The 54,211-nt window shown below is 64.5% G+C and carries 59 protein-coding genes (1 of these 59 cut by a window edge); 34 read left to right on the plus strand and 25 right to left on the minus strand.

The genetic code is table 11. The features are described 5' to 3' along the window. Positions 1-567, plus strand: the end of a protein-coding gene (locus tag ASD44_RS00515; RefSeq protein WP_056107307.1) for a cytochrome P450. 801 nt of this gene lie to the left of the window's left edge; only the last 567 of its 1,368 coding nucleotides appear in the window; its start codon lies beyond the left edge, outside the window; it ends in the stop codon at positions 565-567. Between the two features lie 33 nt (positions 568-600). Here ASD44_RS00515 and ASD44_RS00520 read toward each other — a convergent pair whose 3' ends face one another. Then, on the minus strand, positions 601-978 hold the full coding sequence (locus tag ASD44_RS00520) for a YraN family protein (protein ID WP_056107309.1): 378 nt from the start codon (positions 976-978) through the stop codon (positions 601-603). Beyond that, positions 971-1,846, minus strand: a complete 876-nt coding sequence (rsmI, locus tag ASD44_RS00525) for a 16S rRNA (cytidine(1402)-2'-O)-methyltransferase (protein WP_162246439.1) — start codon at positions 1,844-1,846, stop codon at positions 971-973. The genes ASD44_RS00520 and rsmI overlap by 8 nt, the downstream gene beginning before the upstream one ends. A 342-nt stretch (positions 1,847-2,188) precedes the next feature. Between rsmI and ASD44_RS00530 the strand changes: the two genes are divergently transcribed. After that, positions 2,189-2,377: a hypothetical protein gene (locus ASD44_RS00530; protein WP_056107314.1), complete on the plus strand. Its 189-nt coding sequence runs from the start codon at positions 2,189-2,191 to the stop codon at positions 2,375-2,377. A gap of 30 nt (positions 2,378-2,407) precedes the next feature. On the opposite strand, the gene hemW is transcribed toward ASD44_RS00530, so the two are convergent. From hemW to rph, 4 genes are read right to left on the minus strand one after another with little or no spacing between them, the layout of a single operon-like run. Beyond that, positions 2,408-3,565, minus strand: a complete 1,158-nt coding sequence (hemW, locus tag ASD44_RS00535) for a radical SAM family heme chaperone HemW (protein ID WP_056107318.1) — start codon at positions 3,563-3,565, stop codon at positions 2,408-2,410. Continuing rightward, entirely contained in the window at positions 3,565-4,212 is a 648-nt protein-coding gene (rdgB, locus tag ASD44_RS00540; RefSeq protein ID WP_056107321.1) for an RdgB/HAM1 family non-canonical purine NTP pyrophosphatase, read from the minus strand. The genes hemW and rdgB overlap by 1 nt, the downstream gene beginning before the upstream one ends. After that, positions 4,212-4,640, minus strand: a complete 429-nt coding sequence (locus ASD44_RS00545; RefSeq protein WP_056107324.1) for a VOC family protein — start codon at positions 4,638-4,640, stop codon at positions 4,212-4,214. Before ASD44_RS00545 ends, rdgB begins: the two co-directional genes overlap by 1 nt. 9 nt (positions 4,641-4,649) lie before the next feature. Further along, entirely contained in the window at positions 4,650-5,366 is a 717-nt protein-coding gene (gene rph / locus ASD44_RS00550) for a ribonuclease PH (protein WP_056107327.1), read from the minus strand. Between the two features lie 127 nt (positions 5,367-5,493). On the opposite strand from rph, the gene hrcA reads away from it, so the two are divergent. The 6 genes from hrcA (at position 5,494) to cysK (ending at position 10,858) form a co-directional block, all read left to right on the plus strand. Continuing rightward, complete coding sequence (gene hrcA / locus ASD44_RS00555) at positions 5,494-6,579, plus strand: heat-inducible transcriptional repressor HrcA (RefSeq protein WP_056107330.1); 1,086 nt, start codon at positions 5,494-5,496, stop codon at positions 6,577-6,579. Between the two features lie 44 nt (positions 6,580-6,623). Further along, positions 6,624-6,809, plus strand: a complete 186-nt coding sequence (locus tag ASD44_RS00560) for a hypothetical protein (protein ID WP_056107332.1) — start codon at positions 6,624-6,626, stop codon at positions 6,807-6,809. Positions 6,810-6,899: 90 nt separating this feature from the next. Then, on the plus strand, positions 6,900-8,237 hold the full coding sequence (locus tag ASD44_RS00565; protein WP_056107335.1) for a sorbosone dehydrogenase family protein: 1,338 nt from the start codon (positions 6,900-6,902) through the stop codon (positions 8,235-8,237). A 496-nt stretch (positions 8,238-8,733) separates the two neighbouring features. Further along, a complete protein-coding gene (locus ASD44_RS00570; RefSeq protein ID WP_056107338.1) occupies positions 8,734-9,045 on the plus strand; it encodes a hypothetical protein in 312 nt (103 codons plus the stop codon). Between the two features lie 53 nt (positions 9,046-9,098). Further along, complete coding sequence (locus ASD44_RS00575) at positions 9,099-9,716, plus strand: LysE family translocator (protein WP_056107341.1); 618 nt, start codon at positions 9,099-9,101, stop codon at positions 9,714-9,716. A gap of 161 nt (positions 9,717-9,877) precedes the next feature. Next, positions 9,878-10,858, plus strand: a complete 981-nt coding sequence (cysK, locus tag ASD44_RS00580) for a cysteine synthase A (protein ID WP_056107346.1) — start codon at positions 9,878-9,880, stop codon at positions 10,856-10,858. 34 nt (positions 10,859-10,892) lie between these two features. Here the strand turns inward: cysK and ASD44_RS00585 are convergent, their stop codons facing one another. Next, entirely contained in the window at positions 10,893-12,140 is a 1,248-nt protein-coding gene (locus ASD44_RS00585) for an RNA polymerase sigma factor (RefSeq protein WP_056107348.1), read from the minus strand. A gap of 10 nt (positions 12,141-12,150) precedes the next feature. Then, entirely contained in the window at positions 12,151-12,513 is a 363-nt protein-coding gene (locus ASD44_RS00590) for a YciI family protein (RefSeq protein ID WP_056107352.1), read from the minus strand. Positions 12,514-12,756: 243 nt separating this feature from the next. On the opposite strand from ASD44_RS00590, the gene ASD44_RS00595 reads away from it, so the two are divergent. The 3 genes from ASD44_RS00595 to ASD44_RS00605 all read left to right on the plus strand — a co-directional run bounded on the left by ASD44_RS00595 (position 12,757) and on the right by ASD44_RS00605 (position 16,308). Further along, positions 12,757-13,716, plus strand: a complete 960-nt coding sequence (locus tag ASD44_RS00595) for a TAXI family TRAP transporter solute-binding subunit (RefSeq protein WP_056107355.1) — start codon at positions 12,757-12,759, stop codon at positions 13,714-13,716. Between the two features lie 90 nt (positions 13,717-13,806). Continuing rightward, positions 13,807-15,924, plus strand: a complete 2,118-nt coding sequence (locus ASD44_RS00600) for a TRAP transporter permease (RefSeq protein WP_056115157.1) — start codon at positions 13,807-13,809, stop codon at positions 15,922-15,924. Between the two features lie 45 nt (positions 15,925-15,969). Continuing rightward, on the plus strand, positions 15,970-16,308 hold the full coding sequence (locus tag ASD44_RS00605; RefSeq protein ID WP_056115159.1) for a DUF1850 domain-containing protein: 339 nt from the start codon (positions 15,970-15,972) through the stop codon (positions 16,306-16,308). On the opposite strand, the gene ASD44_RS18530 is transcribed toward ASD44_RS00605, so the two are convergent. Beyond that, positions 16,302-16,448, minus strand: a complete 147-nt coding sequence (locus ASD44_RS18530) for a hypothetical protein (RefSeq protein ID WP_156459729.1) — start codon at positions 16,446-16,448, stop codon at positions 16,302-16,304. The two genes, ASD44_RS00605 and ASD44_RS18530, sit on opposite strands and share 7 nt — an antisense overlap. A 340-nt stretch (positions 16,449-16,788) precedes the next feature. On the opposite strand from ASD44_RS18530, the gene ASD44_RS00610 reads away from it, so the two are divergent. The 3 genes from ASD44_RS00610 (at position 16,789) to ligD (ending at position 20,811) form a co-directional block, all read left to right on the plus strand. Further along, a complete protein-coding gene (locus ASD44_RS00610) occupies positions 16,789-17,295 on the plus strand; it encodes a ferritin-like domain-containing protein (RefSeq protein WP_056107358.1) in 507 nt (168 codons plus the stop codon). 95 nt (positions 17,296-17,390) lie between these two features. Continuing rightward, positions 17,391-18,266, plus strand: coding sequence for a Ku protein (locus ASD44_RS00615; protein WP_056107362.1), 876 nt, complete (start codon positions 17,391-17,393; stop codon positions 18,264-18,266). Positions 18,267-18,276: 10 nt separating this feature from the next. Next, positions 18,277-20,811 (plus strand): DNA ligase D, encoded by a 2,535-nt coding sequence (gene ligD, locus ASD44_RS00620; protein WP_056107365.1) that lies wholly within the window; start codon positions 18,277-18,279, stop codon positions 20,809-20,811. Positions 20,812-20,832: 21 nt separating this feature from the next. On the opposite strand, the gene ASD44_RS00625 is transcribed toward ligD, so the two are convergent. Beyond that, positions 20,833-21,513: a winged helix-turn-helix domain-containing protein gene (locus ASD44_RS00625; RefSeq protein ID WP_056107370.1), complete on the minus strand. Its 681-nt coding sequence runs from the start codon at positions 21,511-21,513 to the stop codon at positions 20,833-20,835. Positions 21,514-21,581: 68 nt separating this feature from the next. Between ASD44_RS00625 and ASD44_RS00630 the strand changes: the two genes are divergently transcribed. Then, on the plus strand, positions 21,582-21,797 hold the full coding sequence (locus ASD44_RS00630; RefSeq protein ID WP_056107372.1) for a DUF1127 domain-containing protein: 216 nt from the start codon (positions 21,582-21,584) through the stop codon (positions 21,795-21,797). A gap of 4 nt (positions 21,798-21,801) precedes the next feature. Here the strand turns inward: ASD44_RS00630 and mbfA are convergent, their stop codons facing one another. Next, entirely contained in the window at positions 21,802-22,785 is a 984-nt protein-coding gene (gene mbfA / locus ASD44_RS00635) for an iron exporter MbfA (protein WP_056107375.1), read from the minus strand. 167 nt (positions 22,786-22,952) lie between these two features. On the opposite strand from mbfA, the gene ASD44_RS00640 reads away from it, so the two are divergent. Continuing rightward, on the plus strand, positions 22,953-23,321 hold the full coding sequence (locus tag ASD44_RS00640; RefSeq protein ID WP_244478698.1) for a hypothetical protein: 369 nt from the start codon (positions 22,953-22,955) through the stop codon (positions 23,319-23,321). 57 nt (positions 23,322-23,378) lie between these two features. On the opposite strand, the gene ASD44_RS00645 is transcribed toward ASD44_RS00640, so the two are convergent. From ASD44_RS00645 to ASD44_RS00670, 6 genes are all read right to left on the minus strand, one after another. Further along, positions 23,379-23,753: a hypothetical protein gene (locus tag ASD44_RS00645; RefSeq protein WP_082542361.1), complete on the minus strand. Its 375-nt coding sequence runs from the start codon at positions 23,751-23,753 to the stop codon at positions 23,379-23,381. Positions 23,754-23,914: 161 nt separating this feature from the next. Further along, positions 23,915-24,244: a DUF1236 domain-containing protein gene (locus ASD44_RS00650; RefSeq protein WP_056107380.1), complete on the minus strand. Its 330-nt coding sequence runs from the start codon at positions 24,242-24,244 to the stop codon at positions 23,915-23,917. A 218-nt stretch (positions 24,245-24,462) separates the two neighbouring features. After that, entirely contained in the window at positions 24,463-25,599 is a 1,137-nt protein-coding gene (locus ASD44_RS00655; protein WP_056107382.1) for an ABC transporter permease, read from the minus strand. Between the two features lie 61 nt (positions 25,600-25,660). Beyond that, positions 25,661-26,581, minus strand: a complete 921-nt coding sequence (locus ASD44_RS00660; protein WP_056107386.1) for an ABC transporter ATP-binding protein — start codon at positions 26,579-26,581, stop codon at positions 25,661-25,663. Between the two features lie 155 nt (positions 26,582-26,736). Beyond that, positions 26,737-27,687 carry an HlyD family efflux transporter periplasmic adaptor subunit gene (locus tag ASD44_RS00665; protein WP_056107389.1) on the minus strand — a complete coding sequence of 317 codons (951 nt, stop codon included), beginning with the start codon at positions 27,685-27,687 and terminating at the stop codon, positions 26,737-26,739. Then, positions 27,684-28,385, minus strand: coding sequence for a CerR family C-terminal domain-containing protein (locus tag ASD44_RS00670; RefSeq protein ID WP_056107392.1), 702 nt, complete (start codon positions 28,383-28,385; stop codon positions 27,684-27,686). The genes ASD44_RS00665 and ASD44_RS00670 overlap by 4 nt, the downstream gene beginning before the upstream one ends. Before the next feature lie 76 nt (positions 28,386-28,461). Between ASD44_RS00670 and ASD44_RS00675 the strand changes: the two genes are divergently transcribed. Both ASD44_RS00675 and ASD44_RS00680 read left to right on the plus strand, forming a co-directional pair. Further along, a complete protein-coding gene (locus tag ASD44_RS00675) occupies positions 28,462-28,938 on the plus strand; it encodes a CYTH domain-containing protein (RefSeq protein ID WP_056107394.1) in 477 nt (158 codons plus the stop codon). Positions 28,939-28,978: 40 nt separating this feature from the next. Further along, positions 28,979-29,791: a YiiX/YebB-like N1pC/P60 family cysteine hydrolase gene (locus tag ASD44_RS00680; RefSeq protein ID WP_056107397.1), complete on the plus strand. Its 813-nt coding sequence runs from the start codon at positions 28,979-28,981 to the stop codon at positions 29,789-29,791. Positions 29,792-29,794: 3 nt separating this feature from the next. On the opposite strand, the gene ASD44_RS00685 is transcribed toward ASD44_RS00680, so the two are convergent. Continuing rightward, positions 29,795-30,490 (minus strand): phosphatase PAP2 family protein, encoded by a 696-nt coding sequence (locus ASD44_RS00685; RefSeq protein ID WP_056107399.1) that lies wholly within the window; start codon positions 30,488-30,490, stop codon positions 29,795-29,797. Positions 30,491-30,496: 6 nt separating this feature from the next. After that, positions 30,497-30,835 (minus strand): hypothetical protein, encoded by a 339-nt coding sequence (locus ASD44_RS00690; protein ID WP_056107402.1) that lies wholly within the window; start codon positions 30,833-30,835, stop codon positions 30,497-30,499. 157 nt (positions 30,836-30,992) lie between these two features. Between ASD44_RS00690 and ASD44_RS00695 the strand changes: the two genes are divergently transcribed. After that, positions 30,993-31,217, plus strand: coding sequence for a hypothetical protein (locus ASD44_RS00695; RefSeq protein ID WP_056107405.1), 225 nt, complete (start codon positions 30,993-30,995; stop codon positions 31,215-31,217). Between the two features lie 13 nt (positions 31,218-31,230). Here the strand turns inward: ASD44_RS00695 and ASD44_RS00700 are convergent, their stop codons facing one another. Next, on the minus strand, positions 31,231-32,370 hold the full coding sequence (locus tag ASD44_RS00700) for an NAD(P)/FAD-dependent oxidoreductase (RefSeq protein ID WP_056107408.1): 1,140 nt from the start codon (positions 32,368-32,370) through the stop codon (positions 31,231-31,233). Positions 32,371-32,529: 159 nt separating this feature from the next. On the opposite strand from ASD44_RS00700, the gene ASD44_RS00705 reads away from it, so the two are divergent. Beyond that, positions 32,530-33,570 carry a phosphatidylglycerol lysyltransferase domain-containing protein gene (locus tag ASD44_RS00705; RefSeq protein WP_056107411.1) on the plus strand — a complete coding sequence of 347 codons (1,041 nt, stop codon included), beginning with the start codon at positions 32,530-32,532 and terminating at the stop codon, positions 33,568-33,570. Here the strand turns inward: ASD44_RS00705 and ASD44_RS00710 are convergent. Continuing rightward, positions 33,567-34,328 carry an ABC transporter permease gene (locus tag ASD44_RS00710; protein WP_056107414.1) on the minus strand — a complete coding sequence of 254 codons (762 nt, stop codon included), beginning with the start codon at positions 34,326-34,328 and terminating at the stop codon, positions 33,567-33,569. The genes ASD44_RS00705 and ASD44_RS00710 overlap by 4 nt on opposite strands. Continuing rightward, entirely contained in the window at positions 34,325-35,266 is a 942-nt protein-coding gene (locus ASD44_RS00715) for an ABC transporter ATP-binding protein (RefSeq protein ID WP_056107416.1), read from the minus strand. The genes ASD44_RS00710 and ASD44_RS00715 overlap by 4 nt, the downstream gene beginning before the upstream one ends. A 216-nt stretch (positions 35,267-35,482) precedes the next feature. Between ASD44_RS00715 and ASD44_RS00720 the strand changes: the two genes are divergently transcribed. From ASD44_RS00720 to ASD44_RS00740, 5 genes are all read left to right on the plus strand, one after another. Next, entirely contained in the window at positions 35,483-35,746 is a 264-nt protein-coding gene (locus ASD44_RS00720; protein WP_056107420.1) for a hypothetical protein, read from the plus strand. An 8-nt stretch (positions 35,747-35,754) separates the two neighbouring features. Continuing rightward, a complete protein-coding gene (locus tag ASD44_RS00725; protein WP_056107422.1) occupies positions 35,755-36,030 on the plus strand; it encodes a PepSY domain-containing protein in 276 nt (91 codons plus the stop codon). Positions 36,031-36,151: 121 nt separating this feature from the next. Continuing rightward, complete coding sequence (locus ASD44_RS00730) at positions 36,152-37,516, plus strand: cytochrome ubiquinol oxidase subunit I (protein WP_056107425.1); 1,365 nt, start codon at positions 36,152-36,154, stop codon at positions 37,514-37,516. Between the two features lie 10 nt (positions 37,517-37,526). Further along, complete coding sequence (locus ASD44_RS00735; RefSeq protein WP_056107429.1) at positions 37,527-38,531, plus strand: cytochrome d ubiquinol oxidase subunit II; 1,005 nt, start codon at positions 37,527-37,529, stop codon at positions 38,529-38,531. Positions 38,532-38,577: 46 nt separating this feature from the next. Further along, positions 38,578-39,873, plus strand: coding sequence for a glucoamylase family protein (locus ASD44_RS00740; protein WP_056107432.1), 1,296 nt, complete (start codon positions 38,578-38,580; stop codon positions 39,871-39,873). A gap of 12 nt (positions 39,874-39,885) precedes the next feature. Here the strand turns inward: ASD44_RS00740 and msrA are convergent, their stop codons facing one another. From msrA to ASD44_RS00755, 3 genes are all read right to left on the minus strand, one after another. After that, positions 39,886-40,626: a peptide-methionine (S)-S-oxide reductase MsrA gene (gene msrA / locus ASD44_RS00745; RefSeq protein ID WP_056107435.1), complete on the minus strand. Its 741-nt coding sequence runs from the start codon at positions 40,624-40,626 to the stop codon at positions 39,886-39,888. Positions 40,627-40,765: 139 nt separating this feature from the next. After that, positions 40,766-41,053, minus strand: a complete 288-nt coding sequence (locus ASD44_RS00750) for a hypothetical protein (protein ID WP_082542532.1) — start codon at positions 41,051-41,053, stop codon at positions 40,766-40,768. Positions 41,054-41,282: 229 nt separating this feature from the next. After that, a complete protein-coding gene (locus tag ASD44_RS00755) occupies positions 41,283-42,437 on the minus strand; it encodes a TadE/TadG family type IV pilus assembly protein (protein ID WP_244478699.1) in 1,155 nt (384 codons plus the stop codon). Positions 42,438-42,624: 187 nt separating this feature from the next. Here ASD44_RS00755 and lepA point away from each other — a divergent pair, with 187 nt between their 5' ends. From lepA to ASD44_RS00800, 9 genes are all read left to right on the plus strand, one after another. Beyond that, a complete protein-coding gene (gene lepA, locus ASD44_RS00760; protein WP_056107445.1) occupies positions 42,625-44,439 on the plus strand; it encodes a translation elongation factor 4 in 1,815 nt (604 codons plus the stop codon). Between the two features lie 315 nt (positions 44,440-44,754). Continuing rightward, complete coding sequence (locus ASD44_RS00765) at positions 44,755-45,063, plus strand: hypothetical protein (RefSeq protein WP_056107452.1); 309 nt, start codon at positions 44,755-44,757, stop codon at positions 45,061-45,063. Between the two features lie 111 nt (positions 45,064-45,174). Then, positions 45,175-47,232, plus strand: a complete 2,058-nt coding sequence (locus ASD44_RS00770) for a hydantoinase/oxoprolinase family protein (RefSeq protein WP_056115166.1) — start codon at positions 45,175-45,177, stop codon at positions 47,230-47,232. Positions 47,233-47,332: 100 nt separating this feature from the next. Beyond that, a complete protein-coding gene (locus ASD44_RS00775; protein ID WP_056115169.1) occupies positions 47,333-49,525 on the plus strand; it encodes a malate synthase G in 2,193 nt (730 codons plus the stop codon). A gap of 7 nt (positions 49,526-49,532) precedes the next feature. Then, positions 49,533-50,210, plus strand: a complete 678-nt coding sequence (tsaB, locus tag ASD44_RS00780) for a tRNA (adenosine(37)-N6)-threonylcarbamoyltransferase complex dimerization subunit type 1 TsaB (RefSeq protein ID WP_056107455.1) — start codon at positions 49,533-49,535, stop codon at positions 50,208-50,210. Continuing rightward, a complete protein-coding gene (gene rimI, locus ASD44_RS00785; protein ID WP_056107458.1) occupies positions 50,210-50,698 on the plus strand; it encodes a ribosomal protein S18-alanine N-acetyltransferase in 489 nt (162 codons plus the stop codon). Before tsaB ends, rimI begins: the two co-directional genes overlap by 1 nt. A 13-nt stretch (positions 50,699-50,711) precedes the next feature. Continuing rightward, positions 50,712-51,512: a 1-acyl-sn-glycerol-3-phosphate acyltransferase gene (locus ASD44_RS00790; RefSeq protein ID WP_056107462.1), complete on the plus strand. Its 801-nt coding sequence runs from the start codon at positions 50,712-50,714 to the stop codon at positions 51,510-51,512. A 105-nt stretch (positions 51,513-51,617) separates the two neighbouring features. Beyond that, positions 51,618-52,982 carry a tRNA (N6-isopentenyl adenosine(37)-C2)-methylthiotransferase MiaB gene (gene miaB / locus ASD44_RS00795; RefSeq protein ID WP_320409846.1) on the plus strand — a complete coding sequence of 455 codons (1,365 nt, stop codon included), beginning with the start codon at positions 51,618-51,620 and terminating at the stop codon, positions 52,980-52,982. Positions 52,983-53,021: 39 nt separating this feature from the next. Next, positions 53,022-54,068, plus strand: coding sequence for a PhoH family protein (locus ASD44_RS00800; RefSeq protein ID WP_056107469.1), 1,047 nt, complete (start codon positions 53,022-53,024; stop codon positions 54,066-54,068). The last annotated feature ends 143 nt before the right edge of the window (positions 54,069-54,211 follow it).

The raw sequence follows: 54,211 nt of genomic DNA on the forward strand, positions 1-54,211 counted from the left end.
GGCCACGAAACCACAGCCCGAGCCCTCGGCTGGACCCTCTATTGCCTTGCCGAAGCGCCGTGGGAGCGCGAGCGGATCGAACAGGAGATCGATGCGGTGCTGGCGCGCGAGCCGGATTCGACCAAATGGCTGGACGCCATGCCGTTCACGCGCGCGGCCTTCGAGGAGGCGATGCGGCTCTATCCGCCGGCGCCGTCGATCAATCGCGAGCCGATCGAGCCGGAAACCTACAAGGACCTTTACATCGCCCGGGGCGCGGCCGTCCTCATCATGCCGTGGACGGTCCACCGCCATCGCAAACTCTGGGACCAGCCCGATGCGTTCATGCCGGAGCGCTTCCACCCCGGCAACCGCGACAAGATTGACCGCTACCAGTACCTGCCCTTCGGCGCCGGGCCGCGTGTCTGCATCGGCGCGTCCTTCGCCATGCAGGAAGCGGTCATCGCGTTGGCGACCATGCTGTCGCGCTTCCGCTTCGATACGACCGCCGAAACAAAACCCTGGCCGGTGCAGAAGCTGACAACGCAGCCCCAGGGCGGAATACCGATGCAGGTGACGAAGAGATAATCCGCTACAGATGAGACCGGGCGAGAGGCGGCTTCAGGTCCTGCCCTGAAAGACGTTTTCTACATGCACCGGCCAGCGCCACGGCAGCACCGCCACCATGTCGAAGCGCACCGAAAGCCGTCCATAGTCCGGCTGGCGCGCCAGCCACAGATCGGCCGCGCCTTCGATCCGCTTTTCGGACGAGCGCGCCAGTGCTTCCATCGCTTCAAGCAATGTGCGTCGCGCCTTGACCTCGACGATCAGCACGAGGTCGCCGCGCCGGGCGATGAGGTCGATTTCGCCAAGTTTCGTCCGATGGCGCCGCGCGAGGATGCGATAGCCCTTCAGCATCAACGCCGCCGCCGCCAGCCATTCGCTGCGATGCCCGCGCCGGTAGGATTTTCGCCGCTGGCGGGTAAAGGCATCAGCCATCGCCGGCCGCGTCCCGCAATTCCAGCAGTCGCCTGTAAAGAGCCTGCTTTTGCCCGCCGGTCATTTTCGCCGCCTCCGCCGCGGCCTTGGACGCAGGCATCTCGGCCGCCAGCGAAAGCAGCAGACGGTCGATGTCGGCCGGTTCGTCGGCCTTTGCGGCAGCGGGCCCGACACAGATGACGATCTCGCCCTTCGGCGTCTCCGCGTCCGCGTAGTGCGCGGCAAGTCCTGCCAGCGTGCCGCGGCGCACCTCCTCGAAAGCCTTGGTCAGTTCGCGGCCGACAGCGGCGTCGCGGTCGCCGCCCAGCGTTTCGGCCATGGCGTCCAGCGTCTCGGCCAGCCGGCGCGGCGATTCGAAGAAGATCAGCGTCGCCGGCACCGCCTTGAGCGCCTGGAGCCGGGTTTCCCGCTGTCCGGTTCTGGTCGGCAGGAAGCCGGCGAACAGGAACGTATCGGAAGGCAGGCCGGAAGCGGTCAGCGCCGCCAGCACCGCCGACGCACCGGGTATCGGCACCACCTTGATGCCGCGCTCCGCCGCTTCGCCGACGAGTCGGTAGCCCGGGTCGGAGACCAGCGGCGTGCCGGCGTCCGAGATGAGCGCCACGCTCTGCCCGCTTTCCAGCGCGGCGATCAGCTTGGGTCCAGCCTCCGCCGCATTGTGCTCATGATAGGCCAAGGTGCGACGGCGAACGCCGTAGCGCTCCAGCAGCACGCGCGAGACCCGCGTGTCCTCGCACGCCAATATGTCGGCGGCGGCCAGCGTTTCCAGCGCCCGCAGGGTGATGTCGCCCAGATTGCCGATCGGGGTTGCGACGAGGTACAGCGCGGCTTCCAGCGGCCGCGCCGTCATCTCGTTCTGGCCGATCATATAGCTTCGCCTGTCGCTGCCCACCCGCGCCTCCATGACGGTTCTGTCGCATGGAATGCCCCGCGTTGCAAAACCGCCAAGATGTGATCGCAACCTCAGGAACAAAAGCACCGGTCGCCGGTTTAGCTCGGCCATCCGGGAGGAAGACCATGGGCAGCCTTGTCATACAGGACGTTTTCGAACCGTATTATGCCGGCTGCCGTTCCGCCGGGCCAGAGAAGTCGCAAGCAGAGGCAAAGCCTCTCCCGGCAATGCGCATACAGAAATCCGCGCTTGACCGGATGTGGGCCAGGAAGCGGCATCGCACCGACGCAGAGGCCCATCGGAAGGGCTGAGCAGCGGATGCCCAACCGTTTCGACGTCTGTATATCCCGTCTGGCGGTGCCCGCGGCGAAACGCCCGCCGGGCGGACGAGATGACGAAAGCGGCTCCGGCGGCCGCAAGGTCGGCAGGCAGCCGGTGCAGCCGGGAAAGAAGGACGCCGCGACGGACAGCGCCATTCACGGCGGCGCGCAGCAAACGCGGTCCTAAACATCAAAGCCGAAACCGACGCCAGTTTTTCTATCGCGCCAGATCGGCCACCACCGCATCCAGCACGATCATGCCGGCCGGTGTCGCCCGCAGGCGCGAATTGCCGATTGGCGCGACCAGCCCTTCTTCCTGCAGGATCGACATGTGCCGGGAGGAAAGCCCGCGCCCGGCATAGTGCTCGTATCGTGTCAGGTCTATGCCCTCGGCCAGCCGAAGCCCCATCAGCAGGAACTCGTCCGCCTCGTCGGCGCGCGTCAGCACCTCGCCGTCCGTTACGCCATGCCCGCGCGTCTCGACCAGGGTCAGCCAGCTCTCCGGCACTTTCTCGGCGATTGTCACGATGCGCCGGCCGTTCTCGACGAAGCGGCCATGCGCTCCGGGACCGACGCCGACATATTCGCCGTAGCGCCAGTACGTCAGGTTGTGGCGGCTCTCGGCGCCGGGCCGGGCATGGTTCGATATCTCGTAGGCGGGCAGACCGCGCGCGGCGGTGACCTCCTGCGTCAGCGCATAGAGATCGGCGGCGTGGTCATTGTCCGGTATCTGGAATTTCTTCGCCGCGTGCAGCGCATGGAAGGGCGTGCCTTCCTCGATGGTCAGCTGATAGAGCGACAGATGGTCGGCGGCGTGGCCGATGGCCTCTTCCAGTTCGGCCTCCCACGCCTCCGGCGTCTGGCCGGGGCGCGCGTAGATCAGGTCGAAGGACAGGCGCGGGAAGATTTCGCGGGCGAGTCCGATGGCATGCATCGCCTCGGAAACATTGTGCAGCCGGCCAAGGAATTTCAGGTCGCGGTCGTTGAGCGCCTGCACGCCGAGCGAGACGCGGTTGACGCCCGCGGCGCGGTAGCCGCGAAAGCGCTCCGCTTCAACCGAGGAAGGATTGGCTTCAAGCGTCACCTCGATGCCGTCCGGCACCGTCCAGTTCGCCGCAATCGCATCGAGCACCGCGCCCACCGTTTCCGGCTTCATCAGCGAGGGCGTGCCGCCGCCGAGGAAGATCGATGTCACGTCGCGCGGGCCGGTGCGCTGGCGCATCGTCGCCAGTTCGGCGGCGAAGGCATGGGCGAAGCGCTCCTGGTCCACCGGCTGGTGCCGCACATGGCTGTTGAAGTCGCAATACGGGCATTTTGCCGCGCAGAACGGCCAGTGAACATAGATGCCGAAGCCGGGGGTCCGGTCGAGAAGCATTATTTCGAACCCAGCCGCGCCTCGGCGAATTTCTGGAACGCACGCGCCCGGTGCGACAGCGCCGTCGCCTGGCCCGGCTTCCAGCCGTGCTTTTCCTCGGCGCTCATCTCGCCGAAGGTCTTGTCATGGCCGGTCGGCAGGAACACCGGGTCGTAGCCGAAGCCGAGATCGCCACGCGGCGGCCACACCAGCGTGCCTTCGGCCTCGCCGCGATAATATTCCGCCTGGCCGTCCGGGAAGGCGAGGCAGATGACGGCGACGAAGCGCCCGGTACGCTGCGCCGGTTCCATGGCGCCGACCTCCTGCAAGGCCACTTCCGTGCGTTGCATGGCCATGCCGAAATCGCGGCCGCCCTCCGGTTTCTCGGCCCAGTTGGCGGTGTAGACGCCCGGCGCGCCGTGCAGCGCGTCGACGCAGAGGCCGGAATCGTCCGACATTGCCGGTAGGCCGGTCGCCTGTGCCGCCGCGAAAGCCTTGATGTAGGCGTTCTCCTCGAAGGTCGTGCCGGTCTCGTCAGGCTCCGGCAGGCCGTATTCCTTGGCCGATTTGGCTTCGAAGCCGAAAGGACCCATGAGATCGGCAAACTCACGCAGCTTGCCTGCATTGTGGCTGGCGACGACGATCTTCTTGTCAGCGAGCAAATCCATCACAGGCCCCAGATTTTCGGTTCGGCGAATTCCAGCGAGTTGCCGGACGGGTCGCGGAAATAGATCGAGCGTCCACCCTTTGCCTGACCCGGCTTGGCCGGCCAATGGAAGTCAGCTTCGACGGCCACGCCCCCCTCCGTCAGATGCGCCTTCCAGCGCTCGATTTCATCCGCCGTCGCCGAAAAGCACAGATGGCCTTGTCCAGCCGTCCCGTGCGGCGGCACCGGAAGCTTGGCGCCGGGCTCGGGCTGCTGGCGCGTCGCCTCGGCGTTGAACAGCAGAAGCACGCCCCGTCCGCACTGGAAGAAGACATGCCGGTCTTCCGCCCTGGCGATCTGCTCCAGTCCCAGAACCTCGCCGTAAAACCTTTCGGCCGCCGCCAGATCGGTAACGTAGAGGGCGGATTCGAGAATCGCGGAGGGCCGCATCGCTTCCCGCTACCCCACCGCGACCTGCTGCAGGCTGACCAGCCGCGCGATGCCCTTCTTGGCCAACCCCATCAGCGCCGCGAACTGCTCTTCCGAGAAAGGCTCGCCCTCCGCCGTACCCTGGATTTCGACGATGCCGCCCTTGCCGGTCATGACGAAATTGGCGTCGGTGCCGGCGGACGAATCCTCCAGATAGTCGAGGTCGATGACCGGTTCGCCATTGTGGATGCCGCAGGAGATTGCCGCCACATGGTCCTTCAGCACCTTGGATACGCTGGCCATCTGCCGCGCCTCCATCCAGCGCAGGCAGTCGTAGAGCGCTACCCAGCCGCCGGTGATGGATGCGGTGCGGGTGCCGCCATCGGCCTGGATGACATCGCAGTCGACGGTGATCTGCTGTTCGCCGAGCGCCTGAAGATCGACCACGGCGCGCAGCGAGCGGCCGATCAGCCGCTGGATTTCCAGCGTGCGCCCGCCCTGCTTGCCGGCGGAAGCCTCGCGGCGCATGCGGTCGCCGGTCGAGCGCGGCAGCATGCCGTATTCGGCCGTCACCCAGCCCTTGCCGGAATTGCGCATCCAGCCCGGTACCTTTTCCTCGAGGCTCGCAGTGCACAGCACATGCGTATCGCCGAACTTGACAAGGCAGGAGCCCTCCGCGTGCTTGGAAACGCCGCGCTCGAAGGAGATGGCGCGCATTTCGTCGTTCTGGCGTTTGGAGGGGCGCATGAGCTTCTTTCTTTTTCGGATTCGTCGCGGGGTTTTAGACGCATGGCAGGCCCGGCGCAAAGGAAAACGCCCGGCTTGCGCAGGCTGCTCCCAAGTCTATATCCTTTAGCCCGGAGTTCCGAGACCGATGACGAAACCGATCGCCGATCCAACCCTGCAGTCGCCCGCACTTCATTCGCTCGACATGCGCTCGCGCGATATTTTCCGGCGCATCGTCGATTCCTATCTGCGCGACGGCGAGCCGGTCGGCTCGCGCTCGCTGTCGCGCATCCTGCCGTCGTCGCTGTCGCCGGCCACCATCCGCAATGTGATGAGCGACCTCGAGCATCTTGGTCTGGTCTATGCTCCGCATGTCTCCGCCGGTCGCCTGCCAACCCAGGCCGGACTGCGCTTCTTCGTCGATGCCTTCATGGAACTCGGCGACCTGACCGACAGCGAACGCCGTTCCATCGAGGCGCAGATGAAGGCGTCGGGCGAGGGCGCCACCCTGGAGCATATGCTGACCGAGGCGAGCCAGATGCTGTCGGGCATGTCGCGCGGCGCCGGTCTGGTGCTGACGACGAAGAACGAAGTGTCGCTCAAGCACATCGAATTCATCCAGCTCGAGCCGCACAAGGCGCTGGCCGTGCTGGTTTCGCAGGCGGGCGATGTCGAAAACCGGGTTGTCGATCTTCCGGCCGGGACCACCGTCTCCCAGCTTCACGAGGCGTCGAATTTCCTCAACGCCCATATACGCGGCCGCACGCTGTCCGAGGCGCGGGCCGAGATCGCCCGCCTCAACGACGAGACCCGCGCCGCGCTCGACACGCTGTCGCAGGAACTGGTCGAAAAGGGTCTCGCTGTCTGGGCCGGCGCCGACAGCGGTCTGCCGGCGCGCCTCATCGTGCGCGGCCGCGCCAATCTGCTTGAAAACGTCACCGCCCAGGCTGACATCGAACTGCTGCGGCACCTGTTCGAGGACATGGAGACGCAGGACGGCCTGATCCAGTTGCTCGACCTTGCCGAGCAGGGTTCCGGCGTGCGCATCTTCATCGGTTCGGAAAACAAGCTGTTTTCGCTTTCGGGGTCTTCGCTTGTCGTCGCGCCTTATCGCGACAAGGATGCCCGTGTCATCGGCGCGCTCGGCGTCATCGGTCCGACGCGGCTGAATTATGCCCGCATCGTGCCGATGGTGGACTACACCGCGCAACTGATCTCGCGCATGCTGCGTTGACCATGCGCGCCGTGGCGCTTCGACACGGCAGATCGGAGAAACCCATGGCGTTCGAATCCCTCAAGGCAGAAATCGACATCTTGCTTGCGGAGATGGTGAACCAGCCGCAGGACGCGCAGGAAATCCGCGAGCAGGTGCGCGAGAAGCTCAATGAACTGCGCGCCATGGGCATGCCGCTGCCGGCCGATCTGGTCGAGCTGGAACAACGCCTCGACGCCGAACTGGGCTGATTTCACCAGGCCATCACATCCTTGTGTGTCGCGGAACGCGTCCATATCGATACCGTTCTGCCTTGGTATCGACCACAGGAAGGTGACTTCATGAAGCTTGCCGGGCTCACGGCCATATCCTTCATCGCAATGCTCGCGGGCGCATCGGCGCAGGAACCGCCTGTCCTGAAGGGCGAAGCGGCGTTCGGCGACTGGAAGGCTGACAAACCGGGCGTCCGCAGGCTGATCGCCGCGGACGATCTCCAAAGGGCCTCACCGTCGGAAGCATCGTCGAACAGCGCCGACCGCGCCCGCATGCCGGCCGATGCCAGGCCGGATCTGCCGCGAGGTTTCACCGCCGAGATGATCGCGTCCGGCCTGCGCAGCCCGCGCGTCGTGCGCACCGCGCCGAATGGCGATCTCTTCGTTGCCGATTCCCGCGCCGGGCGGGTGCTGGTCTATCGCCTCGGCGAAGACGGAAAACCAACCGGGGACGGCGTTTTTGCCGAGGGTCTCCCGCAGCCCTACGGCATCGCCTTCCATCCGGCCGACAAGCCGCAATGGGTCTATGTCGCCAGCCCGGATCGCGTCGTGCGCTACCCGTACAAGGAAGGCGACATGCAGGCGAAGGGCGAAGCCGAGACCGTCGTCTCGGACATTCCCTCCGGCGGCCACTGGACGCGCGACATCGCCTTCTCCGCCGATGGCAAGACCCTCTACGTTTCGGTCGGTTCGCAGTCCAATGTCGGCCAGGACATGGGCAAAGCGCCGGAAGGCGGCGTCGAGGCCTGGGCGGGGTCGCAACCGCTCGGCTATGCCTGGGGCGAGGAGGAAGGCCGCGCCAATGTGCTCGCCTTCGACGCGGACGGCAAGAACCGGCGTGTCGTCGCCACCGGTCTGCGCAATTGCTCAGGCATGGCCGTGCAGCCTGCCACCCAGGCGCTCTGGTGCGTCGTCAACGAGCGTGACCAGTTGGGAGACAATGTGCCGTTTGAATACGCCACGACGGTCAAGGAGGGCGCCTTCTACGGCTGGCCCTGGTACTATATCGGCGCCAATGAAGACCCGCGCCACGCCGGCGCGCGTCCAGACCTCGCCGGCAAGGTCACGGCGCCCGATGTGCTGATGCAGGCGCATTCCGCGCCGCTGAACATTGCCTTCTATCAGGGCGACCAGTTCCCCGCCGCCTACAAGGGCGATGCCTTCGTGACGCTGCACGGTTCGTGGAACCGCGGCGCCCGCACCGGCTACAAGGTCGTGCGGCTGAGGTTCGAGGACGGCAAGCCGACCGGCGAGTACGAGGATTTCATGACCGGCTTCGTGCTTTCGGACGCCGAGGTCTGGGGCCGGCCGGTCGGCGTCGCCGTCGCCAGGGATGGATCGCTGATCTTGACCGAGGATGGATCGGGCACGATCTGGCGGGTGAGTTACGACCAGAAGCGGTCGTAGACGAACGCCGTCAATCGGGTTGGCCCCGGCGGCGGCGGCGAATCTGGTTCGCCCGGCGTTCAGCGCGTCCTTCGGATCGCGCCCTGATGGATTGCCTGAACCGGGCTGGCGACAAAACATCCCCGCCGATCGTCACCACGCGCCATGCCACGAAACCCAGCCACGCAACGCAAAGCTTCAACACGCGGCGCGTGATCTCGCGCCACGTCCATTTCCTGTCTGGCTCGACCTGAGACACTTTCCGCCCTTTTCCGCTGTTCAGGCTGGAACGAGCAACTTCCGGGCCAGTGGCGCGAATTGATGGGCATCAAAAAGAAAAACAAATTCCGGTGCTTAACAGAGTATTAACGCGCCCGTCCGGACTTTGGAGGGCGCTCGTTCGCTTGTCGCCAGACAATTCAGGATAGAAATTTTCGCGTGAAATTTGTCTAATGAGACGCTGGCTTGAACAAGGACTGGCGACGCTCCGTCATTGCTGCATAGGACAAACCTGCCCATGGCAAAACGGTCTGTGATCTGGATCGGCGCAGGTGCCGTCATTGGCATGGTTGCAGCGCTTGTCGGGATCGGCGCTATGGCGGGCGGTCATGGCATTTACCTGCCCGCGCATATTTTGATTCCTTGGCTCATGCTTATATTGCCAACCGCCGCTGTACCGGGTTCCGCATTGGTGGTGGCCACCCTGCCACCATACCCGATCTACGGTGCCTTGATTGCTTACAAAAGGATTTGGGCTATTCCAGTGGTCGTGCTGCATATACTCGCGATTGCGGCTTCGCTCCTTGTGCGAAGCGAGTATCTCCCATGAGCGCCGGCCGCCAGGCGGTTGGTCATTGAACAGGCCAAATTGGATATCGAGCCATGACTCTTGCCGGTTTTCTCGCCTATTGCGCCGCGCTGGGCATCGCAGCCGCCATTCCGGGGCCCGGCGTCACCGCCCTCGTTGCCCGCGCGCTCGGCTCCGGCTTCCGCTCGTCACTGGCCATGGCGTTCGGCCTGGTCGTCGGCGATCTCACCTATCTCACCGCCGTCGTGCTTGGGCTGGCCTTCCTCGCGCAGACGTTCGGCATCGTCTTCCTCGTCGTCAAATGGCTGGGCGTCGCCTATCTCGCCTGGCTCGGCTGGCGCTTCTGGACCGTCGGCATCACGCCGGAGACGGTCGAGGCCCGCAAGGGCAAGGGCGGGCTGGTTTCGTCCTTCATCGCCGGACTGGCCGTCACACTCGGCAATCCCAAGACGATGATCTTCTATCTCGCCATCACGCCCACCATTGTCGATATCGGCACGATCACGCCCGCCACCTATGGTATTCTGGTGGCGCTCACCATCGTCGTGCTGTTGGTCGTTCTGGTGCCGTACCTCGCGCTCGCCGCGAAGGCGCGCTGGTTCCTGCGCTCACCGCGGGCGCTCAAATTATTGAACCGCACCGCCGGCACATTCATGATGGGCGCGGCGGCGGCGATAGCGGCTCGCCACTAGCTTTTACCGCGACAAAGATTCTAAAAACGGCGGCAAAAAGGAAATCCTATTCCGATGAGTTGGGGTTTTAAGCACGCCATCCACTCTGATATCGTCCGGGCAGAGCCTATCTTCGTCAGCTGGAAACGCCTTTCCGCCGCTGTCCTCTGGGAGCAAGAACAATGAACAAGCCCACCACCTCCACGCGCGTACCCGGCCGCGGCCGCATCTACGATTCGATCACCGAAACCATCGGCGACACGCCGCTGGTCCGGCTCGACAAGTTCGCCACGGAGAAGGGCGTCGTCGCCAATCTGATCGCCAAGCTGGAATTCTTCAATCCGATCGCCTCGGTGAAGGATCGCATCGGCGTGGCGATGATCGAGTCGCTTGAAGCCCAGGGCAAGATCACCCCCGGCAAGACCACACTGGTCGAGCCGACCTCCGGCAATACCGGCATCGCGCTCGCCTTCGCCGCAGCCGCCAAGGGCTACAAGTTGATCCTCACCATGCCCGAGACCATGTCGGTCGAGCGCCGCAAGATGCTGGTCCTGCTCGGCGCCGAACTGGTCCTCACCGAAGGGCCGAAAGGCATGAAGGGCGCCATCGCAAAGGCCGAGGAACTCGCCCAGACCCTGCCGGACGCAATCATCCCGCAGCAGTTCGAGAACCCGGCCAACCCGGAAATCCACCGCACGACCACGGCGGAGGAAATCTGGAACGACACGCAGGGCGGCATCGACATCTTCGTCGCCGGCATTGGCACCGGCGGCACCATCACCGGCGTCGGCCAGGTTCTCAAGAAACGCAAGCCTTCGGTGCAGATCGTGGCGGTCGAACCTGAAGCATCGGCCGTGCTGTCGGGTGGCCAGCCGGGGCCGCACAAGATCCAGGGCCTCGGCGCCGGCTTCGCGCCGAAAATCCTCGATACCTCGATTTACGATGAGGTCGTCCGGGTTTCGAACGAAGATTCGGTGGCCAACGCACGGCTGGTGGCGCGCTTGGAAGGCGTCCCGGTCGGGATTTCCTCCGGCGCCGCATTGCAGGCGGCGATCGTTGTCGGTTCGCGGCCGGAGAACGCAGGCAAGAATCTCGTCGTCGTCATCCCGTCCTTTGCCGAGCGCTATCTGTCGACTATTCTGTTCGACGGGCTGGGTGCCTGATCGCCCACGCAGGGTCCGAAGTCGGTATAGACCATCAGGCGGCGCCCAGCGCCGCCTTTTGCTTTTGCAGGAACTGCCGCACCGCCGGATCGCGCTCGAGGCCGATGGCCTGGTCGTAGGCCAGCGCCGCCTCACGCGCCTGGCCGAGCCGCGCCTGCAGGCCTGCCAGCGCCGCCCAGTAAGGCTGGTAGCCGGCGAGACGTCCATCTTCCGCCAGAGCTTCCAGCGCTTGCAATCCGGCTCGCGGTCCATCGGCCTCCGCCATCGCCACCGCTTGGTTGATCGCCGCCACTGGCGATCCGGTCAATGCCGCCAGCGCCGCATAGAGATCGCGGATCGCCGGCCAGTCCGTCATGCCGGTCAACCGCCGCGCCGTGTGAACGGATTGCACGGCGGCCTCCAGCTGATAGCGGCCGACGCCCTCCATGCCGCTGGCGCGCCGCAGCAGCGCCTCGGCCTCGTCGATCAGCGCCGCGTTCCAGAGCCTCGTGTCCTGCTCGCTCAGCGGCACGTAGTCTCCTTCGCCGTCGCGGCGCGCGCCACGGCGGGCATCGGCGAACAGCATCAGCGCCAGCATGCCGAGCGCTTCCGGTTCTCCCGGCATCAGCCCGGCGACAAGCCGCCCGAGCCATATGCCTTCGGCGGCCAGGTTGCGCCGGCGCGGATCGGTGCCGGCCGGATCGGACCAGCCCTCGGCGAAAGTCGCGTAGATCGCCTCCAGCACGGCGCCGAGCCGCTCGCCGAATTCTGTCCGTTCCGGGACGCGAAAGGGAATTCCGGCATCGCGGATCCGGCTTTTCGCGCGCACCAGCCGCTGCCCCATCGTCGCCGGCGAGACCAGGAAGGCGGAAGCGATCGTCGCCGCGTCGAAACCCAAAATCGTCTGCAGGATCAGCGGCGCGCGGATGCCGGGGTCGATGGCCGGGTGGGCACAGGCGAACATCAGCCGCAGCCGTTCGTCGGGAATGTCGCCGGCATCCTTCGCCGCGTCCATCTCCTCCGCCAGCAGCATCAGGTGCGATTGCGCCTCGATGCCGGTCTTGCGCCGTCTGGCCGCGTCGATGCCGCGCCGCCGGGCGACTGCCAACAGCCACGCTTCCGGCCTGTCCGGCACGCCGTCGCGCGGCCAGTGCTCGATCGCCGCGGCGAAGGCTTCCGCCAGCGCGTCCTCGGCACCGGCGACGTCGCGTGACTGGGCGGCGAGGAAGGCCACCAGCTTGCCGTAACTGTGCCGGGCAGCATTCTCCGCCGCCGCCCGGGCGATGTCGACATCGGAGGTCACCGCGTCATGCCTATTGCGCCTTCCAGATCGGCCGCACCTCGATCGGTCCGCGCTGCGCGGCGGGGCAGCGCGCCGCCCACTGGATCGCCGCGTCGAGGTCAGCGACTTCGATGATGTAGTAGCCGCCGAGCTGTTCCTTGGTATCGGCGAAGGGGCCGTCGAGCACTTCGGTCTTGTCGTCGCGGAGGCGGACCCGCGTTGTGGAGGACGATGGCGCCAGCCGGTCGCCGGCGACCCAGGCCCCGGCCTTCTTCAGCGCCTCGTTGTAGGCCATGAAGGGCTGGGCCATGTCGTAGGCCTTGTCAGGTGTGGCGGTTGGCGCCATGGCGGCCATTGCGGCTTCGTCGACATTGATGAGAAGCATGTACTGCATGGTGGTATCCTCACGATTTTGAAGGCCGCTTCATTGCGTACCGAACCAATGTCGCGCCAACCTGCTCCGTTTCGACACGGCTTAAAAAGATTTCTGCTTTTTGTTCCCGCCAGGCAAGTAGAGCCGCGCGGTTCGATAGTTCGTCTAACGCGCGCAATTTGGGTTGGCATTTCGCGTCCGGTGTCTAAACTCACGCCGGATCGTGCCGGGAGGGCGCGTATAAAAAAAGGGAGGAAACAGTAGATGCTGCATTTCGGCAGGAAATTCATTGTCGCTGGCACGGCGGCGCTGTCGCTCGCGCTCGGCGCCGGTTCGCTCAAGGCACAGGAATTCATAAACGTTCTGACTGGCGGCACATCCGGCGTCTATTATCCGCTCGGCGTCGCCCTGTCGGAGATTTATAGCCAGGGCATCAAGGGCGCGCGCACCCAGGTGCAGGCGACCAAGGCATCCGTCGAAAACCTCAACCTTCTCGAGCAGGGCAAGGGCGAGATCGCTTTCGCACTGGGCGATTCCGTCAAGTTCGCGGCGGAAGGCAACAAGGAAGCCGGCTTCCCCGGCAAGCTTGAGAAGCTGCGCGGCATCGCCGCCATCTACCCGAACTACATCCAGATCGTGGCCAGCAAGGAGTCCGGCATCAAGACGCTGGCCGACCTGAAGGGCAAGAGCCTATCCGTCGGCGCGCCGGCCTCCGGCACCGAACTCAACGCGCGGGCCATCTTCGCCGCCGCCGGTCTGAAATACGAGGATCTCGGCCGCGTCGAATACCTGCCTTTCGCGGAATCGGTCGAACTCATCAAGAACCGTCAGCTCGACGCCACCCTGCAGTCGGCCGGCCTTGGCGTCGCCTCGATCCGCGATCTGGCCACCTCGCTGCCCATCAACGTCGTCGCCGTTCCCGCCGAGGACGTCGCCAAGATCGGCTCGCCCTACATCTCTGTTGTCATCCCGAAGGGCACCTATGACGGCCAGGAAGAGGACGTGCAGACGGCCGCCGTCGGCAATTTCCTCGTCAGCCAGTCGGACGTTCCCGACGAAACCGCCTATCAGATGACCAAACTGCTGTTCGATAACCTCGACAAGCTGACTGCCTCGCATGCCGCCGCCAAGGCGATCGATCCGGCCAAGGCTTTGGATGGAATGCCGATCCCGCTGCACCCCGGCGCGGAGAAGTACTACAAGGAAAAAGGCCTGATCAAGTAAGCCTCAAGGCTTGCCTGATTGCGTAAGGCGCTGTTCCGGCCATCGGCCGGGATGGTGCCTTGCAACGATTTTTCCGGGGAGGACACGACGATGAGCCAGGCAGCGCAGGGTCAGGAAAAACCTGACATCATCCACATTCCGGCCGGCGAGGAGCAGGTCGAGGGTCTGCCGCCCGGCTTCGGTGAAGGCATAGCCGGCAAGGTGGCGTTTTTGATCGCCATCGCGTTCTCCGTCTTCCAGATTTACGTGGCCGCCTATGGCAGCATCCCAAGCCAGGTGGTGCGCGCCATGCATGTCGGCTTCCTGCTTCTGCTCGGCTTCGGTCTGATCGCCAATCTCCGCGCCACCAGCAGCATCGCCAAGACATGGTTCTGGACTCTCGGCATCCTCGGTTTCGCCACCGGCGTCTACAACTGGGTCTTCTATGTCGACCTGATCCGGCGCTCCGGCTTCCTAACGATGCCGGACCTTGTCGTCGGCGCTGTGTTGATTGTGCTGGTTTTCGAAGCGGCCCGCCGCATCATGGGCCTGCCGCTCGCCGTCATCGCGCTGCTCTTCCTGCTCTATTGTTTCTTCGGCAACTACCTGCCGGCGCCCTTCGTGCATCGCGGCTATGATGTCGCCCAGATCATCGACACCTTCGCCTATGGCACGGAAGGCATATTCGGCACCCCGATCTATGTCTCCGCCGCTTACATCTTCATCTTCGTCGTCTTCGCCGCCTTTCTCGAAAAGGCCGGCATGATCGCGCTGTTCAACGATTTCGCGCTGGGGCTGGTCGGCTCCTGGCGCGGCGGTCCGGCGCAGGTCTGCGTGCTCTCCTCGGCGCTGATGGGCACGATCTCCGGCTCCGGCGTCGCCAATGTGGTGGCCAGCGGTCAGTTCACCATTCCGCTGATGAAGCGCTTCGGCTTCCGCTCCGCTTTCGCCGGAGCGGTCGAGGCGACATCGTCGATGGGCGGCCAGATCATGCCGCCGGTGATGGGCGCCGTCGCCTTCATCATGGCCGAAACACTCAACGTGCCTTACGCCGCCATCGTCAAGGCGGCGATCATCCCTGCATTGCTCTATTTCGGCGCGTGCTTCTGGCAGGTCTATCTCGAGGCCGGCAAAGCGAACCTGCGCGGAATGGACAAGGCGAGCCTGCCGAACCCGTGGAAGGCTGTGCGCGAGCATTGGCCGCTGGTGCTGCCGCTTGCGGCGCTCGTCTATCTGCTGTTCGCCGGTTATACGCCGATCTTCGCCGGGACGATGGGCCTGGCGCTGACCATCGTGCTTATCCTCGGCACGCCGCTCGCGGCCTTGATCGGCCCCTTCGCCTTCCGCGTCGTCTTCTGGCTGGCGCTCGGGCTGGCGGCCGCATCCTTCGTCGAATACGGCGTCAACGTCCTGTCGCTGGTCATCGCCGCGCTGGTCATCGCCTGCGTCACCTTCAAGGGCGGGCGCGAAACCTTGCAGATCTGCGTCGACTCGCTGGCCGAAGGGGCGAAGAACGCGCTGCCGGTCGGCATCGCCTGCGCCATCGTCGGCATCGTCATCGGCACGCTGACGCTTACCGGCATCGCTTCCACCTTCATCGGCTGGATCATTTCCATCGGCGAGAACAATCTGTTCCTGTCGCTGGTGCTGACGATGATCACCTGCCTGGTGCTGGGCATGGGCATCCCGACCATCCCCAACTACATCATCACCTCGTCGCTGGCTGGGCCGGCGCTGCTTGCGCTCGACGTGCCGCTGATCGTCAGCCACATGTTCGTCTTCTATTTCGGCATCATGGCCGACCTGACGCCACCCGTGGCGCTGGCGGCTTTCGCGGCCGCGCCCATGGCCAAGGAATCCGGGCTGAAAATCGGCATACAGGCCTCGAAGCTGGCCATCGCCGGTTTCGTCGTGCCGTTCATGGCCGTCTACACCCCGGCGCTGATGCTCCAGGATCCCGGCCCGATCGCGGCGCAGTTCGGCTACCCGGTCGAGGTCACCTACATCGTGCTGAAAGCCTGCATGGGCATCGTGCTGTGGGGCGCGGCGGCGGTCGGCTTCCTGGTCGCCCGCATGGCCATATGGGAGAGGCTGCTGGCGTTCGCCGCCGGCGTGCTGCTGGTCATGGCGTTGCCGCTCACCGACGAGGCCGGCTGGGTGCTGGCCTTCGCCTGGATAGCCTGGCACTGGTGGCGGGCGCGCAAGGCCACGCCGGCTACGGCCGTTTGAGTGATCTTGCCCGCGCTCTGTATCCTCTCCGCCGGCAAGACGGCAATGATCGCCGCCACGGCCTTTACGCTGTCATGGACGCATTCGGTCGAGAAGACGCGCTGGGAGGAGGACTGGAAGCTGACGCCGGCGGGGCTGCAGATCGTCGCCGCGCGAGTCAAGGGCTCCGGCGCGGGCATGGACCCGCCGGAAGGCTCTGTGCTGAAGGATGGCTGGTGGTCCTATGCGCCCAAGGTGGGGCCGCAAAAACGCCTCGTCCTCGCCGCCTCAGGGGCGACGGGCGGCGGCTGGTCGCTCTGCGCGATAGGTGGTTGCACGGTGATCGGCGCCCGGCCGGGCGATCCGGCTGTCGTGACGGCTTGTGACGGCGAACATGATCAGTGAGCGCTCACGCCCAGCACGTTGCCACGGCGGGCGCAGGCCGGGCCAGGTCCGCGCATGTAGTGGCGCTCCGGCCTATAGGTCGGCGCGACGAATTCGCGGATGGCGGCGGCATAGCCGGCGATTTGGTTCCAGATAGTCATTTCAGCACCAGTCCCTGTCCCTTTTTTCGGAGTCCCTTCCGAATTGGGGAAATCGTAGTTCAAAGAGGTGAATCCTCAGTGAACGCGATGTTAATTTTTCCCCGAAAATCAGTCACTTCGTGGCGGGATTGCGGCTAACTGGCGGTCTTTCCGTGCCGGTTGCCGGCATTCTCGCCACTGTGCTTTTTGCGTCACATGGCGCCCCCGCCAGGGCTCGGACTTGCACCGCGGCCTTCGATCACATTTGCCACGCAGTCCCTGTGCGCCGGAACAACGCTGCGAGCGACACGTTGCGCTTAGGACCGGCGAGGGCGGCACAATGAAATCAGGAGATTGAATCATGGGTTTCTTTTCGAAGGACATCAAAACACTGGACGACCTGTTCGTGCACACGCTGCAGGACATCTACTATGCCGAAAAGCAGATCGAGAAGGCGCTGCCGAAGATGATCGACAAGGCGACCGCGCCTGAGCTCAAGGCGGGTTTCGAGATGCATCTGAAACAGACAAAGGGCCATATCGCCCGGGTCGAGGAAGTCTTCGAACTGCATGGCATCAAGGCCAAGCAGGTGAACTGCCCGGCCATCGACGGCATTCTGGAAGAGGCCGACGAAGTCAGCGGCGATATCGACGACAAGCAGGTTCTCGATGCTGCGCTGATCGCCTCGGCGCAGGCCGTCGAGCACTACGAGATAACGCGCTATGGCACGCTGATCGCCTGGGCCAAGCAGATGGGCCGTTCCGACTGCGCCAATGTGCTGGCCAACAACCTCAAGGAGGAGGTGGCCACCGACCGCAAGCTGAGCGAGATGGCGGAATCGAAGATCAACCTGCAGGCAGCCGAGTAAGGGCCGCATTGCCTGCGGGAGCAGGCAAGCTTACGGTCGGGAACCGGAACGGGCTGCGCCCGTTTCGGTTTCTGGTTCATGCGTAGGAGTTTTTCATGGCACCGCGCCCCGCCTGGAAGGGCTATCTCAAGCTTTCTCTCGTCACTTGCGCCGTGGAGTTGACCAACGTGGTCACCCACGCCGAGAAGGTTTCGTTCCGCATCCTCAACCGGAAGACCGGCAATACGGTGAAGCGCATCTATGTCGATGCGGAGAACGGCAAGCCCATTGAGGACGAGGACGAGATCAAGGGCTATGAAGTCGACAGCGGCGACTACGTCCACATCGAGGAGGACGAGATCGACGCGGTGCGGGTCGAATCCTCCGACATGATGAGCCTCGACGGCTTCGTCGACAAAGCCTCGATCCAGCAGATCTATCTCGACACGCCCTACTATCTGGCTCCGGCCGACAAGGTTTCCGAGGACGCCTTTGCCGTCATCCGCGACGCCATGGCGGCGAAGAAGAAGGCAGGCCTCGCCCGCATCGTGCTCTATCGCCGCGAGCGCCCCGTGGTCATCGAGCCGCTGGGCAAGGGCATGGTGCTGACCACCCTGCGCTATGACAACACCGTGCGCCAGCCGGACACCGTCTTCGACGACATCAAGGCGGTGAAGACGGACAAGGAAATGATCGACCTCGCCCAGCACATCATCGACAAGAAAAGCGCCAAGTTCGATCCCTCGAAATTCGACGACAAGTATGAGGAAGCGCTGCTTGAGCTGATCCGCGCCAAGAAGGCCGGCAAGAAGGCGCCCAAGGCCAAGGCTGCCTCCAAGCCTTCCAACGTCGTCAATCTGTTCGACGCACTGAAGAAGAGCCTCGCCGCCGACAACGGCCAGGACGGCGCGCCGGCAAAGGCGGCCAAGGCGTCGAAGAAGAAGGCGCCGGAACCGAAGACGAAGGCGGCGCCCAAGCGCAAGTCGGCATAGGTTCCGGGCGATGGCTGGGCCCGCGCTTGAACAATATCGCGCCAAGCGCGATTTCTCGAAGACCAGGGAGCCGGCCGGCGAGGTTCCGCCGGCCAGGGCCCGCAAGGATGGCGGCGGCATCTTCGTCATCCACAAGCACGACGCCACCCGTCTGCACTACGATCTGAGGCTCGAGCATGGCGGCGTGCTGTGGAGCTGGGCGGTGACGCGCGGCCCCAGCCTCGATCCATCGGAAAAGCGGCTGGCCGTCCATGTCGAGGACCACCCGATCGACTACGCGCCCTTCGAGGGCACCATTCCCAAGGGCGAGTATGGCGGCGGCACGGTCATCGTCTGGGACGAGGGCACGTGGATGCCCGATCACGATCCCGCCAAGGGGATGAAGAAGGGTCATATCGATTTCGAGCTGCACGGCCACAAGCTGGCCGGCAAATGGCATCTGGTGCGCCTGAAGCCGCGCCCCGGCGAGAAGAAGGACAACTGGCTGCTCATCAAGTCCGATGACGCGGCGGCACGCCCCGGCGAGGACATTCTCGCCGATGCCCCGCAGTCGGTGAAGACGGGCCTCACCATCGAGGATGTCGCGGCGGGCAAGGCCGCGAAAGGCGAAAAGCCAAAAGTGTGGCATTCCAACAAGCAGGCGACGGGCAAGGCAAAGCAAAAGGCCGCCGCGAAGCTGGATTTCATCGAACCGGCGCTGGCGACGCTGCAGCGTGAAGCGCCGGGCGGCAAGGAATGGCTGCATGAAGTCAAGTTCGACGGCTACCGCATGCAGGCCCAGCTTGCCGGCACGGATGTGCGGCTCTTGACCCGCACCGGGCTCGACTGGACCGGGCGCTTCGAAGGCCCGATCACGGCGGCGCTCGGCGGCTTGAAATGCGGCGACGCCATCGTCGACGGTGAGATCGTCGTGCTGGCCGACAACGGCGTGTCGTCCTTTTCGCTTCTGCAGGCCGCCCTTTCCGCGAACACCACCGACCGCATGGTCTACTACGCCTTCGACCTGCTGCGCCTGAACGGCGAGGATCTGCGCAAGGAGCCGCTGACCGAGCGCAAGGCGATGCTGGAGCAACTGCTCGCCGGCCAGCCTGACGATTCGGCGCTGCGCTACAGCGACCATTTCACCGAGCCGGGCAGGATCATGCTCAAGCACGCCTGCCGCATGGGTCTGGAAGGCGTGGTTTCCAAGCGCGCCGACGCGCCTTACCGGTCCGGGCGCGGGCTTGCCTGGATCAAGTCGAAATGCACCCAGCGGCAGGAATTCGTCATCGGCGGCTATCTGCCCTCGGAAAAGACCGGACGCGGCTTGCGTTCATTGCTGGTCGGTTATCACGAGGGCGGCAAGCTGAAATATGCCGGCCGTGTCGGCACTGGCTTTACCGCGCGGGTCGCGGACGATCTCAAGAAAAAGCTGGACGCCATCAAGACGGCCAAATCGCCTTTCGACACCAAGGTGCCGGGCGCAAAAGGACTGGTGTGGGTCAAACCGGAACTTGTCGGCGAAGTGGAGTTTCGCAGCTGGACCAGCGACCGTATACTCCGCCACGCATCCTTCCAGGGATTGCGCGAGGACAAGCCGGCGGAGGAAGTCGTGCAGGAAAAGCCGAAAGCCGCGACCAGCAGCAGCGAAAACAAGGCCGCGAAAGCAACCGCCAAGCCGCCCGCGAAGGCAAAAAGCGCTTCGGCGATCGAGACCTCGGTGAAACTGTCGCATCCCGAAAAACTGCTCTGGCCTGATGAAAAGATATCGAAGCAGGCCCTGCTGGAACATTACGCGCTGGTCTGGCCGCGCATGAGGCAGTTCGTTATCGACAGGCCGCTGGCGCTGGTGCGCGCACCGGACGGCGTCGGCGGCCAGCAATTTTTCCAGAAGCATGCGTCGCCCGGCATGAACGAGGCAATCCTCCGCTCCAAGGACCCCGAGGACGGCGAGGAAATCCTCTACGTCAAGGATTTCGACGGCATAGCTGCGCTGGTGCAGATGGGCGTGGTGGAAATCCACATCTGGGGCTGCAAGGTCGACGAGATCGACATGCCCGACCAGATCGTTTTCGATCTCGATCCCGATGAGGGCGTTGGGGTGGATAAGGTGCTGGCGGCTGCACTGGAAATCCGCGCCAAGCTGGAGGAACTGTCGCTGCCGACCTTCGTCAAGACCTCCGGCGGCAAGGGCTACCATGTCATGGTGCCGCTGAAGCCGGCGGCGAAATGGGACAAGGTCAAGGGCTTCGCCCACGATTTCGCCCGCGCCATGGAGCAGGAAGCGCCTGACCGCTACACCGCCACCCTGTCGAAGAAGGCGCGCACCGGCCGCATATTCATCGACTACCTGCGCAACGGCCGCGGCTCGACCACGGTCGCACCCTATTCCTCGCGTGCCAAGAAAGGCGCGACGGTGTCCATGCCGGTGACCTGGAAGGACATCGAGGACGGCCTGCCGCCCAACGCCTTTCCCATCGGCGACAAGACGACTCTTGCCCGCATCGAAGGCGACGATCCGTGGAAGGATTTTTTCAAGCGCGGCAAGGCGCTGAAGCTGGGGTAGGTTTCGGTGGGGAAGGGTGCTTTAACCCAGAAACACCCGCGCGAATTCCTGCTTTCCCTTGGGTGAGAATGTCACAACGCGGCTATCCTTCTCGCGCCGCGCCCATTTCTCCGCCAGGATCTTGTCCAAAATGGCCGCGCCCAGCGTGCCGGCCAGATGCGAGCGGCGCACGCTCCAGTCGAGGCAATCTCGGCACACCGGCCGGCGTGATTTTCCAGGCACCTCGACATCGATGCCGATGGCCGCGAAGTGCGAGGCGCCGTCCTTGCCAAGCCTGATCTCCTTGCCGTCGCGCACCAGCAGCTTGCGGGCCAAAAAGCTGTCCAGCATCTTTACCGCGTGTTCACCGGCCAGGTGGTCGTAGCAGACGCGGGCTTCGCGCATCGTCGCTTCGCGCGGACCGGGGCGCACCCGCTGTGGCCCGAGCGTCGCGGCAACGCCCATGATCGCTTCCAACATCCCCGCCACCTGCGGGCCAGCCAGACGGTAGTAGCGGTGCCGGCCTTCGCTCGCCACGGACAGCAGTCCGCCCTCCAGCAGCTTGGTCAGGTGCGAACTCGCCGTCGGCAGGCCGATGCCGGCCTCCAGCGCCAACTCGCTGGCCGTCAAGGCTGTTCCCGTCATCAGGGCCGTCAGCATGTTGGCGCGCGCCGGGTCGCCGACCAGATTGGCGATGCGGGCGAGATCGGGTCCGTCTTTCATTGTTCGACCTCCATCGAAGCATTGTCGGCAGAGAACCACTATTCTCCGGCGCAATCAAGGAGGCAGTCATGACCCAATTTCAACGGGCCCGGCCGGAACCGGCCGCGCTCCGGCGTTTCCCCCGTTTCAGCCTGCGTGGTTTCTTCGTCCGGCTGATGCGTGCCTATGACCGCCATTTGCAGCGGCTCGACCTGGCCGAACTGGACGACCACAGGCTGCAGGACCTTGGCCTGACGCGGGAGGAGGTTCGCCGCGAATGCGCCAGGTCGTTCTGGCGGCTGTGAGTGTTCACGCGCTGCCGATCAGCACACCTGCCGCGAACACCAGCGCGCCGCCCAGCACCACCTGGAAGGCCGCGCGCAGGAACGGCGTTTCCATGTAGCGGTTCTGGATGAAGGCGATCGCCCACAATTCGATGAACACGACGACAGCCGCCACGCCCGTCGCTGTCCAGAAATGCGGGATCAGATAGGGCAGGGTGTGCCCCAGCCCGCCCAGCGCCGTCATCAGGCCGACGGTGATGCCGCGCTTGATCGGCGAGCCGCGACCAGACAGCTTGCCGTCATCCGAGGCGACTTCCGTGAATCCCATCGAGATGCCGGCGCCGATGGAGGCCGACAGGCCGACGAGGAAGGTCTGCCAGGTGTTCTGCGTGGCGAAGGCGGCGGCGAAGATCGGCGCCAGCGTCGACACCGAGCCGTCCATCAGGCCGGCGAGCCCCGGCTGCACATAGGTGAGGATGAACTGCCGCCGTTCGGCCGCTTGCTCTTCACCCTTCACCTTGCCGGGCACGTGCGTCATCTCGAGCCGTTGGGCCAGCGATTCATGGCTTTGTTCCGCGGCCGCCAGCATACCGAGCAGCTTGCGCGTCTGCGCGTCGGCGGTGCGTTTGGCTGCTTCGACATAGAAGCGGTAGGCCTGCTGCTCCATCTCCTCGGCCTGCCCGCGCACCTTGTCGATGCCGAGCGGCCGCACCAGCCAGTCGGGCTTGCGCTGATAATAGCCGCGCACATGCTCGCGGCGGATCAGCGGAATGCGTTCGCCGAAACGCTTGCGGTGCATGTCGATCAGCGCGTCGCGGTGGCCGTCCTCCTCTTTCGCCATGCCGTCGAATACTTTCGCCGACTGCGGAAACGTCTCGCGCAAGCCGTCGGCGTAGGAACGATAGATGCGGGCGTCGTCTTCCTCGGAGGAAATGGCAAGCGCCAGAACTTCCTGTTCCGAGAGCGAATCGAAGGCGCGGCGGCCGAAGCCGAAAACACGGGAAAGCATGATTGGCGTTCTCTAGTTTAGAATGATTCTAAACTACGCGTCCTGATGTACGGGGTCAATTGCCTGCCGAACGACAGTACGAAAATTTTGTTCCGGCTTTGCCTTCTGCCGTCTTTTTATCAGCGAACGTTCGCCTATATGATGGAGGCCTGAACAAGGGAACCCGCATGTCCGAAAAGCAGCATCCGAAGCACGCCGACAATTCACATAGCCACTCCGCGGATGGCGCATCGCCGAAATCCTTCGATCCGAAGCCCGTTCTGGAATTGATCGCCTCCATCGAGGCCGACTTGCAGCGCCTCAAGGGCATGGTGGAACAGCAGGCCGAGAAATTCGATCCGGCCAATCCGCACAACAAGACCAGGGATGGAAAGCTGTCGCAGGAGGGAGTCGAATGCTGCTATCGACTCTTCGATGAAGGCAAGTCGCGCTATACGGTCGCGCAGCAGATGAAGATATCGTTTGCCGCCGCCACGCACCGCTTCAATGCCTGGCGCAAGGCAGGCGGAGCCAAGCGGCCTACGCTTCTCGGATAGCACACGCAAAAAAGCCTCCGGAGCGATCCGGAGGCTTTTTCATTTCGGAAAGCTCGATCAGCCGATGATCGGGCAGCTGCGGTCGCGGCGCGAGAAGCTCACCTCGACGCGGTCGCCCCGGCGTATGCCGCGAACCTCGATGCTGCGGCGGCCGACATCGACGACGCGGGCGCGCCGGATGCCCATGCGGGACGCCTTCATCAGCGCGCGGTCCGTCGTGCATTCGCTGCGCCTGAAATCGTCGTCGTCGTGGCGACGATCACGGCGCCAGTCGCGTTCGCCGCGGCAGCGCTCGTAGCGCGGGTTGCAGTCCCGGTCCACCGTCACGCCGCCGGGACCGATCTGGATGTCGACGCCCTGTGCGGACGCGCCGGAAAATGAAATGCCCGCCAAAGCGGTCGCCAAAGCTAGAATCTTACACATGTTGCGCATTGGTGATGTCTCCTCTTTCCCGCTCACAACGCCAGTGAGCGGCGAATTGTTTCAAATCAGTTTTCGCCTTATGCGCGAAATAGTTGGTGATGCACTGGGGTCGAAACAGCCGGAGCCCGCGCGGCGCACCGCACGGGCTCCTTCAGGTGCTCTGTCTAGGCTCAATCCAGAACCCGGATGATGCGGCGCGTACCGGGATCGACGATCACGGTGCGGTTGTCGACGACCACATATTCATATTGCATGTCCGGTGCCTCGATGGCGTGAAGTTCGACCGTTTCAGGCACTGTCGAACCGATATTCAGTTCCACGCCGGGGATGGCGATCGACGCCAGCGGCTTCTTCTTCACATACTCGCGGATAACGGTTTCCTGCTGCGGCTGGATGATGATCTGTTCCTGCGGCTGGACGACAACGTCCTGTGCCGTAGCCAGACCGGCGCCGGACAGAAGAGCAAGCCCGGCAATCGCAGCGGTGATGTTCGTTTTCATGGTAACCTCCTGTTATGCCCCTTCACGGCCCTTGGCGTCGTATAACGAACGCCAGCATGAAAAGCTGCCAAGAGGGCAGCCGAGGAACTGGCCGTTCGACATGCGAGGCGTGGTGCCTCGGGTCCGAAAACCGCCCAGGAGTGCAGCCCGTTCCCTCACATAATGTAACGACGCTTCATGCTGGCTGGCTGTAGACGGCCAAGCGGTGCGGTTTTCGGTCAGTCCAGCGTTCGCCGGAAGCGCACCAGCGCCGCCAGCGCGAATGCCACGACGAACACCGTCAGCCAGCCGATCTCGGATGCCACGGCGGGCAGTTCGGCGCCCTTCAGCATCACCGCGCGGATGACCCGCAGGAAATGCGTCAGCGGCAGCACCTCGCCGATCCACTGCGCCCATTGCGGCATGCCGCGATAGGGGAACATGAAGCCGGACAGAAGGATCGAAGGCAGGAAGAAGAAGAAGGTAAGCTGCATTGCCTGCATCTGCGTACGCGATACGGTCGAGATCGTGTAGCCCAGCAGCACCAGCCCCAGCACGAAAACGAGAATGCCGGAGAGCAGCAGCGGCAAGCTTCCGACAAAGGGCACATGGAACAGGAATTTGGCTGCGAACAGCACCACCACGACCTGCACCGCGCCGACGGCGGCATAGGGCAGCACCTTGCCGAGCATGATCTCTACCGGGCTGGCGGGCATCGCCAGCAGATTCTCCATCGTGCCGCGCTCGGTCTCGCGCGTCAGCGCCACCGCCGTCATCATCACCATCGTCATCTGCAGGATGACGCCCAGCAGGCCCGGGACGATGTTGTATTGCGAGACCCCCTCGGGGTTGTAGCGCCGGTGGACGACCACTTCGAGCTGGCTATGGGCGGTTTCAGCGGCGGTTTCCTGCATCCCCCGCGCCCGCAGCAAGGCCTGGTTGGCGATGGTGCCGAGCGTCGAGATGGCGCCGCTGGCGACCGATGGGTCGGTTGCGTCGGCCTCGATGAGGATTTGCGGCGCGTCGCCGCGCTCGACCCGCGTGGCGAAATCGGCGGGGATGGTGACGACGAAGGCGACGTCGCCGCTGGCCATCAGCAGCTCCGCTTCAGCCTCGCTTTCGACAATGTGGTCGAAGCGGTAATAGTTGGTGTTCTCCAGCGCCGAGACCATGGCGCGCGTATACTGGTCGTTGCTCATCGCCAGCAGCGCCGCCGGCAGGCTTTTTGGGTCGTTGTTGATGGCGAAGCCGAACAGCACCAGCAGCATCAGCGGCACGCCCAGCATCATCGCGAAGGTGACGCGGTCGCGCCGCATCTGGATGAATTCCTTGATCAGCAGCGCACCGAGCCGGGCAGGGGAGAGGACGGTGTTCATGAGCGCAACGCTCCAAGGGGGAGCGTAAGCGCCGCGCCTCTCGACGGTTGCAGAAGAAGTTTCATCCCATGTTGTCCTTCGATCCCGACATGAACTGGATGAACACGTCCTCGAGGCTGGTTTCGCCGGGCCTGACCGTCACGCCCTCGAATTCCGTCTCGACGTCCTTCAGCGCGGCTTGCAGCGCCGTCTTGTCGGAGCCGACCACATGCAGCGTCGCGCCAAACGGCGCCACCTGCTCGACGCCGGGCTTGTCCTTCAGCGCCGCCGCGGCCCTGTCCAGGTTCGGACCTTGCAGCACGAAGGTGGTGAGTCCCGCATTCTTCACCACCTCTTCCACCGTTCCCGTCGCCAGCATCTTGCCGTAGGAAATGTAGCTGATGCGGTGGCAACGCTCGGCTTCATCCATGTAGTGGGTGGAGACCAGAACGGTGAGCCCGCCATGCGCCAGCCGGTGAATTTCATCCCAGAACTCGCGTCGCGCCTTGGGATCGACGCCGGCCGTCGGCTCGTCGAGCAGGAGTAGCTTCGGCTTGTGCATGATGCAGGCCGCCAGCGCCAGCCGCTGCTTCCAGCCGCCGGAAAGCGTGCCGGCAAGCTGGTCCTTGCGCGAGGTAAGGCCGAGATCGTCCAGCGTGTCGGCGACATAGCTAGCCACCGGTTTCAGCTCATAGAGCCGCGCCACGAATTCGAGGTTTTCCTCGATGGTGAGGTCCTCATAGAAGGAGAAGCGCTGCGTCATGTAGCCGACCTCGCGCTTGATCTTCAGGCTGTCGGTGCGGATGTCGAAGCCGAGCACCGTGCCTTCGCCCTCGTCGGGCGTCAGGAGCCCGCACATGATGCGGATCGTCGTCGTCTTGCCGGAGCCGTTCGGACCGAGGAAGCCGACGATTTCCCCCTCCGCCACCGTCATGGTGACATGGTCGACGACAGTCTTATCGCCGAAGCGCTTGGTGAGGTCGCGGACGTCGATGACGTTCATGAGGGGCGGCAGTCGGCAGTCGACAGTCGGCAATCGGACCAAAGACGCCGGTAGCCTATTATGGAAGTTCCGAAAGTTGACATGTCTTGCACCTGCCGCACGGTTCCTACTGCCTACTGCCTACTGCCTACTGCCTACTGCCTACTGCCTACTGCCTACTGCCTACCCGCCAGTTCCACATCGACGATCTGCCCCGGCTGCAGCGCCGTGCCGGCATTCTCCGGCTTGGCTTCCACGAGGTAGACCAGCTTCTGGCGGTTCTCGAGCGAGTAGATCACCGGCGGGGTGAACTCCGGGTCGGGCGACACATAACTCACCCGCGCCGTCAGGTCGGGCGCGCAGCCGTCGCAGCGAACATTGAGTTGGGTTCCCACCTTGATGGAGGAAAAGGCGGATTCCGGCACGTAGAGCGTCAGCTTGACCGCGCCGTCCGGCAGCATCGACAGCACCGGCGCGCTGGGTCCCGCCGTATCGCCCGGATTGCGGATGACGTCATTGACCTGACCCGCGGCAGGGGCCGTCAGCACACGCTTGGAAAGCCGCCATTTCGCCTGGTCGAGCGCCGCTTGCGCCTGCTCGACCTGATTGTCGGCTGCCTTGATGGTCTCCGGCCGCGCCGGCAGGCCGGCAACCGCGAGGTTGGCATCGCTCTGGCCGATCTGCGCCTGCGCCACCTCCAACGCCGTCGCCGCCTCGTCGAGTTGCGCCTGGGTGGCGATGCCGCGCTTGAACAGATCCTGCGTGCGCGCCAGGATGCGGCGCTTCTCTTCGGCCTGCGCCTTGGCTGAACGGACGGTAGCCTCCAGCACGGCGATCTCCTCGGGCCGCTTGCCCACCTGCAGATCGGCAAGCTGTGCCTGCGCTTGCGCCAGCGCGGCTTGCGCCTGGGCGACCGCAATGGTGGCGTCGGCGCTTTCCAGCGTCACCAGCGGCTTGCCGGGCTCGACCCGGTCGCCGCGCCGCACGGCGATCGTCTCCACCTGCGCCACCTCGATCGGGGCCAGCAGCACGTAGTCGCCCTCGACATAGCCGACGGCCAGCGGCGCGGCGGGCGCGCAGGCGCCGAAAAGCTGCGCCGCAAGCGGTATCCAACACAGGATGCTCATGATGTCCGCCCCTTCCGGGCCGCCAGGATGGCGCTCAGATTGTCGCTGGTCACGGCCAGCACCTTTTGGGCTTCGGCATCGCCGATTTCGCGCCAGCCCATGCGCCGCATCACCGCCTCGCGGCCGATGCGGAAATAGACCACCTGGCCGATCAGCGTGAAAACGGTCAGCTTGGCGCCGTCGCTCTCGGCGGGTTCGCCCGTCGCCTGTTCCCAGACACGGCAAAGCCGCTTGTGCGTCGGTTCGAAGACGCCGTCATAGATGCGGTCGAGCGCCGCCGTCGGATGCGAAAGTTCCCGCAGGATGAACTGGACGATCTCGCCCGCTTCCGGCCGCGCGATGATGAAGGCCAGCATCCGGTCGAGCGCCGCGAAAAGCTGCGCCTCGGCGGCTTCGGCCGTCAGGTTCTTTTCCGGGAAAGCGCCTGCCGCCCCCATTGCCTGCGTCGCCACCGCCTGGATCGTGTCGACGATAAAATCCGCCGCCGCCAGCCTCAGCCCTTCCTTGCCGCCGAAATGATAGGCGATGGAGCCGATATTGGCTTTCGCCGCCGCCGCGATCTCGCGCGTCGAGGTGCCTTCGAAGCCCTGTTGGCCGAACAGTTTCAGCGCGGCGCGAACAAGGGCCCCGCGCGTTTGCTCGGCGGGTGATGCCGATGCCTCGCGGCGGGGCGGCCTTTTTCCGATTTGCTTGATCATTGCCGATATTTAATCAATCGAATGATTAAAGTCAATTCGGCTTGCCATTGGCGGTGTCGCAAGGTTTAGTCCGGGCATGGCATTAGAAATCGAACGCAAATTCCTGGTCGACAACAAGATGTGGCTGGACGCGGTGGAGAAGCGCATCTCCATCGTCCAGTTCTATGTCGCCATCGCCGCTGACCGCTCCATCCGCGTCCGCATCAAGGACGGCAAGGAAGCCCGCTTCACGCTGAAGTTCGGCAGCGACCTACCGGTCCGCGACGAGTACGAATTCCCGATTCCGCTGCAGGAAGCGCAGGAGATGATGGAATTCGCCATCGGCACCATCATCCGCAAGACCCGCCACCATGTTCGCCACAAGGACTATCTCTATGAGATCGACGTCTTTTCGGGCGAACTGGACGGTCTGGTGATGACCGAGCTGGAAACGCCTGACAGCGTCAGCCAGGACATGCTGCCCGATTGGCTCGGCCGTGAAGTGACCGGCCAGCAGGCCTATTCCAATGCCTCGCTGGCGCTTAACGGCTATCCGGAACCCGTGCTTTCATGACGCGCCGGGCCGTCGCCCATCCGGCCGGCGCGCTGGTGTGATGGCGGCGCCGGGCGACACGCTGCTCGACCGGCTCGGGCGCTGGATTGCCGGGCGCCTGCAGGAAGAATCGTCCGGTTATGAGCCTTACACGCCCTCAGACCCGGAAACGCTGCGCCGCACGCTGGAACCGGGCGATGTGCTGCTTATCGAGGGCAACCAGAAGATCTCGGCGGCGATCAAGTATCTGACGCAATCGACCTGGTCGCACGCTGCCTTCTATGTCGGCGATGCCATGCCCGAACCGGAAGACGGATCTGAGCGGCCGCGCCTGATCGAGGTGACGTTGGGCGAGGGCTGCACCGCCGTGCCCCTTTCGAACTACCGCACCTATAACACCCGCATCTGCCGGGCCAGCGGCCTGTCGCCGGAGGACCGCGACGCGGTCGTCGCTTTCATGGTCGGCAGGATCGGTCTGCGGTACGATCTGAAGAACATTTTCGACATGCTGCGCTATTTCCTGCCGACGCCGCCGGTACCGGTGCGCTGGCGCCGCCGCATGCTGGCTTTCGGATCGGGCGATCCAACCCGCGCCATCTGCTCGACGCTGATCGCGCAGGCCTATGGCCAGATCCGCTATCCGATCCTGCCGGAGATCACCCGCGCGCCGGGCCGCGCTTCCGCGCAGTCGCATTATTCGCGGCAGGAAATCCTCCACATCCGCCATTATTCGCTCTACACGCCGCGCGATTTCGACCTGTCGCCCTATTTCCGCATCGTCAAGCCGACGCTGGAATATGGGTTCGACTACCGCTCGATACTGTGGAGCAGCGAAGCGGAACAGGAAGGCGGATCGGCCGCCGCCCCGGAATAGGCGTCACTCGTCGATGGCGTTGCCGCGCTGCAGGAAGCGGGCGGCCAGCCAGCACAGCATCGCCCAGGCGAAGCCTGCGCACCATCCGGCCAGCACGTCGGAGGGCCAGTGGACGCCGAGATAGATGCGCGAGACGCCCACCATCAGCGTCACCAGCACCGCCAGCGAAAGCACATAGATCCGCGTCGTACGGCCTTGCAGGAAGCGCGCCGCCAGCGTCCCCAGCGTCAGATAGGTCACCGCCGACAGCATGGCGTGCCCGCTCGGGAACGACAGGCTGGTTTCGGTTGCGAGGTGCGAAACCAGTTCCGGGCGGGGCCGGTCTATCCCGAGCTTGAGCAGGCTCGACAGCACCTGACCGCCGCCAATCGCGACCAAAACGAAGAAAGCGGTGCTGAGCCGGCGCGTCAAAAAGAAATAGATGACCGTGGCGGCGGTGATCAGCGTCAAGACGATGGTGCCGCCGAGCGCGGTGATGTCGCGCACCGCGCCCTCGATCTTCGGCGATCCGATGGGATTGTCCGGCTGCCCCGCTTCCCGGAAGGCGAGCAGGATTTGCGTGTCGAAGGCGTGCGGCGTGGCATCCCTAGCCACCTCGGAGAGTTCGACAAATCCCCACAGGCCCAGCGCCACGATCAGTCCGGCCAAAAGAACCGGGAATTCGATGCGGTTCACCAGTTCGCGAAACCTTTCCTGCATGGCGTATCAGCGTCCCTGCAGATAGGGGCCGAGCGTGATCAGCGCCACCGCCATGATCGCGAGCGCTACGCCCGCGGCCTGGATGGTCCCGAGCCGCTCGCCATAGACGACCAGCGCCACGGCGTTGACGGCGACGAGTTGGATAACCGCCGACAGGCTGAACGACAGCGACATGCCGAATTCGCGGATCAGCCGCAGCATGATGAGGTTGCCCAGCGAATAGAGCCCCAGCGTCAGCACGATCTTGCCGAGACTGGGCGAGATGCCCCACTGCTTCGCCACCGTCGCCGCCAGCAGGAAGATCACCGTCGACAGGCCGAGTTGCGCCAATCCTCCGAAACTCATGCGTGCCTCCGCCGATCGCTCTCGCAGCGTTGTTCCCGATGCCCGTGCGCCGGTCAAGCCGCCATGCGGCCCGTTTCAACCTGCTTTCGCTTCGCCAGCCCCGCGAAAGCCTTGCATTTTACGGTTTCAGGCCTAATTCGGTTGCTGGAGAACGCCGATGCCGAAGTCCATCCATGACCGTGGACTGTTTCGCCCGCTGGAGGTGGAGCGCCTCCAGCGTGTCTTCGACGCCGCCTGCCGCCAGCGTGACATCCTTCCCGATTCCACCGAGGCGAGCGAACTGGCGCTCACCCTGCTGGCGCTACACAATGCCGGCATGACAGATGAGGACATGCTGATGCAGGCGACGGCGTTCCGCGTGCCGGACAGCAAGGCGGGCTGACAGGGCGGCTTTATCAGCCGGATTTGGCGATGGCCTTGGCGATGCGCTGCCCCTGCACCACCGAGCTGCGGAAATCGCCGGTCAGGCCCGGCCGCATGCCGAGGAACCACAGGCCGGGCAGGGGTGAGAGATGCTTCGGCGTCACCTTGGGCGAGCCATGCTCGTCCAGCACGCCAAGATCGCCCACCATGGGTTCGAGCCCGCTGCGGTAGCCGGTAGCGGCAATAACGATATCGGGCTGAATGACATTGCCGTCCTGCAGGATCACGCCCTCGGGGCCAAACTTCGCGATCGGCGCCGCCATGCGGATGCGGCCGGCCTTCAGCGCCTTCACCGCGCCTTCGTCGACCGCGATGGCGATCTGCTCGCTGTCCAGACGGCTGGCGCCGCCGTCCTTGCGCTTCGGCATGCCATAACGGGAGAGATCGCCGAACACCACGCGCTGCGTGGCGGCCAATATCCAGTCCACCCACCGCACCGGCATCCATTCCAGCACGCCGGACAGCCGATGGACGGAAATGCTGGAGATCCGCTTCGGCAGCAGCGAAGGCCCGTGGCGCAGCGAGAACCAGATATTCTCCGTCTTCACCCGCGCCAGATGGTTGAGCGCGTCGAACGCGGAATTTCCGCCGCCGACGACGAGAATGCGCTTGCCCTCGTAGGCATGAACATCACCGAAATCTGCGGAATGGACGATCCGGCCGGCGAACCCTTCCCGGCCCGGCCAGTCCGGCGTCCATGGCGCCCGGTCGCGCCCCGTCGCCACCACCACATGGCGCGTGCGGCGCGGACCGGCATTCGTCTGCACGATCCAGCCGTCTCCGTCTCGCTCGATGCGCGTCACCTCGACGCCGTACTCGACCGAAAGTCCCCGCTTGGCGGCATAGGTGTCCAGATAGGCAGCCACTGTGTCCCGTTTGGGATACGCCGGCGTCTTGTCCTGATAAGGTACGCCGGGCAGGGCGGAGAAATGACGATGCGTGTTCAGGTTGAGTTGCGGGTGACGTCGCCGCCACGGTTCGGCCGAGCGCGCTTCTTTCTCTATAAGGACCGCCGCGATTCCCTGGCGCGCCAGCGCGTCTCCCGCTGCCAGCCCCGCTGCGCCCGCGCCCACGACGATCACCGGTTCGGCATTCGAGGGCCTGATTGCCATTGCTTCTTTCCGCGCTTGCACCGTTTCGCGAATGCGCTATGTGGCACCGGCGCGCATATGGCAAGACTCTGCCGTTGCAACATCATAGCGGGCGATTCGCGACGCACGCCGAAAACGCCGCGAATGCGCACGTGAACCTGCGTTAGGCAAACGTTCGAAATGGCTTCCCTGCGTACGCATATCGACCGCTTTCTCAACGCCCGCGCGCAGCTTGTGCCTGAGGCCGCGCTGGATCTCGAACAGCGCCTCGCCCTGCTGCGCCGGCACGGCGATTTCTCGCTCGCCTATTCCACCGCCACGCAGGCGAAACTCGCCTATTTCGGCGGCCCGGATGGCTACATCGCCTTCCAGACCATGATGGGGCAGCACTTCGCCCTCGCCGATCCGGTCGCCTCTCCGGCTGGGCAGGAGGACCTGATCCGCCGTTTCGTCGATGCCGCCGGTTCGCCCTGGTTCGTCCAGATCGGCGAACGCACCGCCAGAGTGCTGTCTGGCCTCGGTTATCAGGTCAACCAGCTCGGTTTCGACACAAGGCTGCCGTTGCCGGAGCACGATTTCTCCGGCAAGCGCAACGAGACGGTGCGCTATTCCGAGCGGTGGCTGCTGAAGAAAGGCTATGCGCTGGTCGAGGACAACGGCGCGACCGTGCCGGCGGCGGAAGTCGAGCGTCTGTCGAAGGACTGGCGCTCCGGCCGCATCGTCGCGCGGCGCGAGATGGCGTTTCTCAACCGCGCCTTCGCAGCCGGGATCGGCCCGGGAATGCGCCGGTTCGTGCTGCTGGATGAAACCGGCAAGCTGGTCGCGCTGCTCGATTTCGATCCGATCTACCGTGATGGCGCGGTCATTGCCTACACCACCTCGTTCAAGCGCAAGATCGCCGGCGCCACGCCCCATGCCGAAATCGGCCTGACCAAATTCGCCGTCGACCGGTTCCGGGATGAGGGCATCGGCGCGGTCACGCTCGGGCTGTCGCCGCTGGCCGGTGTCGGCCCCAGCGCCCATCCGGAAAGCAGCTTCTGGCGCGGTGCGTTCCAGCGGGCCTACGGCTCGGACTGGATCAACCGCAGCCGCTTCAACCTGCAAGGCCAGGCTGCGTTCAAGCGCCGCTTCCATGGTGTGGAGGAGCCGGTCTACATCGCCTTCCGCAAGGGTACGGCATTCGGAATGCTGGCGCTGCTCAGGTTGGTGAAAGCGATCTAACTCCTCAACCGGTATCCCGTCTTGAAGATCCAGGCGATCACCGCGATGCAGGCGAGCAGGAACACCACCGTCATGCCGAGGCTGACGCCGACCGAAACGTCGGACTTGCCGAAGAAGCTCCAGCGGAAGCCGCTCACCAGATAGACCACCGGGTTGAACAGGCTGATGCTGCGCCAGATGCCCGGCAGCATGTCGATCGAATAGAACGAGCCGCCGAGGAAGGTCAGCGGCGTGATGATCAACAGCGGCACCAGCTGCAGCTGCTCGAAATTCCCCGCCCAGACGCCGATGATGAAGCCGAACAGGCTGAAGGTGACGGCCGTCAGGATCAGGAAGCCGATCATCCAGAACGGATGTTCGATATGCAGCGGCACGAAGAGCGAGGCGGTGGCCAGGATGATCAGCCCGATGGCGACCGACTTGGTCGCAGCTGCGCCGACATACGCAAGCACGATTTCCAGATAGGAGACCGGGGCGGACAACAGTTCGAAGATCGTGCCGACGAATTTCGGGAAATAGATGCCGAACGAGGCGTTGGAGATCGATTGCGTCAAGAGCGACAGCATGATCAGCCCCGGCACGATGAAGGCGCCGTAGCTGATGCCGTCGATTTCGGTGATGCGCGAACCGATGGCGGCGCCGAAGACGACGAAATAAAGCGAGGTCGAGATGACCGGCGACACGACGCTTTGCAGCAAGGTGCGTAGCGTGCGCGCCATTTCCACCTTGTAGATCGCCCAGACGGCATGGCGGTTCATGGCGTTTTCCTCACCAGATTGACGAAAATCTCTTCCAGTGAGGAGTTTTCGGTGTCGAGATCGCGGAATTCGATGCCGGCCTCGTCGAGGTCGCGGATCAGCGAGGCGACGCCCGGTCGTTCCGCCTGATTGTCATAGGTATAGGTGAGCTGGCTGCCGTCGTCGCCGATCTCAAGCTCGTAGCGCGCGAATTTCGCCGGCAGGTCCTTCACCGGCTTGCGCAATTCCAGCTTGAGCTGCTTGCGGCCGAGCTTGCGCATCAGCTCGGTCTTGTCCTCGATCAGCACCAGTTCGCCATGGTTGATGACACCGACGCGGTCGGCCATCTCCTCGGCTTCCTCGATATAATGCGTCGTCAGGATGATGGTGACGCCGTTGTCGCGTAGCCGTCGCACCATCGCCCACATGTCCTGCCGCAGCTCTACGTCCACGCCGGCTGTCGGCTCGTCGAGGAACAGGATCCGCGGCTCATGCGCCAGTGCCTTGCCGATCATGACGCGCCGCTTCATGCCGCCGGAAAGGGTGATGATCTTCTCGTCGCGCTTGTCCCATAGCGACAGGTCCTTCAGCACCTTCTCGACGAAATCCGGATTGGGCGGCCTGCCGAACAGCCCGCGGCTGTAGGTCAAGGCGTTCCGAACCGTCTCGAAAGCCTCCACCGTCAGTTCCTGCGGCACCAGCCCGATCAGGCTGCGCGCGGCCCGGTAGTCTTTGGAAATATCGTGGCCGTCCACGGTCACCGTGCCGCCGGACCGGTTGACGATGCCGCAGACGATCGAAATCAGCGTCGTCTTGCCGGCGCCGTTGGGGCCGAGCAGCGCGAAGATTTCACCGTGCTTTATGTCGAGGCTGACGCCCTTCAGCGCCTGGAAGCCTGTGGCATAGGTTTTCGACAGGCTGGAAATCGAGATAGCGGGCGAGTCGGACGCGAGCGACATGGGCAAATTGCTTTTTTCTGAAAAGGGATACGCGTTTTGCCGCTGAATGTCGGTGCGCGCAACGGCAATTCAAGGCAGCTCCTGACATTTGTCGCCAGCCCCACCTGCCGAAGCGCATGAAACGCCAAGCGCCGTCAGCATGAATGGTTCCCACGGCGGGTGGCGGAACGAACCGGGCGGCCAGCGAGTTTTAGCGCCATGACACAGGAGCGGACCATGAATCCCACGAAGTCGGCTGCGGACACCGGTTTGCAGAAATCCAATGATACTCCCTCCATTGCCGAGCAGGATTGGGAGGACCTTGAGGGCGCTGTTCCTGGCGTTGATGCCGTTCCCGATCCGGAGTCGGACGGCGAACTGCCCGAGGAGGACGACGACAATCCCGACCAGGACAGCGATGAAGCGCTTCCCGAAGACGACGAGGAAGAGGCGATCCGGCGCGACCTTTCTGGTACAGGTATTCGATATAAACCCGAATGAGGACGACTATGTTGAAAACGATTTCAGCCGCGGCATTTGCTCTGGTTCTCGCCGCCAGCCCGGCCTTGGCGCAATCCGCCGCACCGGCGCCCGATGTTCCCCCGGCGAACGGCAAGAAACTCTCCGAAATCATCGCCAAGGTCGAGAAGCGGCCGGACTTCCGCTACATCAGCGAGGTCGGCTGGGACGATGGCGGCTACGATGTCACCTATTACACCACCGACAACGCCAAGGTTGAGATGAAGTTCGACGCCGTCAGCGGCGAGACGAGATCCCTGGACTAGCCGGGACCCGGGAGCGAAGGCGGAAGGCCTGCGACCTTCCGCCTCGCGTGGCGCTGCGCCGCTTTGACGGACAGGGAGGCGAGGCGTAGTCTCTGGCTGTAATAACGCAGCCGGAGTCGCCATGGACCCGCTCATTCTTTCGCGTATTCAATTCGGCGCGAACATCTCGTTTCATATTCTCTTTCCAACCATCACCATTGCGCTTGGCTGGGTGCTGCTTTTCTTCAAGCTCCGCTACAACGCCACCTCCGATGGCGCCTGGATGCGTGCTTATTTCACCTGGGTGAAGGTCTTCGCCCTGTCCTTCGCCATGGGCGTCGTCACCGGCGTCACCATGAGCTTCCAGTTCGGCACCAACTGGCCGGGTTACATGGAAACGGTCGGCAATGTCGCCGGGCCGCTGCTGGCCTACGAGATCCTGACAGCATTCTTCCTCGAGGCGGCGTTTCTCGGCATCATGCTGTTCGGCTTCCGCCGCGTGTCGAACCGCATCCACACGCTCGCCACTGTGCTCGTCGCCGGCGGCACCACCGTTTCCGCCTTCTGGATAATCGCGCTGAACTCGTGGATGCAGACACCCACCGGCTTCGAGATGCGCGATGGCGTCGCCCATGCGGTAGACTGGTGGGCGATCGTCTTCAATCCGTCCATGCCTTACCGGCTGGTGCATATGCTCCTGGCCTCGGGCCTCACCGTCTCCTTTTTCATCGCCGGCCTTTCGGCGCTGCGTTACCTCCAGGGCGACCGCTCGCAATCCATGTGGAAGGCGCTGCGCACCGGCACGTTCCTGGCCGCCGTGCTGATCCCCATCCAGATATTCGCCGGCGACCAGCATGGGCTGAACACGCTGGAGCACCAGCCCGCCAAGATCGCCGCCATGGAGGCCAACTGGCACACCGGCCCGAACATCCCGCTGGTGCTGTTTGCGCTGCCCGACGAGAAGGCGAAGGAAAACCGCTTCGAGATCACCATTCCCGATGGCGCCAGCCTCATCCTGCGCCACAGCGCCGATGGTGTCGTACCCGGTCTCGACCAGTTCGAAGGCAACCATCCGCCGGTGTTCCCGGTTTTCTGGGGCTTCCGCATCATGGTCGGCATCGGCCTCTTGATGCTCGCCGTCTCCTGGGCGGCGACCTTCTTCCTGTGGCGGCGAAAGAGCCTGCCCAGGCCGCTTGCGCTGCTGATGGTGCCGATGACGGTCTCCGGCTGGGTGGCGACATTGGCCGGTTGGTACACCACCGAAATCGGCCGCCAGCCCTGGCTGGTTACCGGCGTGCTCAAGACCGCCGATGCGGTCGGACCGGTTGCCGGAAGCCATGTGGCGCTGACGCTCGCCATCTATCTCATACTCTATGCCGTGCTCCTCGTCGCCTTCCTGGGGGTGCTGGTGCATCTGGCGCTGAAGGCCGCCAAGGAAGGCGATACCTCGCCGCTGCCCGGTGTGATGAACGCCGCGCTTTCCCAACCGGCGCAGAGCGAAAGGTGAGGATAAAGCCATGACCCTCGACTGGCCGACACTGCTGCCTCTCGTCTTCGCCGGCCTCATGGGCCTGTCGATCCTGATCTATGTCGTGCTCGACGGCTTCGACCTCGGCATCGGCATCCTGTTCTCGCTGGCCGAGGACAAGGAACAGGATACGATGATCGCCGCCATCGGCCCCTTCTGGGACGCCAACGAGACCTGGCTGGTGTTGGCGGTCGGCCTCTTGCTGGTCGCCTTCCCGGTGGCGCACGGCATCATCCTGACCGCGCTCTACATCCCGGTTTTCCTGCTGCTTGTCGGCCTCATCCTGCGCGGCGTGGCGTTCGATTTCCGCGCCAAGGTGCCGGCCGGCCGCAAGCACCGCTGGAACCGGGTGTTCTTCGCCGGCTCGCTCATCGCCTCGCTGGCGCAAGGCTATATGCTCGGCGTCTATGTGCTGGGGCTCGATGCCAGCTTTGCCGGCATGGCTTTCGGCGCGCTGGTGGCGCTGTGCCTCGCCGCCGCCTATGCCGCCATGGGCGCGGCCTGGCTGATCTACAAGACCGAGGGCGAGTTGCAGAAGAAGGCGGTCAAGTGGCTGCGCTCGGCGCTCGTCTTCACCGTCGTCGGCATGGCCGCCGTCTCGCTCGCCACGCCGTTCGCCTCGCCGCGCATCTTCGCCAAATGGTTCGTGCTGCCCGACATGATCTACCTGTCGCCGCTGCCGATCCTGTCCGGCATCCTGTTCCTGTGGCTGTGGCGGCAGACTTTCCACCTGCCGAAGGAAAGCGACCGCCACGCCATCGTGCCCTTCCTGACGCTCGCCGGCATCTTCGCGCTCGGCTTCGCCGGCCTTGCCTGGTCGTTCTATCCCTTCGTGGTGCCCGACAGGCTGACCATCTGGCAGGCCGCCTCGGCGCCTGAAAGCCTCGCCATCATCCTCGCCGGCACTGTCGTGGTGCTGCCGGTCATCGTCTTCTATTCCTTCTATGCCTACCGGGTTTTCGGCGGCAAGGCGGGCGATCTCACCTATGATTGATCGGGCGATCATTTTCGCGCGCTGACGGAACCGGCATAGACGCTGCATGGATGTTTTGAATACCCAGATCGCGGGTGACGACCTGCTGGCCGGCCTGCAGCGCTTTTCCTTCGACTATTTCATCGAGCAGGCCAATCCGTTGAACGGCCTGGTCCGCGACCGTACGCGCCCCGGCTCCCCCGCCAGCATCGCCGCCGTCGGCATCGCGCTGACCGCCTATGCGGTTGGCGTCGCGCGCGGCTACATCACGCGCCGGCAGGCAGCCGACCGGACCCTCGTCACGCTGAAGTTCCTATGGGATGCTCCCCAGGGTCCCGAGACCGACGCAGCCGGCTACAAGGGCTTTTACTACCACTTCCTCGACATGCAGACCGGCCGTCGCGTCTGGAAATGCGAACTCTCGACCGTCGATACCGCCATTCTCATGGCGGGGGTTCTGGCCGCCGCGGCTTATTTCCAGGAGGACGGCGAGACCGAGGCCGAGATACGCCGGTTGGCCGACGCGCTTTACCGCCGCGTCGAGTGGAACTGGGCGCTGAATGGCGGCGCCACGGTCACCCATGGCTGGCGGCCGGAGCGCGGCTTCCTGCGCTACCGCTGGGAAGGTTATGACGAAGCGCTGATCCTCTATGTGCTCGGCCTTGGCTCGCCCACCCACGCGCTGCCGCCCGAAAGCTACCCGGCCTGGCTCGGAAACTATCGCTGGAAGAAGCTCTACGGCCGCGAACTTGCCTATGCCGGCCCGCTGTTCATCCACCAGATGTCGCATATCTGGCTCGACCTGCGCGGCATAAGCGATGCCTTCATGCGCGAACATGACAGCGACTATTTCGAAAACAGCAGCAAGGCCGCCTACATTCAGCGCGACTACGCCATCCGCAACCCGCGCGGCTTCGAGGGCTATGGTCAGAACGCCTGGGGCCTCACAGCCAGCGATGGGCCGGGGCCTGCCAAGCGGCGGATCGGCGGCGTTGACAGACGCTTCTATGGCTATCTGGCCCGGGGCGCGCCGTTCGGCCCCGATGACGGCACGCTCTCGCCCTGGGCGACCGCCGCCTCGTTGCCCTTTGCGCCGGAGATCGTGCTGCCGGCGCTGGAGCATTTCCGCGCGCTTGGCATGGGCCGCGACAGCCCCTGGGGTTTCGCCGCCAGCTACAACCGGACTTTCCGCGACGACAGCGCGCCCGGCTTCTGGACCGCGCCCGATCGCGTCGGCATCAATGAAGGGCCGATCGGCCTGATGATCGAAAACCACCGGACCGAACTGGTCTGGAGCCTGATGCGCGGCACCTATGTCGTGGCAGGCCTCCGGCGCGCCGGCTTTGCCGGCGGCTGGCTTTGATGCTGATTCGGTTCAGCTTTTCGCCGCCGCCGTCACCAGCATCGGCTTTTCGCTGTAGAGGTCCGGAAACATCGTCTTGAGGTTTCCGATCTTCGGCAGGTCGTTATAGACGATGTAGGGGCTGGTCGGGTTCAGCGTCAGATAATCCTGGTGATAGGCCTCGGCGGGATAGAACGTCTTGCCGCTTTCCAGCGTCGTCACGATCTTGTCCGGGAATACCTTGGCCTTGCCGAGCTGGCCGATGTAGCTCTCGGCGATCTTCTTTTGCTCGTCATTCGCCACGAAGACGGTCGAGCGGTACTGCGTTCCCTGGTCCGGCCCCTGGTAGTTCAACTGCGTCGGGTTGTGCGCGACGGAGAAGTAGACCTGCAGCAGCTTGCCGTAGGTGATCTTCGACGGGTCATAGGTGATCTCGACGGCCTCGGCATGGCCGGTGCGGCCAGTGCCGACCGTTTCGTACATGGCGTCCATCTCGGTGCCGCCGGCATAGCCGGATACGGCGCTTTTGACGCCCTTCACATGCTGGAACACGCCTTGAACGCCCCAGAAGCAGCCGCCCGCGAACACCGCCTTTTCGGTCGCAGCCGAGGCTTTCTCGTCGAGCGCCGGCGGCGGGATTTTCACCGCCTCTTCCGCCGACAGGGCAGGGGCTTGCGAGATGGCCAGCGCCGTGGCTGAAATTGCCAGCGCGACGAAGGCGCGCGTTGCGAAGGCGGCAAGGCGCGGACGGGCGGAATCGGGTTTGGCGGTCATGACATGTCTCCGGTGCGGCTGCAGCCTGCTGGAAATTCTGCTCATCTATACAATGGGAAAGAGGCGCAGCGCGCCTCACTTTGTCGTGCGTGGTTGCCCCGCGGCCGCCCTTCGGGTTTCGGCCGCAGGGCTGCTCCCGCTACTTGGCAGGCTTCATCGCGTCGGGCTTCATGGCGTCGCCGCCCATGGCGTCGCAGGCCTTCATGGCCTCGTCCTTCTTCATGGCGTCGCTTTCCATGCCGGCCTTTTCCTTGCAGTCGGCCATCATCTTGTCGTCGGCCTTCATCGAGTCCGCTGGCTTCATGGCGTCGGTCTGGCCAGCGGGCTTCATGGCGTCCTGGGCGTTGGCGATACCGCCTGAAAGCAGCACGGTCGAAGCCAGGACGAATGCAAGGGAAGTTACGGTCTGACGGGCGGAAAGTTTCATGGCGATCTCCTCTGGGCGAAGCGGCTTTGCCGCGTTGACGTCCATTGGTTCGCCGTGGCGCGGCCCTTGTTACAGGCTTCACCGCTTCGTGATCGGGTTGCCAGGTGCTGTCAGGCAGTCAAAGCAGAACGCGCGCGGGAGAAATCCTCCACCATCCTGCGGTACCGGTCGCTTCGTCCGTTGGGAAGCGCGCCGGCTGTTTGTCACGCGCTGTCGCGCCGCCGCACGACTACTCCGTAATGCGGGTCTGGGCGATACGCTGGTTGTAGTCGCACTTGCCCGTGATGGAATAAAAGAAGTCGGCGTTGGAAACATCGGCGGGTACCGCGTTGCCGCCGTCCTCCCAGGCCTGATCGCTGGTCTGGCTGCAAGGCACGGCGCTGAAGATATCGACGGTCTTGTTCTTGGCAACCTCGACGGGTGCGTATGTGGAAGGTTTTAGCGCCTTCTCTGCCGCAGTCGCGTAGCCGGCGCCGATATAGAGGCGGTCAGACGTCGCGGTATCATTGGATTTCAGCTTCTTGACCGGCCCGGACGGCACGTCCATCAGCAGATAGAGCTGGTTCATCTTGCTCACGTCGATCTTCGCTCCGCTGCTGTTGCCGGGCGAGTTCGTCGTCACGCAGGTCGTCTTGAAATAGATAGTGGCCCCGTTCGAGCTTCCGTTTGTTGCGGTCGCGAAGCTCCTGAAAGCCGTCGCAGAGGGAGTAAAATCGGTCTTCTGTCCGACCGGCGTGCACACCTGGCTCTGCACCAGCGTGTCGGTCGTTCCCGACACGGTATAGATATTCGTCGTGCCGTAGCCTTTCGGATCCTGGGCGGTATAGGTCTTGTTGCCGCTCTTGTAGGAATATTTATATTCCTTGTAGGTGTAGACGATCTTCATCAGCACTTTTTCGGTGCTGGTCTCGAACTCCGTACCGTAGAGATACATCGTCTTGCCCCAGTAGCCGGAAACGTGATCGACGTTGAACGTCGCCTCGATCAGCGAAGGCTTCTTCACCACCTTGGTCTGCACATTGATGTCCACGTTGCTGATCGTGGCGATCTTCATGAAGTTCGTCGGCATGGAATAGGTTGCCGACGCGCTCAGATGCAGCGTGCCGTCGGCATCGTATACGGGAGGCAGGACAGCCGCCATGCCCTGGCCGCCATTGGCTGCGAAGACGTCCTGCAACTGCTTGGTGCGATCGGCTTCGGAGGTGCTCTTGGGCAGCGTGGTCAGCGACAGCGTCGCGGCGTCCAGCGCGCTCTGCATCGTCGCCTTTGACGAGACCGCCGAGGAATAATCGACCGACATCCCGACTGCCAGCATCAGCGGCACCAGCGATATGGCGAATATGGGCAGCAGCGAGCCGCTTTCGGCCTGCGCGAACCTTGCCATTATTTTACGCATCTTGCCCCCATGAGCATTGATCGCGTCCTTGATAACGCAGCGCCGGCAAAGGTCCCGCTAAGGGAACCGCTAAAATTTTAGCTGTTAGGCATTTTTTCGCAGGCTACGCAGCGGTTCCCGCTGTCCGGTCCCCCCGCTTGCCGCAAGCCGGTGCCCCTGCTAAAGCCCGCGCACCATGGCAACACCGATTTCCCACATCCGCAATTTCTCCATCGTCGCCCATATCGACCACGGCAAGTCGACGCTCGCCGACCGGCTGATCCAGTCGACCGGCGGCCTCGACGCGCGCGAAATGGCCGGCAAGGAGCAGGTGCTCGACAATATGGACATCGAGCGCGAACGCGGCATCACCATCAAGGCGCAGACCGTGCGGCTCAATTATCGAGCCGCCAATGGCGAGGATTACGTCCTCAACCTGATCGACACGCCAGGCCATGTCGATTTCGCCTATGAAGTGTCGCGCTCGCTGCGCGCCTGCGAGGGGTCGTTGCTGGTGGTTGATGCTTCGCAGGGGGTGGAGGCGCAGACGCTCGCCAATGTCTATCAGGCCATCGACGCCAACCACGAGATCGTCGTGGTGCTGAACAAGATCGACCTGCCCGCCGCCGAGCCGGAGCGCATCCGCGAGCAGGTGGAAGAGGTGATCGGCATCGATGCCAGCCAGGCCGTGCTGATTTCGGCCAAATCCGGCATCGGCATTCCAGACGTGCTGGAGGCCATCGTCAACCAGTTGCCGCCGCCCAAGCAAGGCGATGCATCCAGGCCTTTGAAGGCCATGCTGGTCGACAGCTGGTACGACGCCTATCTCGGCGTCATCGTTCTGGTGCGCGTCATCGACGGCGTCATGAAGAAAGGCCAGACCATCCGCATGATGGGCACCGGCGCCAGATATCCGGTCGAGCGCACCGGCTTCTTCACCCCGAAGATGATCCAGACCGACGAGATCGGCCCCGGCGAATTCGGCTTCATCACCGCCTCGATCAAGGAAGTGGCCGACACCCGCGTCGGCGACACCATCACCGAGGACCGCCGCCCGACCGCCGAAGCGCTCCCGGGCTTCAAGCCGGCGCAGCCGGTCGTTTTCTGCGGCCTGTTCCCGGTCGATGCCGCCGATTTCGAGGATCTGCGCGCCGCCGTAGGCAAGCTGCGCCTGAACGACGCATCCTTCTCCTATGAAATGGAAACCTCCGCCGCGCTCGGCTTCGGCTTCCGCTGCGGCTTCCTCGGCCTGCTGCATCTGGAGATCATACAGGAGCGGCTGGAGCGTGAGTTCGACCTCGACCTGATCGCCACCGCGCCCTCCGTCGTCTACCGGCTGCAACTGCGCGACGGTTCGGTCAAGGAGTTGCACAACCCGGCCGACATGCCGGACGTGATGCAGGTCCTTGCCATCGAGGAACCGTGGATCCGCGCCACCATTTTGACGCCCGACGATTATCTCGGCAGCATTTTGAAGCTCTGCCAGGAGCGCCGCGGCGTGCAGGTGGATCTCTCCTATGTCGGCAAGCGCGCCATGCTGCAGTACGATTTGCCGCTCAACGAGGTGGTGTTCGATTTCTACGACAGGCTGAAGTCGATCTCCAAGGGCTACGCCTCCTTCGACTACCATCTGACCGACTACAAGGAGGGCGACCTCGTCAAGATGTCGATCCTGGTCAATGAGGAGCCGGTCGATGCGCTGTCCATGCTGGTCCACCGCACGGCGGCCGAAAAGCGCGGCCGGGTGATGTGCGAAAAGCTGAAGGAACTGATCCCGCAGCACATGTTCAAGATCCCGATCCAGGCCGCCATCGGCGGCAAGGTCATCGCCCGCGAGACCATCTCGGCGCTGCGCAAGGACGTCACCGCCAAGTGCTACGGTGGCGACGTGACCCGCAAGCGCAAGCTGCTCGACAAGCAGAAAGAGGGCAAGAAGCGCATGCGCCAGTTCGGCAAGGTGGACATCCCGCAGGCGGCGTTCATCGAGGCGTTGAAGATGGGGGATAATTGACGACGCCAGGCAACAGGGTTGCCTGGCGGAAAATCAACCCGGTGAGTCGATTTTAGTCAATTATGGGTGGGAGGTGCGAAGCACCGGGTCCCACCCCGGGGATCGCGCTGATCGGCTGCTGAAAAGCCCCTCTCTGGCATTTTCCAAGCACTTTCTCGGGGACAAGCCCACTCGCAAATGCAGGAAAATGCTTTCCCCCGCAAGGGGGGAGACAGCGCGCGCCCGGCGGCGCGGGATCGTCCGTCGGGTTCTCCGAAAAACATGGAAGCGCATGAATCCCCGGCGAAGCGCGGGGCTTTACTTCATGACGTATCGATGGCCGGCGTCGCCGTCTTTGGCCAGCCGTCCACGCACATATGCGCCGGTTTCCACTTGGCCGACAAACGCGCCTTATGGGTGAGGCTGCGCCATTCTCCCGCCGCCTTTGCCGCGTTATTCCTCCCCGCCATGCTCCGCTTTCTCGCGCTGATTCTGCCCGTCCTCCTCGCCGCCTGCGCCGGTCCGCGCGCGGTGCCGTCAGCCGATGTGCCGGCCGCGCGGCAGCCCGCGCCAGATCCCGCCGAACAGCCCGATCCGCGCATCCGGCCGCTGTCGCAGGAGATGGACGAGGCGGCGGAGCGCTGAGCCTGTCGCCGCAAGTGCACGCCGGCAATCGCCGGTTTCCCTCGGCGCTGCGAATGGGCTAAAGCCGGACGAGACCTCACGGACCGCTACCGCCCGCCTGCCATGACTATCATGACCGACATCACCCAGACCGCCCCGGCTTCAGGCTCGCCGCCCGCCGGTCCGCCTTCCGCCCCCGTCTTCCTCGGCATCGACACGGGCGGCACCTACACCGACGCGGTGCTGTGGAGCGACGGCCGGGGCGCCGTGCTCGCCAAGGCCAAGGCGCTGACCACCCGGCACGACCTCGCCATCGGCATCGCCGGCGCGGTCGACGCGGTGCTGGATGCCTCCGGCCTCGATCCGGCAGCGATCAAGCTGGTGTCGATGTCGACGACGCTCGCCACCAACGCGCTGGTCGAGGGGCAGGGCGGCCGCGCCGCGCTCGTCATGATCGGCTTTTCGCCGTCCGACCTCGCCCGCGATGGGCTGGACAGGGCGCTGGGCGGCGATCCGGTGGTGTTCTGCCCCGGCGGCCACGACGTGCACGGCAACGAGGCCGCGCTCGACCTCTCGGCGCTGGAGGCGGCGCTGCCGGAACTGGCCGGCACCGTGTCCGGCTTCGCCGTCTGCGCCTATTTTTCCACCCGCAATCCCGCGCATGAGATAGCGGCGCGCAACCTCATTCGCGAGGCAACCGGCCTTCCCGTCACCGCCAGCCACGAGCTTTCGTCGAAACTCGGCGGGCCGCGCCGGGCGCTGACCACGCTGCTCAACGCGCGGCTGATCGCCATGATCGACCGGCTGATCGCGGCGACTGAAGGTTTCTTGGCCGCGCGCGGGATAACAGCGCCGCTGATGGTGGTGCGCGGCGACGGCGCGCTGGTCTCCGCCGCCTTTGCCCGCCAGCGGCCGATCGAGACGATCCTGTCCGGCCCCGCAGCCTCGCTGGTCGGCGCCCGCCACATGACCGGGCTGGCCGACGCCGTTGTGTCGGATATCGGCGGCACAACCACCGATGTCGCCGTTCTGGATGGCGGCCGCCCGCGCCTCGATCCGGAAGGCGCCACCGTCGGCGGCTGGCGCACCATGGTCGAGGCGGTGGCAATGCGCACCTTCGGCCTCGGCGGCGATTCGGAAGTAGCGCTGGAAGAGGGCGCGCTTGACCCGAGGCTCGTGCTCGGGCCGCGCCGGCTGGTGCCGTTGTCGCTCGCCGCGCATCTGCATGGCGCGATGGTCGCCGACGAACTGGAGCGGCAGTTGCGCGCGCCCAATCCCGGCCGCAATGATGGTCGCTTCGCCGTCCGCACCGGCGTGCCCGACCGGCTCGCGGCGGGGCTCGGCAATGGCGAGGAGAAACTTTACGCGCGCATTTCCACCGCTCCGGAGCCGCTTGACAGGTTGCTGACGGCCAACGCCCAGCTCGCCACGCTGAATCGCCTGGTCGCCAGGGGGCTGGTGCATGTCGCCGGCTTCACCCCGTCGGACGCGGCGCATGTCCTGGGCAGACAGGCCAACTGGGATGCGGCCGCGGCCCGGCTGGGGGCCGAGCTGTTCGCCCGGCGGCGTAACGGCCGCGGCCAGGCGGTCGCGGCATCGGCCGAGGACCTTTGCGAGCGGGTGCTGGCGGCGGTGACGCGCTGGTCGGCCGAGGCGATCCTGGAAACGGCCTTCAGCGAGGACGGGCTGGACGGCGCCGCCGCCGTGGCGCACGCGCTGGTGCAGCGCGCGGTGGGTAGACAGCCGGGTATCGCCCGCCTGTCTGTGGCGCTGGACCGGCCGGTCATCGGGCTGGGGGCATCGGCGCCGCTGCACTATGCCGGGCTCGAATCGCTGGTCGGCAACCGCTGCGTCGTGCCTGCGGATACAGATGTCGCCAACGCGCTGGGCGCGGTGGTCGGCCAGGTGCGGGTGTCGGCCACGGCGCGTGTCAGCCAGCCCAAGCAGGGATTGTTTCGCGTTGCGTCGGGCGACGTGCTGCGCGATTTCGCCGAGGAGGAGCCGGCGCTCGCCGCCGCCGAGGCGCTGGTGCAGGAGGTCGCCGCGCGCCGCGCCGCGGACGCCGGCGCCGATGCTGCCGAGATCGACGTGACGGTGGATATCCGCGCCACCACGGTGGAAGGGCAGCGCATGTTCATCGAGGCCGATGTGGTGGCGACGGCGGCGGGGCGGCCGCGCATAGCGGTTTGAATGCCGCGCGTTCCACCTTACGATCAATTGACCCCGCCCGGCCGGCATGTCAAAGCCGGCCAAAAGGGCGCTGCAGCGCGGATTTCGTGGAGAAGAGCTGATGAACGACCGGATCGCGATCGATGGCCTGCAGATTGCCAGCGCGCTGCATGACTTCGTCAACACCGAAGTCCTGCCGGGGACGGGTATGGATGCGGATGCTTTCTGGGCCGGGTTTTCGGACATCGTCCACGACCTCGCGCCGAAGAACCGCGCGCTTCTGATGAAACGCGACGGCATCCAGGAAAAGATCGACCAGTGGTACCGCGACAATGGCGCGCCGGTGGACATGGAAGTCTACAAGGCCTTCCTCAAGGAGATCGGCTACCTGGTGCCCGAAGGCCCGGCCTTTTCGGTGTCGACGACAAGTGTTGATCCGGAGATCGCCGTCGTTGCCGGGCCGCAACTCGTCGTGCCGGTGATGAACGCGCGCTATGCGTTGAACGCCGCCAATGCCCGCTGGGGATCGCTCTACGACGCGCTTTACGGCACCGACGCGATTCCGGAAGCCGATGGCGCGGAAAAGGGCAGGGGCTACAACCCCAGGCGCGGCGACAAAGTGATTGCCTGGGCCAAGGCGTTTCTCGACAAGTCCGCCCCGCTGGCGAAGGGAAGCTGGAGCGGCGTGACGGGGCTTGCCATCGAGGGCGGCGCGCTGACGCTGGCGACAGCGAACGGTTCGGCTTCACTGCAGGATGCGAAACAGTTCGCCGGCTATCGTGGCGAGGCGAAGAATCCAGACGCGGTGCTGCTCGAGAAGAACGGCCTGCATGTTGAAATCGTCATCAACCGCACCAGCGCCATCGGCAAGACCGACCCGGCCGGCATCGCCGATGTCGTGCTGGAATCGGCGCTGACCACCATCCAGGACTGCGAGGATTCGGTCGCCGCCGTCGATGCCGAGGACAAGGTTCTCGTCTACCGCAACTGGCTCGGGCTGATGAAGGGCGATCTGGCCGAGGAGATCGACAAGGGCGGCAGAACCTTTACCCGCAGGCTGAACCCCGACCGCACCTACACCGCACCCGACGGCGGCGTCGTCACGCTGCCCGGCCGTTCGCTGATGCTGGTGCGCAATGTCGGCCACCTGATGACCAATCCGGCCATTCTCGACCGCGACGGCAACGAGGTGCCGGAAGGCATCATGGATGCGGCGATCACCGCGCTGATCGCGATGCACGACATCGGCCAGGGGGGCAAATCCGGCGGCCGCCGCGCCAACAGCCGCGCCGGTTCGATGTATGTCGTCAAGCCGAAGATGCACGGTCCGGAAGAGGTCGCCTTCGCGGTCGAGTTATTCGGCCGCGTCGAGGCGCTGCTCGGCATGCAGCCCAACACCATCAAGATGGGCATCATGGACGAGGAGCGCCGCACCACGGTCAACCTCAAGGAGGCGATCCGCGCCGCGAAGGAACGGGTCGTCTTCATCAACACCGGCTTCCTTGACCGCACCGGCGACGAGATCCACACCTCGATGGAAGCCGGGCCGATGATCCGCAAGGGCGACATGAAGCAGGCGGCATGGATTGCCGCCTACGAGGCGTGGAACGTCGATGTCGGGCTGGAATGCGGCTTGGCCGGCCACGCCCAGATCGGCAAGGGCATGTGGGCGATGCCGGACCTGATGGCGGCTATGCTGGACCAGAAGATCGCCCATCCGAAGGCTGGCGCCAACACGGCCTGGGTGCCGTCGCCGACGGCCGCAACGCTGCACGCCACGCACTATCACACGGTCGACGTCCATGCCGTGCAGCAGCAACTGAAGAGCCGCGCAAAGGCGAAGCTCGACGACATCCTGTCGGTTCCGGTCGCGGTACGTCCGAACTGGTCGCCGGAAGATATCCAGCACGAACTCGACAACAACGCGCAGGGCATCCTCGGCTATGTGGTGCGCTGGATCGACCAGGGCGTTGGCTGTTCCAAGGTGCCGGACATCAACGATGTCGGGCTGATGGAGGATCGGGCGACGCTGCGCATCTCCTCGCAGCATATCGCCAACTGGCTGCGCCACAAGGTTTGCACCGACACGCAGGTGATGGAGACGATGAAGCGCATGGCCTCGGTCGTCGATCACCAGAACAAGGGCGATCCGCTCTACCGGCCGATGGCGCCGGACTTCGACAATTCCATCGCCTTCCAGGCCGCCTGCGACCTGATCTTCAAGGGCGCTGCCCAGCCCAACGGCTACACCGAGCCGGTGCTGCACGCGCGGCGGCTGGAGCTGAAGGCCATGGAAAGAGCGGCTAGCGCTTGACCCTTTCATGATCGTCCTCGCCCTCGATTGCGCTGCGAACCTCTGCGCCGCCTGCGTCTACGACGCGGATGCCGGGAGGGAGCTTGGCCGCAAGGTGGTCGATCTCGGCAAGGGTCACGCCGAGCATTTGATGACGATCATTGCCGAGGCGCTTGGAGAGGGTGGCGTCGGCTATTCCGATCTGGACAGGATAGGCGTCGCAATCGGTCCCGGCTCGTTCACCGGATTGCGGGTCGGCGTGGCGACGGCCCGGGGCCTGGCGCTGGCGTTGAAGGTTCCGGCTGTCGGCGTCACCACGCTGGAAGCGCTCGCCGCCGAGGCGCGGCAGGGTTTTCCCGGGCGTGCCGTGCTGGCGGCGCTGGATGGCGGACGCGGAGAGATCCACGCGGCGCTCTACGATGAGCGGGCGGTCCTGCGTCACGGTCCGATGGTCGTGACGCTGGATGAGGCCGTGCGTATGGCGACCGAGACCATGCCGGTTCTTGCCGGGACCGTCGCCAACAGAATTGCCGAAGCCGCGGCCCGCCGGTTTGACATCGGCCCGCTGACGCCGACCGCCGACATCGCCACCTACGCCCGCCTTGCCGCGTCGAAGGCGCCGGGCGTCAGTCCGAAGCCCGTCTATCTGCGCGAAGCCGACGCCAAGCCGCAGGCCGGCTTTATCCTGCCGAGGACGGGGGGCTGATGCGCATTCCGTTCTGGACCAAGCGGGACTATGCGCTCCAGCCGCTGACGTCGGAGGACGTGCCGGCGCTTCCTGCCATCCACGAGGAGGATTTTGTTCGCCCGTGGACGGAAAGCGAGTTCGGCGCCCTTCTGGACCAGCAAACCGTGTTCGGCTTTGCCGCGCGCGAGGTGGGAAATCCCCGCGCCGGCATGGTCGGCTTCGTATTGGCGCGGCTTGCTGCCGGCGAGGCGGAAATCCTCACCGTCGCCGTGTCGCGTTCTCGCCGCCGTCAGGGCATCGGCTGGCAGTTGATGGATGCGGTGCTGCGCGAACTGCATGCGCAGCGCGCCGAGGCGTTGTTCCTGGAGGTCGACGAGACCAATCAGCCGGCCATTGCGCTGTACCGGCGCCTGGGTTTCGGCCAGGTCGGCCACCGGCCGAACTACTACCGCTCGCCCGAGCATGGCCCGACCGGCGCGCTCGTCATGCGCCGCGACCTTCGCTAGCGGCGGCCGAAGGATGATCGAAAAAATCCGCGTCGCGCTCGGTTTCGCTTTCATTGTCCTGAGCACGTCGATCCTGGCGCCGCTCCAGCTTGTGTCGCTCAAGACAGGGCTTTGGCCGGAAACGGTGATCCTCAAACTGTGGCACCGCTCGATCCTCAGGGCGCTCGGCATCAGGGTGCGCGTTACCGGCGCGCTCTCGCCGCAGCGTCCGCTGCTGCTCGCGTCGAACCATATTTCCTGGACCGATATCAACGTTCTCGGCTCCTTTGCCGATGTAAATTTCATCGCCAAGTCGGAAATGGAAGGCTGGCCGATGCTCGGCTTCCTGTCGAGGCTGCAGCGCACTGTCTTCGTCGACCGCGAACGCAGGCGCAAATCTGGCGATCAGGCGAACGAGATCGCCGGCCGGCTTGCCGCAGGCGACGCCATGGTGCTTTTTCCGGAGGGCACCACCGGCGACGGCAACATGCTGCTGCCCTTCAAGAGTACGTTGTTCGGGGCGGCGTCCATGGCCATATCGGCGGGAGCCGCCGAGACGATCTTCATCCAGCCGATGGCGATCGTCTACACGCGCGTTCATGGCGTGCCGATGGGGCGCAGGCACAGGCCGATGGCGGCCTGGATAGGCCTCCAGGATCTCGGGCCGCACCTCAAGCTCTTGCTGGCCAAGGGCGCGATGGACGCGGAAGTCCGTTTCGGCGAGCCGATCGCCTTTTCCGCCGCCTCCAACCGCAAGGAGGTTTCGCGGCTTATGGAAAGCCGGGTCGCGGAATTGCTGCAATCCGCCCTTGCCGATCCGCTCCCGAGCAAGTGAGCAGGAATCGGCTGTTTTTCGCCGACAAAAAGGGCTAGAAGCCGCCGCATGGAATTGAACGATACCATCGCTGACACTTTCGAGGACGCCGGCGCGGTCGCCGCGCTGCCTTCGCTGCAGGGCGATTCAGGGAGCAGGAAGGTCTTCCTGAAGACCTATGGCTGCCAGATGAACGTCTACGATTCCCAGCGCATGGCCGATGCGCTGGCGTCCGACGGTTACGCCACGACGGACACGATCGAGGACGCCGACCTGGTGCTGCTCAACACTTGCCATATTCGCGAGAAGGCGGCCGAGAAGGTGTATTCCGAGCTTGGCCGCCTGCGCGACTTGAAAGCCGAGCGCGCGGAACGGGGACAGGAGATGCTGGTCGGCGTCGCCGGCTGCGTCGCCCAGGCGGAAGGGCGCGAAATCATCCGCCGCTCGCCCGCCGTTGATCTGGTCATCGGCCCGCAGACCTATCACCGCTTGCCGGACGTGCTGCGCCGGGTCCGTGGCGGCGCCAAGATAGTCGAGACCGACTACGCCATCGAGGACAAGTTCGAGCATTTGCCGCAGCCGACAAGGGCAGAGGTCAAACGCCGCGGCGTGACGGCCTTCCTGACAGTGCAGGAGGGCTGCGACAAGTTCTGTACCTTCTGCGTCGTGCCCTATACGCGCGGCTCGGAAGTCTCGCGCCCCGTAACCCAGATCGTCACCGAGGCGGAGCGGCTGGCAGAGGCCGGCGTGCGCGAGGTGACGCTGCTTGGCCAGAACGTCAACGCCTGGCATGGCCATGGACCGGACGGCAAGCCGTGGGGCCTTGGCCGGTTGCTGTTTCGCCTGGCCGAAATTCCCGGCCTGTCGCGGCTGCGCTACACCACCAGTCATCCGCGTGACATGGACGATGCGTTGATTGCGGCGCATCGCGACCTTGATTCGCTGATGCCCTATCTCCATTTACCCGTGCAGTCGGGTTCCGACCGCATCCTCAAGGCGATGAACCGCAGGCACAAGGCGAGCGATTACCTGAAACTGATCGAGCGCATTCGCACCGCGCGCGGCGATATCGCCATGTCCGGCGATTTCATCGTCGGTTTTCCGGGCGAGACGGACGCCGATTTCGAGGCGACCATGAAGCTGGTGCGCGAGGTCGGCTACGCGGCGTCCTATTCGTTCAAATACTCGCCCCGGCCGGGCACGCCGGGCGCCGAAATGGACGGCCATGTCGATGAAGCAGTGAAGGATGAAAGGTTGCAGGAACTGCAAGCGCTCCTCAACCGGCAGCAGCAGGATTTCAACGCAACCATGCACGGCGTTGTCATGGATGTGCTGATCGAGAAGCCCGGCCGTCAGGCGGGGCAGAGAATTGGTCGCTCACCCTGGCTTCAGCCGGTTATTCTTGATGAAAAGGCCGGTGAAATCGGTGACATTGTTAAAGTACGAATCACACGGGCGGGCCCTGGCAGCCTGTTCGCCGAACCGGTCTAGCCCAACGTCCGGACCGAGACGGCAGATGAGGAGAGATTTTTGAGCGCTGCGGACTTGAAGAACGCACCCCCCGCTCAGTCGGGGGCCTCCGACATGGCGCACATCGTTCTCACCTTCGACAACAACAAGCTCGCCAGTGCGCTTTACGGCCAGTTCGACGAGAACCTCGCTCGCCTCGAGCAGAAGCTCGGCGTCGATATCCGCTCGCGCGGCAACCAGCTCACCATCAAGGGGTCGTCCACCGCCGCCGAACAGGCGCGCCGGGTGCTCGATAATCTCTATGACATCCTGCAGAAGGGTGTCGACATCAACCAGTCGGACGTCGATGGCGCGGTGCGCATGGCGGTCGCTGCGGACGACCAGCTGACGCTGCCGACGCTGGAGCGCAAGGGCAAGATGTCGGCCGCGCAGATCGCCACGCGCAAGAAGACGATCTATGCAAGGTCGCTCAACCAAGACGCCTATATGCGCGCGCTGGAGCGCTCGGAGATGGTGTTCGGCATCGGCCCTGCCGGCACCGGCAAGACCTATCTCGCCGTGGCGCACGCTGCCATGCTGCTGGAACGCGGCATGGTCGAGCGCATCATCCTGTCGCGTCCGGCGGTGGAGGCGGGCGAACGTCTCGGCTTCCTGCCCGGCGACATGAAGGAGAAGGTCGATCCGTATCTGCGGCCGCTCTACGACGCGCTCTACGACATGATGCCCGGCGACAAGGTCGAGCGGGCCATCGCGGCCGGCGTCATCGAGATCGCGCCGCTGGCCTTCATGCGCGGCCGCACGCTGGCGCATGCCGCCGTCATTCTCGACGAAGCGCAGAACACGACGCCGATGCAGATGAAGATGTTCCTCACCCGTATCGGTGAGAACTCACGCATGATCGTCACCGGCGATCCGACGCAGATCGACCTGCCGCCCAACACCAAGTCGGGACTGGTCGAGGCGCTGCGCGTCCTCGACGGCGTGCCCGGCATCGTCACGGTCCGCTTCAACGACGGCGACGTGGTCCGCCATCCGCTGGTGGCCGAGATCGTCAAGGCTTACGACCGCGACGGCAAGGTCTCGCGCGGCTTGGGCGCCGAGGGCTGAGCGACCGGCATGAACTCTGCATCGATTTGCGAGGCATGATTTTTTCATCCTCACCCCTAACCCCGCCCGAGGTGGAGGGGGACTTGGCTTGCGGCAGCTTCCCCTCACCCTTGAGGGGAGGGGGCAGGCATGGGGGTGTTCAT

Source organism: Mesorhizobium sp. Root554, assembly GCF_001427025.1.
Classification (GTDB): domain Bacteria; phylum Pseudomonadota; class Alphaproteobacteria; order Rhizobiales; family Rhizobiaceae; genus Mesorhizobium.

Excerpts from the sequence above, each read along its gene's own strand:
- ASD44_RS00520 (WP_056107309.1), bottom strand. The coding sequence starts at position 978 with ATGGCTGATGCCTTTACCCGCCAGCGGCGAAAATCCTACCGGCGCGGG.
- rsmI (WP_162246439.1), bottom strand. The coding sequence starts at position 1,846 with ATGATCGGCCAGAACGAGATGACGGCGCGGCCGCTGGAAGCCGCGCTG.
- ASD44_RS00530 (WP_056107314.1), top strand. The coding sequence starts at position 2,189 with ATGCCCAACCGTTTCGACGTCTGTATATCCCGTCTGGCGGTGCCCGCG.
- hemW (WP_056107318.1), bottom strand. The coding sequence starts at position 3,565 with ATGCTTCTCGACCGGACCCCCGGCTTCGGCATCTATGTTCACTGGCCG.
- rdgB (WP_056107321.1), bottom strand. The coding sequence starts at position 4,212 with ATGGATTTGCTCGCTGACAAGAAGATCGTCGTCGCCAGCCACAATGCA.
- ASD44_RS00545 (WP_056107324.1), bottom strand. The coding sequence starts at position 4,640 with ATGCGGCCCTCCGCGATTCTCGAATCCGCCCTCTACGTTACCGATCTG.
- rph (WP_056107327.1), bottom strand. The coding sequence starts at position 5,366 with ATGCGCCCCTCCAAACGCCAGAACGACGAAATGCGCGCCATCTCCTTC.
- hrcA (WP_056107330.1), top strand. The coding sequence starts at position 5,494 with ATGACGAAACCGATCGCCGATCCAACCCTGCAGTCGCCCGCACTTCAT.
- ASD44_RS00560 (WP_056107332.1), top strand. The coding sequence starts at position 6,624 with ATGGCGTTCGAATCCCTCAAGGCAGAAATCGACATCTTGCTTGCGGAG.
- ASD44_RS00565 (WP_056107335.1), top strand. The coding sequence starts at position 6,900 with ATGAAGCTTGCCGGGCTCACGGCCATATCCTTCATCGCAATGCTCGCG.
- ASD44_RS00570 (WP_056107338.1), top strand. The coding sequence starts at position 8,734 with ATGGCAAAACGGTCTGTGATCTGGATCGGCGCAGGTGCCGTCATTGGC.
- ASD44_RS00575 (WP_056107341.1), top strand. The coding sequence starts at position 9,099 with ATGACTCTTGCCGGTTTTCTCGCCTATTGCGCCGCGCTGGGCATCGCA.
- cysK (WP_056107346.1), top strand. The coding sequence starts at position 9,878 with ATGAACAAGCCCACCACCTCCACGCGCGTACCCGGCCGCGGCCGCATC.
- ASD44_RS00590 (WP_056107352.1), bottom strand. The coding sequence starts at position 12,513 with ATGCAGTACATGCTTCTCATCAATGTCGACGAAGCCGCAATGGCCGCC.
- ASD44_RS00595 (WP_056107355.1), top strand. The coding sequence starts at position 12,757 with ATGCTGCATTTCGGCAGGAAATTCATTGTCGCTGGCACGGCGGCGCTG.
- ASD44_RS00600 (WP_056115157.1), top strand. The coding sequence starts at position 13,807 with ATGAGCCAGGCAGCGCAGGGTCAGGAAAAACCTGACATCATCCACATT.
- ASD44_RS00605 (WP_056115159.1), top strand. The coding sequence starts at position 15,970 with ATGATCGCCGCCACGGCCTTTACGCTGTCATGGACGCATTCGGTCGAG.
- ASD44_RS18530 (WP_156459729.1), bottom strand. The coding sequence starts at position 16,448 with ATGACTATCTGGAACCAAATCGCCGGCTATGCCGCCGCCATCCGCGAA.
- ASD44_RS00610 (WP_056107358.1), top strand. The coding sequence starts at position 16,789 with ATGGGTTTCTTTTCGAAGGACATCAAAACACTGGACGACCTGTTCGTG.
- ASD44_RS00615 (WP_056107362.1), top strand. The coding sequence starts at position 17,391 with ATGGCACCGCGCCCCGCCTGGAAGGGCTATCTCAAGCTTTCTCTCGTC.
- ligD (WP_056107365.1), top strand. The coding sequence starts at position 18,277 with ATGGCTGGGCCCGCGCTTGAACAATATCGCGCCAAGCGCGATTTCTCG.
- ASD44_RS00625 (WP_056107370.1), bottom strand. The coding sequence starts at position 21,513 with ATGAAAGACGGACCCGATCTCGCCCGCATCGCCAATCTGGTCGGCGAC.
- ASD44_RS00630 (WP_056107372.1), top strand. The coding sequence starts at position 21,582 with ATGACCCAATTTCAACGGGCCCGGCCGGAACCGGCCGCGCTCCGGCGT.
- mbfA (WP_056107375.1), bottom strand. The coding sequence starts at position 22,785 with ATGCTTTCCCGTGTTTTCGGCTTCGGCCGCCGCGCCTTCGATTCGCTC.
- ASD44_RS00640 (WP_244478698.1), top strand. The coding sequence starts at position 22,953 with ATGTCCGAAAAGCAGCATCCGAAGCACGCCGACAATTCACATAGCCAC.
- ASD44_RS00645 (WP_082542361.1), bottom strand. The coding sequence starts at position 23,753 with ATGCGCAACATGTGTAAGATTCTAGCTTTGGCGACCGCTTTGGCGGGC.
- ASD44_RS00650 (WP_056107380.1), bottom strand. The coding sequence starts at position 24,244 with ATGAAAACGAACATCACCGCTGCGATTGCCGGGCTTGCTCTTCTGTCC.
- ASD44_RS00655 (WP_056107382.1), bottom strand. The coding sequence starts at position 25,599 with ATGAACACCGTCCTCTCCCCTGCCCGGCTCGGTGCGCTGCTGATCAAG.
- ASD44_RS00660 (WP_056107386.1), bottom strand. The coding sequence starts at position 26,581 with ATGAACGTCATCGACGTCCGCGACCTCACCAAGCGCTTCGGCGATAAG.
- ASD44_RS00665 (WP_056107389.1), bottom strand. The coding sequence starts at position 27,687 with ATGAGCATCCTGTGTTGGATACCGCTTGCGGCGCAGCTTTTCGGCGCC.
- ASD44_RS00670 (WP_056107392.1), bottom strand. The coding sequence starts at position 28,385 with ATGATCAAGCAAATCGGAAAAAGGCCGCCCCGCCGCGAGGCATCGGCA.
- ASD44_RS00675 (WP_056107394.1), top strand. The coding sequence starts at position 28,462 with ATGGCATTAGAAATCGAACGCAAATTCCTGGTCGACAACAAGATGTGG.
- ASD44_RS00680 (WP_056107397.1), top strand. The coding sequence starts at position 28,979 with ATGGCGGCGCCGGGCGACACGCTGCTCGACCGGCTCGGGCGCTGGATT.
- ASD44_RS00685 (WP_056107399.1), bottom strand. The coding sequence starts at position 30,490 with ATGCAGGAAAGGTTTCGCGAACTGGTGAACCGCATCGAATTCCCGGTT.
- ASD44_RS00690 (WP_056107402.1), bottom strand. The coding sequence starts at position 30,835 with ATGAGTTTCGGAGGATTGGCGCAACTCGGCCTGTCGACGGTGATCTTC.
- ASD44_RS00695 (WP_056107405.1), top strand. The coding sequence starts at position 30,993 with ATGCCGAAGTCCATCCATGACCGTGGACTGTTTCGCCCGCTGGAGGTG.
- ASD44_RS00700 (WP_056107408.1), bottom strand. The coding sequence starts at position 32,370 with ATGGCAATCAGGCCCTCGAATGCCGAACCGGTGATCGTCGTGGGCGCG.
- ASD44_RS00705 (WP_056107411.1), top strand. The coding sequence starts at position 32,530 with ATGGCTTCCCTGCGTACGCATATCGACCGCTTTCTCAACGCCCGCGCG.
- ASD44_RS00710 (WP_056107414.1), bottom strand. The coding sequence starts at position 34,328 with ATGAACCGCCATGCCGTCTGGGCGATCTACAAGGTGGAAATGGCGCGC.
- ASD44_RS00715 (WP_056107416.1), bottom strand. The coding sequence starts at position 35,266 with ATGTCGCTCGCGTCCGACTCGCCCGCTATCTCGATTTCCAGCCTGTCG.
- ASD44_RS00720 (WP_056107420.1), top strand. The coding sequence starts at position 35,483 with ATGAATCCCACGAAGTCGGCTGCGGACACCGGTTTGCAGAAATCCAAT.
- ASD44_RS00725 (WP_056107422.1), top strand. The coding sequence starts at position 35,755 with ATGTTGAAAACGATTTCAGCCGCGGCATTTGCTCTGGTTCTCGCCGCC.
- ASD44_RS00730 (WP_056107425.1), top strand. The coding sequence starts at position 36,152 with ATGGACCCGCTCATTCTTTCGCGTATTCAATTCGGCGCGAACATCTCG.
- ASD44_RS00735 (WP_056107429.1), top strand. The coding sequence starts at position 37,527 with ATGACCCTCGACTGGCCGACACTGCTGCCTCTCGTCTTCGCCGGCCTC.
- ASD44_RS00740 (WP_056107432.1), top strand. The coding sequence starts at position 38,578 with ATGGATGTTTTGAATACCCAGATCGCGGGTGACGACCTGCTGGCCGGC.
- msrA (WP_056107435.1), bottom strand. The coding sequence starts at position 40,626 with ATGACCGCCAAACCCGATTCCGCCCGTCCGCGCCTTGCCGCCTTCGCA.
- ASD44_RS00750 (WP_082542532.1), bottom strand. The coding sequence starts at position 41,053 with ATGAAACTTTCCGCCCGTCAGACCGTAACTTCCCTTGCATTCGTCCTG.
- ASD44_RS00755 (WP_244478699.1), bottom strand. The coding sequence starts at position 42,437 with ATGGCAAGGTTCGCGCAGGCCGAAAGCGGCTCGCTGCTGCCCATATTC.
- lepA (WP_056107445.1), top strand. The coding sequence starts at position 42,625 with ATGGCAACACCGATTTCCCACATCCGCAATTTCTCCATCGTCGCCCAT.
- ASD44_RS00765 (WP_056107452.1), top strand. The coding sequence starts at position 44,755 with ATGGCCGGCGTCGCCGTCTTTGGCCAGCCGTCCACGCACATATGCGCC.
- ASD44_RS00770 (WP_056115166.1), top strand. The coding sequence starts at position 45,175 with ATGACCGACATCACCCAGACCGCCCCGGCTTCAGGCTCGCCGCCCGCC.
- ASD44_RS00775 (WP_056115169.1), top strand. The coding sequence starts at position 47,333 with ATGAACGACCGGATCGCGATCGATGGCCTGCAGATTGCCAGCGCGCTG.
- tsaB (WP_056107455.1), top strand. The coding sequence starts at position 49,533 with ATGATCGTCCTCGCCCTCGATTGCGCTGCGAACCTCTGCGCCGCCTGC.
- rimI (WP_056107458.1), top strand. The coding sequence starts at position 50,210 with ATGCGCATTCCGTTCTGGACCAAGCGGGACTATGCGCTCCAGCCGCTG.
- ASD44_RS00790 (WP_056107462.1), top strand. The coding sequence starts at position 50,712 with ATGATCGAAAAAATCCGCGTCGCGCTCGGTTTCGCTTTCATTGTCCTG.